At 64.7% G+C, this 49,722-nt stretch carries 35 protein-coding genes and 1 tRNA gene; 21 read left to right on the forward strand and 15 right to left on the reverse strand.

Going from position 1 to position 49,722, the window contains the following annotated elements; translation table 11 throughout:
* On the reverse strand, positions 1 to 486 hold a 486-nt coding region (locus AC30QB_RS09495; RefSeq protein WP_489545968.1), incomplete at its 3' end, for an alanine--tRNA ligase-related protein.
* A gap of 146 nt (positions 487 to 632) precedes the next feature.
* Here AC30QB_RS09495 and AC30QB_RS09500 point away from each other — a divergent pair.
* On the forward strand, positions 633 to 2,105 hold the full coding sequence (locus AC30QB_RS09500; RefSeq protein WP_489545969.1) for an NAD-dependent succinate-semialdehyde dehydrogenase: 1,473 nt from the start codon (positions 633 to 635) through the stop codon (positions 2,103 to 2,105).
* 110 nt (positions 2,106 to 2,215) lie between these two features.
* Here AC30QB_RS09500 and AC30QB_RS09505 read toward each other — a convergent pair whose 3' ends face one another.
* The 3 genes from AC30QB_RS09505 to AC30QB_RS09515 form a co-directional block, all read right to left on the reverse strand.
* Positions 2,216 to 3,097: a GGDEF domain-containing protein gene (locus AC30QB_RS09505; protein ID WP_489545970.1), complete on the reverse strand. Its 882-nt coding sequence runs from the start codon at positions 3,095 to 3,097 to the stop codon at positions 2,216 to 2,218.
* Between the two features lie 61 nt (positions 3,098 to 3,158).
* Positions 3,159 to 3,232 (reverse strand) — tRNA-Gly (locus AC30QB_RS09510).
* Positions 3,233 to 3,275: 43 nt separating this feature from the next.
* Positions 3,276 to 4,127, reverse strand: a complete 852-nt coding sequence (locus tag AC30QB_RS09515; RefSeq protein ID WP_489545971.1) for an SDR family oxidoreductase — start codon at positions 4,125 to 4,127, stop codon at positions 3,276 to 3,278.
* 204 nt (positions 4,128 to 4,331) lie between these two features.
* Between AC30QB_RS09515 and trmB the strand changes: the two genes are divergently transcribed.
* The gene (gene trmB / locus AC30QB_RS09520; protein ID WP_489545972.1) at positions 4,332 to 5,039 is read left to right on the forward strand and encodes a tRNA (guanosine(46)-N7)-methyltransferase TrmB; all 708 of its coding nucleotides are present in this window, start codon (positions 4,332 to 4,334) and stop codon (positions 5,037 to 5,039) included.
* Here the strand turns inward: trmB and AC30QB_RS09525 are convergent, their stop codons facing one another.
* The gene (locus AC30QB_RS09525; RefSeq protein WP_489545973.1) at positions 5,040 to 5,861 is read right to left on the reverse strand and encodes an undecaprenyl-diphosphate phosphatase; all 822 of its coding nucleotides are present in this window, start codon (positions 5,859 to 5,861) and stop codon (positions 5,040 to 5,042) included.
* A gap of 183 nt (positions 5,862 to 6,044) precedes the next feature.
* On the opposite strand from AC30QB_RS09525, the gene AC30QB_RS09530 reads away from it, so the two are divergent.
* The 10 genes from AC30QB_RS09530 to arsC all read left to right on the forward strand — a co-directional run bounded on the left by AC30QB_RS09530 (position 6,045) and on the right by arsC (position 15,518).
* A complete protein-coding gene (locus tag AC30QB_RS09530) occupies positions 6,045 to 6,686 on the forward strand; it encodes a TetR/AcrR family transcriptional regulator (protein ID WP_489545974.1) in 642 nt (213 codons plus the stop codon).
* 25 nt (positions 6,687 to 6,711) lie between these two features.
* The gene (locus AC30QB_RS09535; protein WP_489545975.1) at positions 6,712 to 7,875 is read left to right on the forward strand and encodes an efflux RND transporter periplasmic adaptor subunit; all 1,164 of its coding nucleotides are present in this window, start codon (positions 6,712 to 6,714) and stop codon (positions 7,873 to 7,875) included.
* Between the two features lie 9 nt (positions 7,876 to 7,884).
* Entirely contained in the window at positions 7,885 to 11,061 is a 3,177-nt protein-coding gene (locus tag AC30QB_RS09540) for an efflux RND transporter permease subunit (protein WP_489545976.1), read from the forward strand.
* A gap of 54 nt (positions 11,062 to 11,115) precedes the next feature.
* Complete coding sequence (locus AC30QB_RS09545; RefSeq protein WP_489545977.1) at positions 11,116 to 11,781, forward strand: protein-L-isoaspartate O-methyltransferase family protein; 666 nt, start codon at positions 11,116 to 11,118, stop codon at positions 11,779 to 11,781.
* Positions 11,781 to 12,119 (forward strand): rhodanese-like domain-containing protein, encoded by a 339-nt coding sequence (locus AC30QB_RS09550; protein ID WP_489545978.1) that lies wholly within the window; start codon positions 11,781 to 11,783, stop codon positions 12,117 to 12,119. Before AC30QB_RS09545 ends, AC30QB_RS09550 begins: the two co-directional genes overlap by 1 nt.
* A gap of 22 nt (positions 12,120 to 12,141) precedes the next feature.
* Positions 12,142 to 13,479, forward strand: coding sequence for a TolC family outer membrane protein (locus AC30QB_RS09555; RefSeq protein ID WP_489545979.1), 1,338 nt, complete (start codon positions 12,142 to 12,144; stop codon positions 13,477 to 13,479).
* 88 nt (positions 13,480 to 13,567) lie between these two features.
* A complete protein-coding gene (locus tag AC30QB_RS09560; RefSeq protein WP_489545980.1) occupies positions 13,568 to 13,894 on the forward strand; it encodes an ArsR/SmtB family transcription factor in 327 nt (108 codons plus the stop codon).
* Positions 13,895 to 13,920: 26 nt separating this feature from the next.
* Positions 13,921 to 14,406 (forward strand): ArsI/CadI family heavy metal resistance metalloenzyme, encoded by a 486-nt coding sequence (locus tag AC30QB_RS09565; protein WP_489545981.1) that lies wholly within the window; start codon positions 13,921 to 13,923, stop codon positions 14,404 to 14,406.
* A 9-nt stretch (positions 14,407 to 14,415) separates the two neighbouring features.
* Positions 14,416 to 15,159: an aquaporin gene (locus AC30QB_RS09570; RefSeq protein ID WP_489545982.1), complete on the forward strand. Its 744-nt coding sequence runs from the start codon at positions 14,416 to 14,418 to the stop codon at positions 15,157 to 15,159.
* Entirely contained in the window at positions 15,096 to 15,518 is a 423-nt protein-coding gene (arsC, locus tag AC30QB_RS09575; protein ID WP_489545983.1) for an arsenate reductase (glutaredoxin), read from the forward strand. The genes AC30QB_RS09570 and arsC overlap by 64 nt, the downstream gene beginning before the upstream one ends.
* On the opposite strand, the gene AC30QB_RS09580 is transcribed toward arsC, so the two are convergent.
* The 3 genes from AC30QB_RS09580 to AC30QB_RS09590 form a co-directional block, all read right to left on the reverse strand.
* Positions 15,515 to 16,738, reverse strand: coding sequence for a 3-deoxy-D-manno-octulosonic acid transferase (locus AC30QB_RS09580; protein WP_489546001.1), 1,224 nt, complete (start codon positions 16,736 to 16,738; stop codon positions 15,515 to 15,517). The genes arsC and AC30QB_RS09580 overlap by 4 nt on opposite strands.
* Positions 16,739 to 16,806: 68 nt before the next feature.
* Positions 16,807 to 17,778, reverse strand: coding sequence for a lipopolysaccharide heptosyltransferase I (gene waaC / locus AC30QB_RS09585; protein WP_489545984.1), 972 nt, complete (start codon positions 17,776 to 17,778; stop codon positions 16,807 to 16,809).
* 4 nt (positions 17,779 to 17,782) lie between these two features.
* Positions 17,783 to 19,174, reverse strand: a complete 1,392-nt coding sequence (locus tag AC30QB_RS09590; protein WP_489546002.1) for a phosphomannomutase/phosphoglucomutase — start codon at positions 19,172 to 19,174, stop codon at positions 17,783 to 17,785.
* Positions 19,175 to 19,292: 118 nt separating this feature from the next.
* Between AC30QB_RS09590 and AC30QB_RS09595 the strand changes: the two genes are divergently transcribed.
* From AC30QB_RS09595 to AC30QB_RS09610, 4 genes are all read left to right on the forward strand, one after another.
* On the forward strand, positions 19,293 to 20,768 hold the full coding sequence (locus AC30QB_RS09595) for a DNA-3-methyladenine glycosylase 2 family protein (protein WP_489545985.1): 1,476 nt from the start codon (positions 19,293 to 19,295) through the stop codon (positions 20,766 to 20,768).
* 15 nt (positions 20,769 to 20,783) lie between these two features.
* A complete protein-coding gene (locus tag AC30QB_RS09600; RefSeq protein WP_489545986.1) occupies positions 20,784 to 21,290 on the forward strand; it encodes a methylated-DNA--[protein]-cysteine S-methyltransferase in 507 nt (168 codons plus the stop codon).
* Positions 21,287 to 22,192: a DMT family transporter gene (locus AC30QB_RS09605; protein ID WP_489545987.1), complete on the forward strand. Its 906-nt coding sequence runs from the start codon at positions 21,287 to 21,289 to the stop codon at positions 22,190 to 22,192. Before AC30QB_RS09600 ends, AC30QB_RS09605 begins: the two co-directional genes overlap by 4 nt.
* A gap of 116 nt (positions 22,193 to 22,308) precedes the next feature.
* A complete protein-coding gene (locus tag AC30QB_RS09610; protein WP_489545988.1) occupies positions 22,309 to 23,850 on the forward strand; it encodes a methyl-accepting chemotaxis protein in 1,542 nt (513 codons plus the stop codon).
* On the opposite strand, the gene AC30QB_RS09615 is transcribed toward AC30QB_RS09610, so the two are convergent.
* Positions 23,837 to 26,575, reverse strand: a complete 2,739-nt coding sequence (locus AC30QB_RS09615) for an ATP-binding protein (RefSeq protein ID WP_489545989.1) — start codon at positions 26,573 to 26,575, stop codon at positions 23,837 to 23,839. The genes AC30QB_RS09610 and AC30QB_RS09615 overlap by 14 nt on opposite strands.
* 15 nt (positions 26,576 to 26,590) lie before the next feature.
* Positions 26,591 to 27,817, reverse strand: a complete 1,227-nt coding sequence (locus AC30QB_RS09620) for an MFS transporter (RefSeq protein ID WP_489545990.1) — start codon at positions 27,815 to 27,817, stop codon at positions 26,591 to 26,593.
* A gap of 149 nt (positions 27,818 to 27,966) precedes the next feature.
* Here AC30QB_RS09620 and AC30QB_RS09625 point away from each other — a divergent pair, with 149 nt between their 5' ends.
* Positions 27,967 to 28,854, forward strand: coding sequence for a nucleotide-binding protein (locus AC30QB_RS09625; RefSeq protein ID WP_489545991.1), 888 nt, complete (start codon positions 27,967 to 27,969; stop codon positions 28,852 to 28,854).
* Positions 28,855 to 28,986: 132 nt separating this feature from the next.
* Here AC30QB_RS09625 and AC30QB_RS09630 read toward each other — a convergent pair whose 3' ends face one another.
* Positions 28,987 to 29,811: a LuxR family transcriptional regulator gene (locus AC30QB_RS09630; RefSeq protein ID WP_489545992.1), complete on the reverse strand. Its 825-nt coding sequence runs from the start codon at positions 29,809 to 29,811 to the stop codon at positions 28,987 to 28,989.
* A 513-nt stretch (positions 29,812 to 30,324) separates the two neighbouring features.
* Between AC30QB_RS09630 and AC30QB_RS09635 the strand changes: the two genes are divergently transcribed.
* Together AC30QB_RS09635 and AC30QB_RS09640 are read left to right on the forward strand one after the other, a co-directional pair.
* On the forward strand, positions 30,325 to 30,966 hold the full coding sequence (locus AC30QB_RS09635) for an ECF-type sigma factor (protein ID WP_489545993.1): 642 nt from the start codon (positions 30,325 to 30,327) through the stop codon (positions 30,964 to 30,966).
* A complete protein-coding gene (locus tag AC30QB_RS09640) occupies positions 30,963 to 33,524 on the forward strand; it encodes a protein kinase domain-containing protein (RefSeq protein ID WP_489545994.1) in 2,562 nt (853 codons plus the stop codon). Before AC30QB_RS09635 ends, AC30QB_RS09640 begins: the two co-directional genes overlap by 4 nt.
* Before the next feature lie 56 nt (positions 33,525 to 33,580).
* Here AC30QB_RS09640 and AC30QB_RS09645 read toward each other — a convergent pair whose 3' ends face one another.
* Positions 33,581 to 35,947, reverse strand: a complete 2,367-nt coding sequence (locus AC30QB_RS09645) for a hypothetical protein (RefSeq protein WP_489545995.1) — start codon at positions 35,945 to 35,947, stop codon at positions 33,581 to 33,583.
* A 157-nt stretch (positions 35,948 to 36,104) separates the two neighbouring features.
* Here AC30QB_RS09645 and AC30QB_RS09650 point away from each other — a divergent pair, with 157 nt between their 5' ends.
* Positions 36,105 to 36,743, forward strand: a complete 639-nt coding sequence (locus AC30QB_RS09650; protein ID WP_489545996.1) for a hypothetical protein — start codon at positions 36,105 to 36,107, stop codon at positions 36,741 to 36,743.
* 58 nt (positions 36,744 to 36,801) lie between these two features.
* On the opposite strand, the gene AC30QB_RS09655 is transcribed toward AC30QB_RS09650, so the two are convergent.
* The 3 genes from AC30QB_RS09655 to AC30QB_RS09665 form a co-directional block, all read right to left on the reverse strand.
* Positions 36,802 to 39,183, reverse strand: coding sequence for a protein kinase domain-containing protein (locus AC30QB_RS09655; protein ID WP_489545997.1), 2,382 nt, complete (start codon positions 39,181 to 39,183; stop codon positions 36,802 to 36,804).
* 53 nt (positions 39,184 to 39,236) lie between these two features.
* Positions 39,237 to 39,491 carry a hypothetical protein gene (locus AC30QB_RS09660; protein ID WP_489545998.1) on the reverse strand — a complete coding sequence of 85 codons (255 nt, stop codon included), beginning with the start codon at positions 39,489 to 39,491 and terminating at the stop codon, positions 39,237 to 39,239.
* 319 nt (positions 39,492 to 39,810) lie between these two features.
* Positions 39,811 to 48,987: a DUF8616 domain-containing protein gene (locus AC30QB_RS09665; protein WP_489545999.1), complete on the reverse strand. Its 9,177-nt coding sequence runs from the start codon at positions 48,985 to 48,987 to the stop codon at positions 39,811 to 39,813.
* A gap of 489 nt (positions 48,988 to 49,476) precedes the next feature.
* Between AC30QB_RS09665 and AC30QB_RS09670 the strand changes: the two genes are divergently transcribed.
* Positions 49,477 to 49,722: hypothetical protein (locus AC30QB_RS09670; RefSeq protein WP_489546000.1), on the forward strand; the 246-nt coding region annotated here is incomplete at its 3' end.

Here is a 49,722-nt window from a genome sequence, read left to right on the forward strand (position 1 = left end):
GGCGTAGCGCGCGCCCTTGTTGTCGCCGATGCGCACGATGCGCTCGGCCGGCACGCCCACCGTCTTGTTCCAGATGTCGTAGGCCTCGTCGTCTTCGGCATACACCGTGACCCAGAGCTTGTCTTTGGGCAGCTTGTAGACCTCGGTCAGCAACTCCCATGCGTACTGGATGGCGTCTTGCTTGAAGTAGTCACCGAAGCTGAAGTTGCCCAGCATCTCGAAGAAGGTGTGGTGGCGCGCGGTGTAGCCCACGTTCTCCAGGTCGTTGTGCTTACCACCAGCGCGTATGCACTTTTGGGCGGAGGTGGCACGCGAGTAAGGGCGCTTGTCAAAGCCCAGGAACACGTCTTTGAACTGGTTCATGCCCGCGTTGGTAAACAAGAGCGTCGGGTCGTCACCCGGCACCACGGGGCTGGAGGCCACGATGGTGTGGCCCTTGGCTTCGAAGAACTTCAAGAACTGCGAGCGGATTTCAGAAGCTTTCATGCCGTGGTCTCTTGCGTTGCTCTTGCGCGCAACTGCTTGATTTTGCGAGGGTTTTGATTATAGGCGGCGAGGCCTTGCGAAGCCCCACCCAAGCTCATGCCCAGGGACCAAGACTTATCATCGCCGCAACCTCCGGAGACCCCGCCATGGACATCAAAGCTTCGCCTCTCGCCCTGCTCGCAGACCCCAGCCTGCTCAGAACCAATGCGTTGGTCAATGGTGAATGGGTAGGTGGCACAAGCCGCTTCGATGTGACCGACCCGGCCACCAGCCAGAAGCTGGTCGATGTGGCCAACCTGGGCGTGATCGAGACGCGCGCGGCGCTCGAAGCCGCGAACAAGGCCTGGCCGTTATGGCGCAGCAAGACGGCCAAGGAGCGCAGCGCGATCCTGATGAAGTGGTTTCACCTGATGCACCAGCACGCCGACGACCTGGCCCGCATCATGACCGCCGAGCAAGGCAAGCCGCTGGCCGAAGCCAAAGGCGAAGTGGTCTACGGCGCGAGTTTTATCGAGTGGTTTGCCGAAGAAGGCAAGCGCGTCTACGGCGAGACCATTCCGACCACCGACAACAACAAGCGCTACCTCGTCATCAAGCAGCCCATGGGCGTGTGTGCGGCCATCACGCCATGGAACTTCCCCATCGCGATGATCACGCGCAAGGTGGGCCCGGCGCTCGCCGCCGGTTGCCCGGTGATCGTGAAGCCCGCGGGCCAGACGCCGCTGTCGGCGCTGGCCATTGGCGAGCTGGCCCAGCGCGCGGGCCTGCCGCCTGGCGTACTCAACATCATCACCTCGGAGAAGTCGGCCGAAATCGGCAAGCTGCTGTGCGAGAGCGAGATCATTCGCCACCTGTCGTTTACCGGCTCCACTGAGGTAGGACGCATCCTGGCAGCGCAATGCGCGCCGACCATCAAGAAGCTGTCGCTTGAACTGGGCGGCAACGCACCCTTCATCGTGTTCGACGATGCCGACATCGACAGCGCCGTGGAAGGCGCACTGGCCAGCAAATACCGCAACGCTGGCCAGACCTGCGTGTGCGCCAACCGGTTGTATGTGCAAGACAGCGTCTACGACCAGTTCGTCAAGAAGCTGGCCGTCAAGGCCCAGGCGATCAAGGTCGGCAACGGCTTCGAGCCCGGCGTGACGCAAGGCCCGATGATCGACGACAACGCCATCGCCAAGATCGAGCGCCATGTGGCCGACGCGGTGGCCAAGGGCGCCAAGGTGCTGACCGGCGGCAAGAAAATCGGCGACCGCTTCTACGAGCCTACGGTGCTAACAGACACCACCAGCGACATGCTGTGCGCAAAGGAAGAAACCTTCGGCCCAGTGGCGCCGGTGTTTCGCTTCAAAACAGAAGAAGAGGCGCTCACGCTGGCCAACGCCACCGAGTTCGGCCTGGCCGCCTACTTCTACAGCCGCGACGTGGGCCGCATCTTCCGCGTGGGTGAAGGGCTGGAGTCGGGCATGGTCGGTGTGAATACTGGCCTGATCTCGACCGCCGAGGTTCCCTTCGGTGGCGTCAAGCAATCGGGCCTGGGCCGCGAAGGTTCGCGCCATGGCATCGAAGACTACGTCGAGATCAAGTACCTCTGCCTCGGCGACATTCAGAAATAGGCTCCTCGAGCGAGAGCAGCGACGCGCCCATCAAACAACGCCCGCGGATCCGGCTTTGCCGGTCCGCCAGGCGGCGCCCCTTGGGGGCAGGAGCGCAGCGACTGGGGGGCCTATTCATTTGCCGAGGTTTGCATGCCGTAGGCGCCGAGGAGCGCCGCGGCCGAGGCGTGGCGCAGCAGCTGGTCCGGCTGCTTGCCATCCTGCGGAAACTGCGCCAGCCCCACGTGCGTGGAGATGGGCACCGAGCTGCCGGCAATCTTGAACGGCTCGCGCAGCGCCCGCATGATCTTGTCGACCACGTGCTGCGCGTCGGTAGGTGACTCCGTAGACGGCAGCAGCACCGCAAACACGTCTGCCCCCAGCGAGGCCACCACGTCGCTCGATCGCACGCCGGCGCGCAGCCGCACAGCGACCTTGCGCCGTACCACGTTGGCCGACTCGTGGCCATGCCCGGCTTCCACACCTTGCAGGCCTTCGATGCGGAACACGAGCACGCTCACCGGCTTGGGCTCGCGCTCGCGCAGCGCGAGGATCTGGCTCATGTGCTCGATGAGCTGCTGGCGATTGGGCAGGCCGGTGCTGAGGTCGGTGGCGTAGGCCTTGCGTGCCTCTTCGTTGACCAGCCTGCGCTGCACGGCCAGCCGCACGCGCTGGGCCAATGATGCAGCATCGACTTGCAGCACGACGTCTTGCGCCCCGGTGTTCAGCAGGCGTTGCTGCGTGGCAGCATCCATGGTGTCAGTCAGCACCAGCACGACCGCCTCGGCGCACACCGTCGACAGCGCAGCCCAGGCGATGGGCGCCGCCTTCGCACCACCGGGAAGGCAGATCAAGACCACATCGGCACGCGCGGCGGCGTCGGCCGCCAGCGCGTCCAGCCCGCTCACTTGCTCGGCGGAGTAAGGGCCCCAGGGTCCGGCATCAGGCAATTGGAACGCTGACGCGGGCTCGGGTCTGTCGACCCAGACGACGCGCAGTTGCTTGTCATTCATCCCGTGTCCCTTCGAAGCGCCGCAAAAACGACAAGGGCCGCATGTGCGGCCCGTCGAAAACTGGAGCGGGTGAGGGGAATCGAACCCCTGTATGAAGCTTGGGAAGCTGCCGTTCTACCATTGAACTACACCCGCGTTGCGCGCAGATTCTACCCGGCACACCGGGCGCCGCACGCCGCTATGGCAAGCGGGCCCCCGTCATCGCCAGCACCGAATCGCCCGTCGGGTCTACGTACTTGCGCCCAATCATGGCCTTCATCGCGTCAGACGTGGCATAGCGCAGATGCGGTTTGTCGGCCGTGGCGGCTTCGAGGATGACCCGGGCCACGTCGCCCGCTGTCTGCCCCAGGGTCGCAAATGCGGCCTTAGAGCCTTCCAAGTAGGCGTCAAGCATGGGCTTGTAGGCACTGGCGGACGCGGCCACTGCCGGCGCCACCGCCGCAGCGCGCGCACTGACCGATTTGACGAACTCGGTGTTCACCGGCCCAGGCTCGATGAGGCTTACGCTGATACCCAGTCGCGCAGCCACCGGTGCAAGGCTTTCCATGAAACCTTCGACCGCAAACTTGGCAGCGCAGTAGGCGTCGTTGAAGGGGTGACCCACCAAGCCGCCGATGCTGCTGATGCTGATCACCCGCCCGGCCCGCGCTTCACGCATCGCAGGCAGTACCGCCTGCGTCACGCGCCACACGCCGAAGAAATTGACGTCCATCACGTCGTGCAGTGCGGCCATCGAGGTCTGCTCCATGGAGCCGAGGTAGCCGCTGCCCGCGTTGTTGACCAAGAGGTCGATCTGCCCGTACTCGCCCAGCACAGACTGCACGCAGCTCGCGACCGACGCGTCGTCTTGCACGTCCATCTGTCGTATGTCGAGCTTCACCTTGGCCGCTTGCGCCTCGCTGCGCAAGGCATCGGCGCGGGCCGGGTCGCGCAGCGTGGCGACCACGGTGTAGCCCGATTGCGCGAGCAAAACCGCGGTGGCCAACCCGATACCCGATGACGTGCCTGTCACCAATGCAACCTTGCTCATGCGTTTCTCCTTTATGAATCGGTGGACGTATCCGCGCGCTGTGAGTTCTGAGAACACATCGCCGGGCCTGCTAATGATGCTACGTACGCCCGCGCCTGACACCTGTTCCCGACGTGACAGCCCACCGGCAAGCCGACATCGACAGGGCACACGCCTGGGTCACAATGCGGGCCCCTTATCCCGCAAGAGCGGCCGGGCCTGCCCATGACCGACCCAAAACAGCCGCCCCCTGACGACACCGCGCGCCCCAGGCGCAGCATCCGCAGCTTCGTGGTGCGCGCAGGGCGCATGGGCCCGGGGCAGATACGCGCGCTGGAAACACTGGGGCCGAAGTTCGTGCTGCCCTATGCGCCGCAGGTGTTGACAGCGCTGCAGGTGTTCGGCCGCAGCGCGCCGCTGGTGCTGGAAATCGGCTTCGGCATGGGCGGCGCCACGGCGCAGATCGCACAAGCCCTGCCCGGCAACGACTTCCTCGGCGTGGAAGTGCACACCCCCGGGGTTGGCGCGCTGCTAAAGCTGATCGACGAGATGCGGCTGAGCAACCTGCGCATCGTGCAGCACGACGCCGTGGAGGTGCTGGAGCACATGATCGAACCCGGCTCGCTGGCCGGCGTGCACATCTTCTTTCCCGACCCCTGGCACAAGAAGAAGCACAACAAGCGCCGCCTGATCCAGTCGCCTTTTGTCGCCAAGCTGGTCACACACCTTGCGCCCGGTGGCTACCTGCATTGCGCGACCGACTGGCAACCCTATGCACAGCAAATGCTGGAAGTGCTGTCAGCCGAGCCGGGCTTGCGCAACACCGTCGAGGGTTATGCGCCGCGACCCGAGTACCGACCGCTCACCAAGTTTGAGAACCGTGGCCTGAAGCTGGGCCATGGGGTGTGGGACTTGGTGTTTGTGAAAGCCTGATCAAGCTGCCCAGGTGACCAGGCCGCTCCACGCCGTCGCCAGCACCACGATGCCGAAGGCGATGCGGTACCAGGCAAACGGCACGAAGTTATGGGTGGCGATGTAGCGCAACAACCAGCGCACGCACAGCCAGGCCGAGATGAACGAGAACACCAGGCCGATGGCAAACAGCGGAATGTCGGCCGCGCTCAGCAGCGCACGCTCCTTGATCAGGCTGTAAACCCCTGCGCCAATGAGCGTCGGGATCGCCAGGAAGAAGCTGAAATCGGTGGCCGCCTTGCGGCTCAAGCCCAGCAGCATGCCGCCAATGATGGTGGCGCCCGAGCGGCTGGTGCCGGGCACCAGGGCCAGGCACTGCACCAGGCCCACCTTGAGCGCGTCCCAGGGTGTCATCTCGTCGACCGTCGCCACGCGCACCTTGGTCGTCAGCCGCTCAGCCCACAAGATGATGAAGCCGCCAATGATGAAAGTGCTGGCCACGACCACCGGCGTGAAAAGGTGGGCCTTGATCATCTTGCCCAGCGAGAGCCCGAACACCACGGCCGGCAGGAAGCCGATGGCCACGTTGAGCGTGAAGCGCTGTGCCTTCTGGCTGCTGGCCAGCCCCAGTGCGGTTTCGCGCAGGCGCTGCCAGTAGACGAGCATCACGGCAAAGATGGCCCCGGTCTGGATGGCAATCTCGAACACCTTGACCTTGTCGCCCGTGAAGCCGAGCAATGAGCCGGTGAGGATGAGGTGCCCCGTGCTCGAGATGGGCAGGAACTCGGTCAACCCCTCGACGATGCCCATGATGGCGGCCTTGACCCACAACGCTATGTCCACACCTTGCCCCCGTTCTCGAAAACGACGGGCGATGATAGCGGGGCGCTTGTCGCAGACCTCGCGCGACCTTCACGCATCTTTACCGCGCGAATGTCCTCACGCCAGGCTGCTTCGACAGGCCTTGCCTTGACCCTGCCCTTCCGCACGGCTACATTACTGACTCGTTAGTCAGTATCTTCCCCCATGCCCAAACCTGATCCGGTTACACCCCTGCGGCAACGACGCAAAGAAGCGCGCCCGCAAGAACTGCTGGATGCCGCTCTGGCCTTGTTTGTCGAAAAGGGCTTTGCCGCCACGCGCTCAGACGAAGTCGCCGTGCGCGCCGGCGTCTCCAAGGGCACCTTGTATCTCTACTACCCAAGCAAGGAAGAGCTGCTCAAGGCGGTGATCCGGCAAAACCTGTCGCAACTGATCGCCGAGGGCGCCGGCATAGCCGACGAGTTCGAAGGCTCGTCAGCCGAGTTGCTCACCATGCTGATGCACACCTGGTGGGACAGGGTGGGCAACACGCCGGCCGGCGGCATTCACAAGATCATGATGTCCGAGGTGCGCAACTTCCCCGAGATTGCGCAGTTCTACCGCGACGAAGTGATCCAGCCCGCCAACGAACTGCTCATGCGTACACTTCGGCGCGGCGTCGAGCGCGGTGAGTTCCGCGACCTGCCGGTCGAAGAGGTGACGCATGCGTTGTACGCCCCGCTGATCTTCATGGCCCTGCACAAGCACTCGTTCGGGGCCTGCCCGGCTGAGGGCATGGACATCGACCCCGACCGCGTGATCGCTACCCACATTGACCTGGTCTTGCACGGTCTGCTCAAAAAATAGCTGCATCTCAAGGGAAGAAGAGTTCATGACGACGAAACGCTGGCTCAAATGGCTGATTGCCGCGCTTGTGCTGCTCGCGGCGTGCGCCGTGGTGGCCAAGAAATGGCAAACCGGCAAACTGGAGCGTGCGGCTTCCAGCAAGCCGGTCGCCGCCCAAGGTTTCGATCTGGCCCCCACCGACGTGGTCGTCGCTAGCCCGCAAGAGCTGGTGCGCACGCTGCCGATCTCGGGCGGCTTGAAGGCCGTCAACAGTGCCTTCATCAAGGCGAAGGTTTCTGCCGAAGTGAAGACACTCACCGTGCGCGAGGGCGACACCGTGAAGGCCGGCCAGGTGATCGGCCAGCTCGACACCTCGGAGCTTGAGCTGCGCTTGCGCCAGGCCGAGCAAACCGCTGCCTCGTCGCGCGCACAGCTCGACATTGCCAAACGCGCACTTGAAAACAACCGTGCGCTGGTGGCGCAGGGCTTTATCTCCGCGACAGGGCTCGAAACTTCAATCTCGAACGCAGCCTCCTCGCAAGCCAGCTATGGCGCCGCGGTCGCAGCCGTCGACCTCACGCGCAAATCACTGGCCGACGCCAAGCTGGTGGCGCCGATCTCGGGCTTGGTGTCGCAGCGCCTGGTGCAGGTGGGCGAACGCGTGTCGATCGACGCCAAGATCGTGGAAGTGGTCGACCTTTCGCGCATCGAGCTCGAAGCCGCGATGGCGCCTGAAGACGTGGCCGACGTGCGGGTGGGCCAGGCCGCACGCCTGCAGATCGACGGCTTCAGCGAGCCCATGGCCGCCCATGTGGCGCGCATCAACCCCAGCACCCAGGCCGGCACGCGCGCCGTACTGGTCTACCTCACGCTCGCGCCGCACCCTGGCCTGCGCCAGGGCCTGTTTGCCAAGGGCAGCATCGAGCTGCAGCGCCGCTCGGCGCTGGTCGCGCCGGTGAGTACCGTGCGCGTGGACCAGGCCAAGCCCTACGTGCTCGCGGTGGTCGATGGCAAGGTGGTGCCCAAGACGGTGGCGCTCGGCGCCCGTGGCGAGGCCACGCTCAATGCCGGCCGCGAAAGCGTGGTCGAGATCATCGAAGGCGTGGCGCCCGGCAGCACCTTGCTGCGCGGCGTGGTGGGCCAGCTGCGCGAGGGCACGCCGGTGAACCTGCTGACCGCCACCGCGGCCACCGCTTCTGCCGCACGCTGAGCCGCCGCCATGTGGTTCACCCGCGTTTCCATCGGCAACCCTGTCATGGCCACCATGGTCATGTTGGCCTTCGTGGTGCTGGGCTTGTTCAGCTATCAGCGCCTGTCGGTCGACCAGTTCCCCAACATCGACTTCCCCACTGTGGTGGTGGTGATGGACTACCCGGGCGCTTCGCCCGAGATCGTCGAGAGCGAAGTCACCAAGAAGGTTGAAGAGGCCGTCAACACCGTGGCCGGCATCAGCACGCTGTACTCGCGCTCGTATGAAGGCACCTCGGTCGTCATCGTCGAGTTCAACCTCGATGTCGATGGCCGCAAGGCCGCCGACGACGTGCGCGAAAAGGTGTCGCTCGTGCGCCCGCTGCTGCGCGACGAAGTGAAAGAGCCGCGCATCTCGCGTTTCGACCCGCAAAGCGTGCCCATCTACAACGTGGCGGTGCTCGCCACCGACGGTAAGAAAACGTCGCAAGAGCTGACCACCTGGGCCACGCAGGTGCTGCAAAAGCGCCTGGAGAATGTGCGCGGTGTCGGCTCGGTGTCACCGGTGGGCGGCGTGGCACGCCAGATCAATCTCTTCGTGAAGCCGGCCGCGCTCGAGGCGCTGGGCATCAGCGTCGACCAGGTCGTGGCGGCCGTGAAGAGCGAGAACCAGGAGCTGCCCATGGGGGCCATCCGCTCGCTGGAGCAAGAGCGCGTGGTGCAGATCAACGCGCGACTCAAACGGCCCGAAGACTTCCGCGAGATCGTGGTGGCGCGAAAAAATGGAAATGCCATCAAGCTGTGGCAGGTGGCCGACGTGCTCGACGGCCCGCAAGAAGTCAACAGCCTTGCGCTCTACAACGGCCAGCGCACGGTGCTGCTGTCGGTGCAGAAGTCGCAGGGCGAAAACACCATAGGCGTGGTCGATGGCTTGAACAAAGCTTTGGCCGATGCCGCCGCCTTGACCCCGGTTGGCATCAAGGTCGAGGTGATCCGCGACAACTCGCGCGCCATCCGCGTGTCGGTGGCCAATGTCAAGCGCACGCTCTTCGAAGGCGCGGCGCTCACGGTGCTGATCGTCTTCCTGTTCCTGAACTCGTGGCGCTCCACCGTTATCACCGGCCTCACGCTGCCCATCGCGTTGATCGGCACCTTCTTGTTCATGTACGTCTTCGGCTTCACCATCAACACCATCACGCTGATGGCGCTGAGCCTGTGCGTGGGCCTGCTGATCGACGATGCCATCGTGGTGCGCGAAAACATCGTGCGCCACGTGCAGATGGGCGCAAGCGCGCACGAGGCGGCGCTCAAGGGCACCAACGAGATCGGCCTGGCCGTGCTGGCCACCACCTTCTCTATCGTTGCGGTGTTTCTGCCCATCGGCTTCATGGGCGGCATCGTGGGCAAGTTCTTCCACGAGTTCGGCTTGACCATCGTGGCAGCGGTACTGATCTCGATGTTTGTGAGCTTCACGCTAGACCCCATGCTGAGCAGCATCTGGCACGACCCGCAGGCCCACGGCCATGTGCACCAGGGTGCGCCGGTCACGCTGTACGACAAGACCATAGGCCGCGTCACCAAGCTCTTCGATCAGCTCACCGAATGGTTGTCGCGCTCGTATCAAGGCATTCTTCGCTGGTCACTGAAGCACAAGCTGGCCACGCTCGGGATTGCAGCCGCCACGTTTGTGGGCAGCATCTTGCTGGTACCGGTGCTGGGCACAGAGTTCGTGCCCAAGGCCGACTTCTCCGAGACGCAGATCAACTTCTACACCCCGGTAGGTTCGTCGCTCGAAGTGACCGAGTCGCGCGCCCGCCAGATCGACACCCTGCTACGCCAGATGCCGGAGGTGAAGTACACCGTCACCACCATCAACAGCGGCCAAGCCGCCGGCAAGATCTACGGCGCCACCTACATCCGCTTGGTTGACCGCAAAGACCGCACGCGCAGCATCGACCAGATGACGGTACCGCTGCGCGCGCAACTCTCCCGCATCCCCGGCATCACCGTGACCAACATCGGCCAGACCGACCTGGGCGGTGGCAAGAGCCTGCAGTTTTCGGTGCAAGGCAGCGACCTGGCCGAGCTGGAGCGCCTGTCCAAGGAAATCATCACCCGCATGCGTGCCATACCGGGGCTGGTCGACGTCGACAGCACGCTCAAGCCCAACAAGCCCACCGTGGCCATCGACGTGAAGCGCGACGCCGCAGCCGACGTGGGCCTGAACGTCAACGCGCTGTCCAACAGCCTGCGCACCTTGGTGGCAGGCACCACGGTCGGCAACTGGCGCGCACCCGATGGTGAAAACTACGACGTGAACGTGCGGCTCACGCCCGAATCACGCGTGTCGATTGCCGACCTGCAGCGCCTGCCCATCAACGTGGCCGCCGCGGCCGACGGCTCGCCGCGATCGGTACGCCTGTCTCAGGTGGCCGACGTGACGCCCTCCACCGGCCCCAACCAGATCAACCGTCGCGACCTCAACCGCGAGATCAACATCGACGCCAATTCATTCGGGCGCAGCTCGGGTGCCGTTTCGGCCGATATCCGCAAGGCGCTCGACAGCATGGCCTGGCCGCCGGGCTATCGCTACAGCTTCGGCGGCTCCACCAAGAACATGAACGAATCGTTTGCCTATGCCATCGGCGCGCTGGCCCTGGCGATCGTGTTCATCTACATGATTCTGGCCAGCCAGTTCAAGAGCTTCTTGCAGCCGCTGGCACTGATGAGCTCGCTGCCGCTCACGCTGAGCGGCGTGGTGCTCACCTTGCTGGCCTTCGGCTCCACGCTCAACATGTTCAGCATCATCGGCGTGGTGATGCTGATGGGCCTGGTGACCAAGAACGCCATCCTGCTGGTCGACTTCGCCATCCGCAGCCGCGAGGGAGAGAACGGCGCGCCGCCGATGGAGCGCGAGCAAGCCCTGCTGCACGCCGCTCAGGTGCGGCTGCGCCCCATCCTGATGACCACGCTGGCCATGATTTTTGGCATGGTGCCGCTGGCCTTTGCCCTGAGCGAAGGCTCGGAGCAGCGCGCGCCCATGGGCCAGGCCGTGATCGGCGGTGTGATCACCTCGTCACTGCTGACACTGGTTGTCGTGCCCGTCATTTATTGTTACCTCGACGACCTGTCGCAATGGCTCAAGCGCAAGCTGACCGGCCGAGCTCACCCCCCGGCGGCGGTGGCCGAGCCGGCGGGCGGCAAATAAGATGCGCCGCTTTTAATGCAAACACCACTCACCTGCCCTCGCGAGGACATCGCCATGAACACCGAGCAAGCCCGCTTCAACATGATCGAGCAGCAGATCCGCCCCTGGGACGTGCTGGATGCCGGCGTGCTGTCGCTGCTGGCCATCGTCAAGCGCGAAGACTTCGTGACTACCGCCTACCGCAGCATGGCCTTCTTCGACACCGAGGTGCCGCTCTCGTCCAACACCCGAGACGGCCAGCACATGCTCGCCCCCAAGGTCGAAGCCCGCCTGCTGCAAGAACTGGCGGTGCGCCGACACGAGCGCGTGCTCGAGATCGGTGCCGGCTCGGGCTACATGGCCGCCCTGCTGTCGCACAAGGCACGCCAGGTCGTCACGCTCGAGATCGACCCGGTGCTCGCCCAGATGGCGTCTGACAACCTCAAGCGTGCCGCCATCTCCAACGTGAGCGTGGTCGAGGGCGACGGCTCCAAGCGCCTGCCCACGGCGGGCCCATTCGATGCGATCTTGCTGTCGGGCTCGGTGGCCACGGTGCCGCCCGCGCTGCTCGATGAGCTGAAGGTGGGGGGCCGACTGGCCGCCATCGTGGGCCAGGAGCCCGTCATGTGCGCCGTGCTGGTCACCCGCGTGAGCGACAAAGAATTCAAGAGCGTCAACCTGTTCGACACCGTCGCGCCTCGCCTGTCGGGCTTCGACGAGCCTTCGCGCTTTCACTTCTGATGCAGCAAGTACAGGTTCGCGACGTGCAAGCCCTGCTGGCCAGCCTGCCGGGTGACGCGCAGCCCGTGCTGCTCGACGTGCGCGAGCCGTGGGAGGTGCAGCACGCCTCGCTGTCGCTGCCAGGCACGCGCACCGTCTGCATCCCCATGCAGGAGATCCCATCGCGCCTGAACGAGCTAGAGCCTTCGCAGCCCATCCTCGGTTTGTGTCACCACGGGGTGCGAAGTCTGCAGGTCGTCGCATTCCTGGCACGCCAGGGCTACGAGCACGTGTACAACATCGCCGGCGGTATCGATGCCTGGGCCCACGAGGTCGACGCATCCGTACCCACTTATTGAGTCTTCAACGAAGGAACGCTTCATGTCCGCTGTTTCCATGTTTCGCCTGCCCCGGCTGAACCGCCTGGCCCTGGCGGCCGCCCTCACCCTGGGTGCCGCGCCATACGCGCAAGCGCAAAGCCTGCAGGAGCTGTACGACACGGCACGCGGGTATGACGCCACCTATCTGGCAGCGCGTGCGCTGGCCGATTCGGCGCAGTACAGGGCAGAGCAGGTGCATGCACTGCGTCGACCTTTCGCCGATGCCACCTTGGGCGCCAGCCGCAACACGAACGACAACAGTGCTGGCGAGTTCACCACCAAGTCGACCGCGGCCAGTCTGAACGCGAGGCAATCTCTGTTCAACCGCGCCAACGACGCCGACATTTCGAAGGCAGATCTGAGCGTCGAGGCGTCAAAAGCCGACCTTGAACTGGCTGAACAAGAGTTGATCGTGCGGGTGGCCCAGTCGTACTTCGACGTGCTCGCAGCTCAAGATGCCTTGACCACGGCGCAAACCAGCAAGAAAGCCATCTCGGAACAACTGGCCTCGGCCAAGCGCAACTTCGAAGTAGGCACGGCCACCATCACCGATACACGTGAAGCCCAGGCGCGCTACGACCTGACCACGGCACAGGAGATTGCGGCTGACAACGACCTGCTGACCAAGCGCATCGCCCTCGACCAATTGGTGGGGCGCACCGGTGTGCAGCCCAAACCGCTCACCGTGCCGGTCGTCCTGCCGCCCGTGATCCCCGGGGATGTCAATGCCTGGGTCGACCAGACCGAGACGGCACCCAATGTGCGCAAGGCCAAGATTGGCTATGACATCGCCCAGCTCGAAACAAGCAAAGCGCGCGCTGGCCATTTGCCCACGGTGGGCCTGTCGGGCAGCCTCGGGCGCTCGCATGTCACCGGCAACAACCCCCAACCCGGCGCTACCGGCAACATCAACACCACCAGCGTCGGCGTGCAGCTCACGCTGCCGCTGTTCGCCGGCTTCTCGGTGCAAAACCGCATCAAAGAAACGCTGTCACTCGAAGAGCAGTCGCGCAATTCGCTGGATGCCGCCCGCCGCTCGGTGGCGCAGGCCACGCGCCAGACGTATTTTTTGGCCCAGTCGCAACAGGCCCAGGTGAAGGCGTTGGAAGCTGCCGAGGCGTCGAGCCAGGTCGCGCTCGAAGCCACGCAGCTCGGCTACAAGGTGGGTGTGCGCGTGAACCTCGATGTGCTGAATGCGCAGACGCAACTCTTCACCACCAAGCGAGACCTGGCCAAGGCGCGCTACGACGTGCTGGTCAACAGCTTGAAGCTGCGCGCGGCTTCGGGCCAGCTCAAGCCGGGTGACGTGGCCGCCGTCGACGCCATGCTGGCCAGGTAGTACTGCTGCGCCTCTTTCCCAAAGCCCCGCATTGCGGGGCTTTTTTGTGCCATTTTTTCAATTCGACTTTTCTGGTATATTGGTTTTCATGACTGAAGATCAGGTAGTCAAGGCCCTGGCTGCACTCGCACACCCGCTGCGACTGAAGGTGTTTAGGGCGCTGGTCGTGACTGGCCCTTCCGGGCTCACACCAGGCGTGATGCAAGAGGCACTTGACGTGCCCGCCACCACCCTGTCGTTTCACCTCAAGGAGCTGGCGAACTCGGGGCTTGTGAGCTTCGAGCGCTCCAGCCGAACGCTCGTCTACCGCGCCGCCTACGAAGAAATGAACGGCCTGCTCGGCTACCTCACCGACAACTGTTGCCAGGGTGCAGCGTGCGCCCCCACCGCCTCGTCAGCCACTTGCGTGTGCTGACGTCTTTCATCACCAGGAGCCCACCCATGAAGCGTTTCCACGTACACGCCCACGTCGAAGACCTGCAGGCCAGCGTCGCCTTCTACTCGAAGATGTTTGCGGCCGAACCCACGCGGGTCGAAAGCGACTATGCCAAGTGGATGCTGGAAGACCCGCGCCTCAATTTCGCCATTTCCACGCGCGGCGCAAAACCCGGGGTCGACCACCTGGGCATACAGACCGACACCGAAGAGGAACTCGTCGAGCTCAAGGCCCGCGCCGAAGCCGCCGACATGACGCTGCTCGACGTAGGCGAGACCAGCTGCTGCTATGCCCGCAGCGACAAGTACTGGGTCACCGACCCGCAAGGCATCGCATGGGAGCAGTTCCACACGCTGGGCAACATCCCAGTGTTCAGCGAAAAGGCGGCTGTTGACCAGAGCGCTTCGACGGCTTGCTGCGCCAGCGACGCGCCACGCGGCAAGCCGGTGGGCATCGCCGTGACCGGAGCGCCAAAGTCTTCCTGCTGCTGACGCCTCACCATGAAGAACCCTTCGACCCTCGCGCAAAAGGCATTCGCCGAGGGCCTGGGCACGGCGATGCTGCTTGCCGTCGTCATAGGCTCGGGCGTGATGGCCGAGCGCCTGGCGGGCGGCAACATGGCCATCGCCCTGATGGCCAACACCCTGGCCACGGTGGCCGGCCTTTACTTCATCATCGAGGTGGTCGCCCCCTTGAGCGGTGCGCACATCAACCCGGCAGTGTCTCTTGTGATGGCAGTGCGCGGCGAGCTGCCTCGCGCCCACGTGCTGCCCTACATCGCAGCCCAACTCATCGGTGCCCTGCTGGGCGCCTGGCTGGTGCACGTCATGTTTGACATGAGCGTGCTGCAACTCTCCACGCGAGTGAGAAGCGGCGCTGGCCAGTGGGTGGCTGAAGCCGTGGCCACCTTGGGCTTGCTGATGGTGATCTTGCTCGCGCCGCCGGGTCGCGTGGCCGGCCTGGTCGCGGCCTACATAGGCGCAGCCTACTGGTTCACCGCATCGACCTCGTTCGCCAACCCGGCCGCCGTGTTCGGGCGCATGTTCAGCGACAGTTTTGCGGGCATCGCACCCTCCAGCGCCCCCGCCTTCGTGCTGGCGGAGCTGGCAGGTGCAGCATTGGCCCTCGTGGCACACCGAGCGCTCGCCAGCCCCTCTTCTGTTCCGGAAAAAATCACCTCATGCCCGACATCACCATCTATCACAACCCCGCCTGTGGCACCTCGCGCAACACCTTGGGGCTGATACGCCACGCCGGCATCGAGCCTCAGGTCATCGAGTACCTGAAGACCCCGCCCTCCAGGGAAACGCTGAGCTTGCTGCTGGCGGCCATGGCCATGCCGGTGCGCGCGCTGCTGCGGGAAAAGGGCACACCCTACGACGAGCTGGGCCTGGGCGACCCCAAGTGGACAGATGAGCAATTGCTCGACTTCATCTGCCAGCACCCGATCCTCATGAACCGGCCGCTGGTCGTCACGCCGCTGGGCACCCTGCTCTGCCGACCATCCGAGGCGGTGCTGGCCTTGCTGCCGGTAGCGAAGCTGCCCGTTTTCACCAAGGAAGACGGTGAGGTGGTCGCAGACACGGGGCAGCGTAGAGCCTAGGCCTCAGTCGTGAGCAAGGGCGCGATGTACCGCGCCATGCGCTCGGCCGCACCCCGGTGTTGCGCGGCAAATGCCTTGGCGCGGTGCGCATACGCTTCACGCTCTTCATGCCCCGCCAAGCCCAAGGCGCGTGACACGCCCTCGGCCATGTCGGCCACACGCAGCGAAGCACCCGCCGCCAGCGACAGCTCGGCCGCCTCGGCAAAGTTGAAGGTGTGCGGCCCCATCACCACGGGGCAGCCACAAGCCGCAGCCTCGATAAGGTTCTGCCCGCCCAGCGGCGCGAAGCTGCCACCGAGCAAGGCCACGTCGGCGGCTGCGTAGTAGAGGGGCATCTCGCCCATGCTGTCGCCCATCCACACCTCGGCGGCAAGCGCCGCGTCGTCGGGCATCTCACCCCATAGGCTGCGGCGCGCCAGCGTCAAGCCGGCGGATTGCACCAGGCCGGCCACCTCGTCGAAGCGCTGAGGGTGGCGTGGCACGATCAACAGCAGCGGCCGCTGCGCAGTGGGCACTTTGGCCCACGCGGCCAGCAGCAGAGCTTCTTCGCCTTCACGCGTCACCGCCGCCAGCACCACCGGGCGCGCCAGTCGCGCACGCCAGTCGCGGCCACGCGCCAGCAGCACCTCGTCGGGCGCCATGTCGAACTTCAGGTTCCCGCACACGACCACCTCGCGCGCACCCGAGTCGCGCAAGCGCGTGGCATCGTCTTGCGTCTGCGCCAGCACCAGGCGCAGCGTGGCCACGGCTGGGTACATCACCGCGGCCAGTCGCTGCCCCTGGCGATGGCTCTTCACGCTCAAGCGTGCGTTGGCCAGCACCATCGGCACGCCTGCCGCGTACGCGGCGTGCAGCAGGTTGGGCCAGATCTCGGTTTCCATCAGCACACCGACCACGGGCTTGAACTGTGCAAAGAAGCGCTGCACGACACCTGGCGTGTCGTAAGGCAACCAGGCCTGCGCATCACCCTCTCGCAGCAGCGCCTGACCAGCCTCACGGCCGGTGGCCGTGCTGTGCGTCAACAGCAGACGCAGCGTGGGTTGCTGCCGGCGCATCGCATGGATGAGCGCCGCCGCCGCGCGCGTCTCACCCAGCGACACGGCATGCACCCACAAGGCCCCCTGACCCAAGCTCCCGCGGTAGTCGCCCAGCCGCTCGCCTATGGCATGGCGGTACAGCGGCTCGGCACGGCCGCGCCACCACAAGCGCAGCACATACATCGGCTTGAACAGGCGCAACAGGTTGGAATAGACCCGGCGCGCCAGCCAACCGCCGAAGGCGCTGTTGCTCACGCGCGGCCCACCCGCCGCACCACCTGCCAGGTGGCCCACACGAGGTCGACCTCGGGCGTGGGGTCGCGCTCGACCGACACCTGGTGCCGGTGCCCATGCGCCAGCTGCGGCCCGGTGCGCCATGCGGTCGGGAAGTTGTAAAGCTGCACATGCGGCAGGTCTAGCGCCACGGCGATGTGGCTCAAGCCACTGTCGACACCGATCACGCCCTGCGTGGCACCCATGCGGTCAACCAACGCGTCTAGCGACATCTCGGGCCACACGATGGCGCGGTTGCCCAGGGCCAGTGCCAGCCGCTGCGCACGCGCGAGCTCTTCGGCACCGGCGTGCGGCAGCGCCACATCGAAGCCCGACGACAACATGCGCTTGCCCAGGTCGACCCAGCTCTCTTCAGGCCACAGCTTGTCAGCGCGCGAGCTGCCATGCACGAAGACGACCGTCGGCCGTGCCGGGCGCTCGCCGTGCGATTGCAGACCGAAGCGCGGCGGGCCGCCGACGCGATAGTTCAGCGCACGAGCGGCGAGCTGGCGCGAGCGGTCGAGTGCATGGGTGCGCGGCTCGATCTCTATCGTCTTGTCGACCAACCAGCGCGCGGGCAGCTCATAGCCCGAGCCCTCGGTGCGGTTGGCCAGGCCATAGCTCGGGCCTTGCGCCATGCGTGCCACTAGAGCTGATTTGGTAAGGCCTTGCAGGTCGAGCACCGCGTCATAGCGATGGGCCTTGATTTGTGCGCGAAAGCTGCGCCACTCGGCCCGCACCGAAGACGTCCACCATGCCTTGCGCCAGCGGCGCTGGGCGCATTCGATCACGCCATCGACCCCATTCACCCGCCGCACCAGCGGTGCAAAGGCGGGCTCCACCACCCAGTCGATGTGTGCGTTGCTGTAGACGCTCTGAATGTCGTTCACCACCGGCATGGCGTGAACCACGTCACCCAGCGAGGAGAGCTTGACGATCAGAACGCGCACGTGATCAATGTGCTGCGGCAGCGACTTGTGCGTCGGGTTTGGCGGCCTTCAGCGCCGCCATCATGTCTTTCTCGATGCGGTGCAAGGCCTCAGGCGTATGCCCCTCGAAGCGCAGCACCAGCACCGGCGTGGTGTTCGACGCGCGAATGAGGCCAAAGCCGTCGCTGTATTCCACGCGCAGCCCGTCGATGGTGATGATCTCTTGCGCGCCAGGGAATTTGGCGTTGGCCAGCAGCTTCTTTACCACCTGCTGGGGCTCACCCTCGGCGCAAGGCACGTTGAGCTCGGGCGTGTTGAAGCTGGTGGGCAGGTTGTTCAGCACCTGGCTCGGGTTCTTGCTGCGCGACAGAATTTCGAGCAGGCGCGCTGCCGTGTAGGTGGCATCGTCGAAGCCATACCAGCGCTCCGAGAAGAAGATGTGCCCACTCATCTCGCCGGCCAACGGTGACTTCGTTTCCTTCAGCTTGGCCTTGACGAGTGAGTGCCCGGTTTTCCACATCAGCGGCTTGCCACCGTGCTCGCGGATCACCGGCGCCAGGCGCTGCGTGCATTTCACGTCGTAAATGATGGTCGCACCGGGGTTGCGGCTGAGCACGTCGGTGGCAAACAGCATCAGCTGGCGGTCAGGGTAGATGATCTGGCCGTCTTTGGTGACCACGCCCAGGCGGTCGCCGTCGCCGTCGAAAGCCAGGCCGATCTCGGCATCGGTGCTCTGCACGGTGCGGATCAAGTCGGCCAGGTTCTCGGGCTTGCTCGGGTCGGGGTGGTGGTTGGGAAAATCACCGTCGACCTCAGAGTAGAGCTCGGTCACCTCACAACCCAGCGCGCGAAGAATGCCCGGTGCAGACGCACCTGGAATCCCATTGCCCGAATCGACCACGATCTTCATCTTGCGCACGAGCTTGCAGTCGTTGACGATGCGGTGGCGGTACTCGGCCAGGATGTTCATCTTGGCCGACCGGCCCTTGCCGCTCACGTAATCTTCTTTCTCGATGCGCACGCGCAGCGCCTGAATCTCGTCGCCGTAGATCGCGCGGCCGGCCAGCACCATCTTGAAGCCGTTGTAGTCCTTGGGGTTGTGGCTGCCGGTCACCTGGATGCCGCTGCTGCAGCCATGCTTGCCACGTGTGGCGGCCACGTAATAGAGCATGGGTGTGGTCACGGCACCGAGGTCGACCACATCGAGACCCGTGGACACCAGCCCGCGGATCAACGCCGCCACGAGCGAGGGGCCTGACACGCGACCGTCTCGCCCCACCGCCACCGCCTTCTCGCCGGCTTTGCGCGCCGCGCTGCCGAAGGCCCGGCCCAGATGTTCGGCAAACGCTTCGTCGATTGTCTTGCCGACGATGCCGCGAATGTCATAGGCCTTGAAGTTGGACGCCGTAACTTGCATGCTCATGCTCTCCTGAAGGTGGGCGGATTGTAGAGACGGCAAACGACGATCCTGGCGGGCTGTGGGACATGTCCGAAAACGGCGAGTCAGGGCGCACCAGCCGCCCATAATTGGCTGCATGACACTCGATGCAGACGCCGCCTACCAGGTCTTCAAGGCCCGTGATGCCCGCTTTGACGGCCGGCTTTTCGTGGGCGTGACCTCCACCAAGATCTACTGCCGCCCGGTGTGCCGCGTGCGCACGCCGCGGCGCGAAAACTGCCGTTTCTTCACCACCCCCGCACAGGCCGAGGCAGCAGCCTTTCGCCCCTGCATGAAGTGCCGTCCCGAGGTCGCGCCGGGGCCGGGTCTCGCCTGGACGGTGATGGATGCCTCGCGCACCTTGGCCCGCCAAGCCGCCGGCTGGCTCGACAACCACCTGGGCGAAGAAGACACCCTCTCAATGGCCGGCCTGGCCGACCACCTGGGCGTGAGTGACCGGCACCTGCGCCGCATCTTCGCCACCGAGCACGGCGTCACCCCTTTTCAGTATTTGCAGACGCGCCGCCTGCTGCTCGCCAAGCAGCTGCTGACCGACACGAAACTGCCCGTGGCGCAGGTGGCGCTGGCCAGTGGCTTTCGCAGCCTGCGGCGCTTCAACGCCGCCTTTGCGGAGAGCTACCGCATGAGCCCCAGCCGCCTGCGCGACGAGGTCGACGAAGACGCCGCACCCGCAGACGACGCCATCAACGTGCGCCTGGGCTACCGCGCCCCCTACGACACGGCCGCGATGCTGCGTTTCCTTGCGCAGCGGGCGATACCGGGTGTCGAGCAAGTTGAGGGACTGTGCATACGCCGCAGCGTGCGCGCCGGGGTGCTGGGCGCGCACGCGGGCTGGATCGAAGCCGAGTTCGTGCCCGAGACCACCTCCCGAGCACCGCATGTGCGGCTGCGCTTTGCGCCAGCGCTGGCGCCGCACAGCGCGCGCGTGGTGGCGGCGGTGCGCCGCTGGCTAGACCTCGACGCCTCGCCCGAGGCCATAGACAGCACGCTGACCGACCTGCCCGGCGCACCCGGCCTGCGCCTGCCGGGCTGCGTCGACAGCTTTGAGATGGTGGTGCGCGCCGTGCTGGGCCAGCAGGTCACGGTGGCGGGTGCGCGCACCGTGGCACGGCGCTTCGTAGAGCGCTTCGGCGAGGCCATGGTCTCGCCCTGGCCCGAGATCGTGCGGGCGTTTCCCTCGCCGGCTGTCATGGCACAGACGCCCATCGAGCAAATCGCCGAGCTCGGCATCATCCGCACCCGTGCCGGCGCCATCCTGGCACTGGCCCAGGCCTGGCCCGAGATAGCGGCCAAGCTGCAGGTGCAGCAAGAGCCCGAAGCCCTGATCGCGGTGCTGCGCACCCTGCCCGGCATCGGCCCCTGGACAGCGCACTACATCGCCATGCGTGCACTCGGCTGGCCCGATGCCTTCCCGCCGAAAGACGTGGCCGTGCTCAACGCGATGAAGCCGCTCTTTCACATCACCACCCAGCGCGAAGCCGATGCGCTGATCGACCGCTGGCGGCCTTGGCGCGCGTATGCCGTGCTGCGGCTTTGGAACACCCTGGCTTGAAAGGACACACACACCATGACACCCACCCAATCGATCGCCACGCGCTGCACGGCCCAGGCGCACTTCCCTTCGCCGCTCGGCCCCATGCTGCTCGCGCGCACCGAAACGGGCCTGGCCGGCGCCTGGTTCGAGTCACAAAAGTGGCACCCCCAAGCGTTGACCGCACCCGAGCGGCCCGACGACCCGCTGCTGCAACAGGCCGCCACGCAGATCGCCGAATACTTCGCCGGCCAGCGCACGCACTTCGACCTGCCCCTCGACCTGCACGGCACGGCCTTTCAGCGATCGGTGTGGCAAGCCCTGCGCACCATAGAAGCCGGGGCCACGCAAAGCTACGCAGCCGTGGCGCGCAGCGTGGGCTCGCCGCAGGCGGTGCGCGCGGTGGGTGCAGCGGTCGGCCGCAACCCGGTGAGCGTGATCGTGCCCTGCCACCGCGTGGTGGGCACAGACGGCAGCCTCACGGGCTATGCCGGCGGCCTGGAGCGTAAGCGCGCCTTGCTGGCGCTGGAAGGCGCCTTGTGAAGCGAGCCGATCTGCTGGAGCTGATCTCGCTGGCCGCCCTCTGGGGTGCGTCGTTTCTTTTCATGCGCATGGGCGCGGCCGAGTTCGGGCCGGTGGCCTTGTCGTTCGTTCGCGTGCTGGGTGCCACCGCCCTGCTGCTGCCCCTGCTGGCCTACAAAGGCCAGCTGGCCGCGCTGCGCACGCACTGGCGGCCCATCCTGATGGTGGGGCTCACCAACTCGGCCCTGCCTTTTCTGTGTTTCAGCTTCGCGGCACTGTCGATCACGGCCGGCTTGTCGGCTGTGTTCAATGCCGGCTCGCCGCTCTTCGGCGCTGTCATCGCCTGGTGGTGGCTGAAAGACAGGCTCACACCTGCGCGCATTGCCGGCCTGGTGCTCGGCTTCAGCGGCGTGCTGTGGCTGGTCTGGGACAAGGCCGCCTTTCACCCTGGCGCCGGTGGCAGCGGCTGGGCTGTGCTGGCTTGCCTGGGGGCCACCGTGCTCTACGGCTTTTCGGCCAGCTACACGAAGCGCTACCTCACCGGCGTGCCACCCATGGCCGTGGCGGCGGGCAGCCAGCTGGGCGCGAGTGCATTTCTCGTCGTGCCGGCCTGGCTGTGGTGGCCTCAGCAGATGCCGACGGGCCAGGCCTGGTTCTTTGCGCTCGTGCTGGCGGTGGCCTGCACGGGGCTGGCCTACCTGCTGTACTTCCGCCTGATCGCCCACGTGGGGCCGGCCAACGCGATCTCGGTCACCTTCCTGATCCCCGTGTTTGCCGTGGTCTGGGGCGGCGTGTTTCTGCATGAACAGGTGAGCCTCGTGATGGCCTTGGGCTGCCTGGTCATTCTGTTGGGCACCGGCCTGGCCACTGGCTTGCTGAAGCCGCCCAAACTTGGTGCGAAGGCGTTGTCGAAACAGAAGTAGCGGGTTCATTTCGTTCATATCCGCCTTTAAAGCATCAGCAAGTTGCCGATAGTTCAGGGTGACGGGGGTGGGTCCACGTCACCCCAAAACTTGGCTAACGTCTGCTGGAGTCAGCAATGAAGAATCTCAGTATCAAAACCCGTTTGCTCGGGCTCGTGGCTGCACTTCTCGTGCTGCTGATGCTCTCGGCCGGCTCCACGGTGTACCGCATGCGCGAGAGCAACAAGGTGCTCGCCTCGGTCTACAACGACCGGGTGGTGCCACTCCAGCAGCTGAAAGATGTGTCCGACGGTTACGCCATCGGTGTGGTCGACACGGCGCACAAGACACGCGACGGCAGCATGAAGCCTGAAGACGGTCTCAAGGCGCTGGCCGCAGCACTCGTCTCGGCCGACAAGAACTGGAAGGCCTACCTGGCCACCGAACTCGTCGATGAAGAAAAGAAATTGATCGCACGCATAGAGCCGGCGATGAAAGTGGCCGACGCGGCCGCGCAGCGCATCGCCGCGTTCCTGAGCAAAAACGACATCGAAGGCCTGCGCGCCTTCACAGCCCGCGAGATGTACCTCGCGGTCGACCCTTTGGCCGACGACCTCAACAAGCTCATGGCCGTGCAGTTGGTCACCGCCGAGAACGACTTCAAGCAGGCGCAAGCCGACTACACCAGGGTGCTGTGGACCAACCTGATCACGGCGGCCACGGTGCTGCTGGCTGCGGGCTTGTTCGCGTGGCGACTCGTGATGTCGATCGTCGGTGGCATCGACCGCGCGGTGAAGGTGGCCGAAACCGTGGCCTCGGGCGACCTGGCCTCTGATATCGAAGTGACCAGCAAAGACGAGACCGGTCAGCTGATGGCCGCGCTCAAGCGCATGAATGAAAGCCTCGTGAGCGTGGTGGGCCAGGTGCGCAACAGCGCTGACTCCATCGCCACGGGCTCGGCGGAGATCGCAACCGGCAATGCCGACCTGAGCCAGCGCACGGAAGAGCAGGCCAGCAACCTGCAGCAAACGGCAGCGTCGATGGAAGAGATCACCTCCACCGTCAAGCAAAGCGCCGACACCGCGCGCCAAGCCACCCAACTCGCCAGCAGCGCCTCGACGGCTGCCACGCAAGGCGGCGTGGTGGTGGGCCAGGTGATCAGCACCATGGGCGACATCAGCGCGAGCTCGAAGAAGATCGCCGACATCATCAGCGTGATCGATGGCATCGCCTTCCAGACCAACATCCTCGCGCTGAACGCAGCGGTGGAAGCGGCCCGTGCCGGCGAGCAAGGCCGCGGCTTTGCCGTGGTGGCGGGCGAGGTGCGCTCGCTGGCCCAGCGCAGCGCTCAGGCGGCCAAAGAAATCAAAAACTTGATCGGCGAAAGCGTCGAGAAGGTGGAAAACGGCTCACGCCTGGTGGGAGACGCCGGCAAGACCATGGACGACATCGTCTCGCACGTGAAGCGCGTGACCGACCTCATCGGCGAGATCAGCAGCGCCGCCGTGGAGCAAAGCGCAGGCATAGGCCAGATTGGCGATGCGGTGCAGCAGCTCGATCAGGTGACGCAGCAAAACGCCGCACTGGTGGAAGAGTCGGCCGCGGCCGCCGAAAGCCTCAAGCACCAGGCCGCCGCCCTCGCACAGACCGTGGCGGTGTTCAAGCTCACGCGGGCATAGCCAGCAAGCGCTTCAGGTCGGCCATGAAGCGCTCGAAATCGAGCGGCTTGGTCCAGTAGTCGAACGCGCCGCTCTCGCGCGCCAGCGCCACTTCATCGGGCATGGCGCTCGCCGACAAGGCCACCACCCGCAGGTCGTGCGTAGCAGGGTCGGCGCGCAGGGCACGCAGCACCTGCGGCCCGTCCATGTCGGGCAAGCGCATGTCGAGCAAGATCAGGTCGGGGTGCAGCGCACGCGCCAGCTCGAGGCCACGCTCACCGTCTTCCGCCTGCACCAGCCGCACCCCTGGCCAGCCAAGCAAGAGCTGCTCGACCAGCAACAGGTTGATGGGGTTGTCTTCGATGTAGAGCACCACGCCTTGCGGCAGGCTGGCCGTGTCGGCCGGCTCTGCGTTGACCTTGGCGTCGAGCTCGCCGTGCTGCGACGGCGCCTCGCCCATGGGCAGGGCCACGCGCACCGTGGTGCCGCGCCCAGCCTCGCTTTCAACGCTCAGGCTGCCCTGCATCAGTGTCATCAGCTGGCGCGTGAGCACCAGGCCGATGCCGGTGCCTTCAATGCTGCTGTGCTCGCGGCCCAGGCGATTGAAGGGCTCGAAGAGTTTGTCGAGCTGCGCCTGCGTCATGCCCAGGCCAGTGTCGGCAATCTCGACCACCGCACGATCATCGACCACGTCAACGCTGACACGCACCGAGCCGCCCGGGCGGTTGTACTTCACGGCATTGCTCAGCAGGTTGAGCATCACCTGGCGCAGCCGCAGCGGGTCACCCTGCACCACCGCCGGCGGTGCTTGCCGATAGGCCGTGTCGAGCTGCACGCCAGCGCTGTCAGCTTGCGCACGCACCAGGTCGAGCACCTCATCAAGCAGCGTTGCAAGGCCTACCCCGCGCGACTCCACCTGCAGGTGGCCCGACTCAATGCGCGACACGTCGAGCACGTCGTTGATGAGGGCCAGCAAATGCCAGCCCGCCTGGCGGATCGACTCAACCCGCGTGCGCTGGCGCTCGGTGAGCGGCTCTTGCGCGTCTGACTGCATCAGCTGCGAAAAACCGAGCACGGCGTTGAGCGGCGTGCGCAGCTCATGGCTCATGCGTGACAGGAAATCGGTCTTGGCGCGGCTAGACGTCTCGGCGTCTTGGCGCTCGTGCTCGGCTTGCTCACGGCGCTTGCGTTCGGTGATGTCGAGGCTGACCGTGAGCATGCAGGGCTCGCCCTGGTAGTCGATCATCTCGGCGCTGGTCAGCATGTCGAGCGTATCGCCGCGCTCAGTGCACACGCGCACCTCGAGCTCGTGCACCGCGTCGTGCTTGTCGAGCTCGGCATAGAAGCGCTCGCGATACGGCGCCGCCAAGCCAATGCCCAGCTCGGCCATGGTGTGGCCGAGCATGGCCTCGACCGGCATGCCATAGCGCCCGGCCGCGGTGGCATTGGCCTCCATCACGCGGCCCGTTTTGCGAGAGATCAGCAAAATCGCCACTGGCATCAGGTTGAAAACGCGGCCCATGCGCTCGTAGCCGGCCTCCACCTGCAGCTCGGCCTGCGCTCGCGCGGCATCGCGATCGATGTTGTCGAGCGCAAACGAGAGGTCGCTCGCCATCTCGTCGAGCAAGCTCACGCGCGCGTCGTCGAAGAAGCCTTGCTGGTCGACATAAAGGTTCAGGCTGCCGAAGATGGCACCCCCACGGCGAATCGGGAATGCACCCATCGCCTTCACGCCATGCGCCAGGCCACGATCGCGCAAGATGGCGGCACGCTCGTCGTGCAAGTAGTCGTTGCTGATGACGTTGCGGCCTTCACGCAATGCTTCTGCCACGGGCAGCCGCGACATCGGGCCTTCAGCATGTAGCTTGAGCTCAATCCCCGACAGAAACTCTAGGGCCGGCCCGGCCGAGCCCACCAGCTCACCGCGGTCCCCTTCCAGTTGCACCACATAGGCGATGCGCGCCAGGCCTGTGTCTACGCAGATGCGGCAGATCTCTTCGAACAGGGTGCTGGCTTCACGCACCCGCACGATCATCTGGTTGGTGCGCGACAAGGCGGCGTAGCAATGGGCCTGTTGCAGGGCTGCGGCCTCACCGGCTCGGCGCTCGCGTGCGTAGCGCAGCACCACTGCCCAAGCCAGGCCCACGCCGAGGGCGAGCGCCAGGCCCACCATGGCCAACAGACCCCAGACGGCGGCCCCGTAAGCGCCGTGGCTGGCCCCGGTCTCGGCGGCGGCCTCTTCCGCCTGCACGGCCACGAGCCGGTCGATCACGTCATTCAAAGGCCGCACCACGGGGTAGAGGTCGTTGGCGACGAAAGCGCTCAGCCCTTCGCGGTCGCCTTGGTTCAGCAGGCGGGACAACCGGTCGTGCGCCGCTTCCGCCTGCGCAAGCAAGGGCTCGGCTTCGGCGATCAGCACTTTCTCTTGCGGCACCAGGTAGGTGGCCTTGTAGCGTGCCCATTGCAAACGGGCTTCGCGCCGGGTGCGGTCAAGCTCGGCCAGGCCGGCGGTGGTGTCGAGACGGCCATCGCGAGCCTGCTGAACCACGTCGGGCATGGTGGTCACGTAGGCTTGGGCCACCGCGCGCAACTGCAAGAGCGGCATCACGCGGTCTGCGTAAACCGTTTGCACCGAGAGCGTCACACCCCGCAGCTGAACCAGCGCAAACACGGTGGCCGCCGCCATCAAAGCCAGCAGCAACGCGATCAAAACTGCAAGCCGCGTGCGGATGCTGAGGTCAATCATTGGAAATGGCTTGAATCAGTTCCTGGCGCCGAGCGCCACGTAGCGCTGCGAACGGCGCCACAGCAGAAAGGCGATGCTCAGGTTCAGGGCGTTCCACGCCACGCCGTTGATGAAAGCGGCATGGTACGAGCCGGTGAGGTCAAACACCATGCCCGACATCCACCCGCCCAGGGCCATGCCCAGCAGCGTGAACATCAACACCGTGCCCACACGCGCGCCGGCTTCTGCCGCAGGGAAGTGCTCTCGCACGATGATGGCGTAAGACGGCACGATGCCACCTTGGAACAAGCCGAACATGGCCGAGATCACGTACAGCGACACCAAGCCGTCGAAGGGCAGGAAGAGCAACAAGGCCGCGCCCTGCAGCACCGAGCCGAGCAGCAAAGTGCGCAAGCCGCCGATTCGGTCGCAGATCACCCCCGAGACCAGGCGGCTCACGATGCCGCACGCCAGCATCAGCGACAACATTTCGGCACCGCGCGCTGCGCCGTAGCCCATGTCGCCGCAGTAGGCCACGATGTGCACCTGCGGCATCGACATGGCCACGCAGCAGGCCACTCCCGCCACGCACAAAAGCGCCTGCGCATGGCCGATGGAGAAGCCGAAGGGCCGCGCCAGTGCGGCACCCTCGCTCGCCGCTGAGACCAAAACGTCTGGCTTCGGCGGCCGCGGGCGCATCAGCAAGGCCAGCAAGGGCATGGTGACGGCACAGAACACGCCTAGCCCGAAGTAGGTGTGGCGCCAGCCGACGCTCTCTATGAAGTGCTGCACGATGGGCGGCCAGATGGCGCCGGCCAGGTAGTTGCCGCTGGCGCAAATCGCCACCGCAATGCCGCGGCGGCGCACGAACCACAGCGAGGTGTCGGCCACCAGCGGCGCAAACGTGGCCGACGAGCCCAGCAGGCCGAGCAGCACGCCATGCGCGGCCGAAAAGACCCAGATGTTGGGCGCCGAGCCTGCCACCAGGAAGCCCGCCCCCAAGCCGGTGGCCCCGATCAGCACCGGCACCATCACGCCGAAGCGATCGGCCAGCCGACCCATCGCGATGCCACCCACGCCGAAGCCGATCATCATTGCGGTGTAAGGCAGCGACGCATCGGCACGCGCCACCCCGAACTCGGCCTGCACAGAGGGCAGCACCACCGCCACCACATACATGGCGCCACTGCCGATGGTCATCAACAAGAGGGTGACGACGAGGCGTGCCCAGGCGTAGCGGGAGTCGGTGGCGTGCGAAGACATGCTCGGAGACAAGTGGTAACCCCCAGGAGCTTGAACGCGGCACAAGTTGGCGGCTACACGGGCAGCCTCCTATGGGACAAGCCCCGGTTTGGTGATGTAATGAACGGCCCTGGCCTCTGCTACGGCACCTCTCTCGGACGCACCTTTTCATGCCCGTTGTTGCAGTTGTCAATCGCAAAGGTGGAAGCGGCAAAAGCACCCTGGCCACGCACCTGGCCGCTTATTGCGCGCACAACGGCATGCCGGTCATGCTGGGCGATGTCGACAAGCAGCAGTCCACGCAAGCCTGGCTGCGGCTGCGCTCCACGCAAGTCACGCCCAACCTCTCTCCCCTGGTCGGCTGGACGGTAGACCCGAAAACCGTGCTGCGCGCACCTGCCGGCGTTGGCCACGTGGTGCTAGACACCCCCGGCGGCCTGCGCGGCTTCGATCTCGCGCGGGTGGCCATGTTTGCCGACGCCATCCTCATGCCGGTGTGCAACTCGGTCTTCGACCGCGAGTCTGCCGCCGACTGCTATGCCGAACTGCTGACGTTGCCGCGCGTGTCTACCGGCAAATGCCTGGTGGCCGCCATCGGCATGCGGCTCGACGCACGCACAAAGGCCGACGAAGTGCTCAAGGAATGGGCCGCGAAGCAGAAGCTGCCCTTCATCGGCGTGCTGCGCGAAACGCAAGGTTATGTGCGCTGCCTGGAGCGTGGCTTGTCGCTGTTCGACATGCCGGCGTCCAAGGTGCAGTCCGACCTTGACCAGTGGCAGCCCATCCTGGATTGGCTCGCCCCCGTTCTGCGGCCCGCTGCACAGCGTTCGCCCGCGCCGCAGCCAACAGTGGCGGCCAGCGTGCCGGCTGCCAACGCTTCGCGCTTCGACAGCCTGAAGCCCGCTCAAAGCTCGCTGCCGCTGAACCGCGACATGGTTGCCGCGCAGCAGCTCGACAAGGTGGCCGCGGCGGCAGCAACGGCGCAGCCCACGAGCATGATGGAGCGCGTAGGCAGCTTGCTGGGCTCGCTCAGCGTTCCACGCTTCTTGCAGCGCTGAGCCAGTCTTCGAGCCGCGCCAGCGTTGGCGCGGAACACCCACAAAGCTGCCATGACAATGGCGACGCCATCGAGGCACTTTGAAGCGTGCAACGAAAAACGGGTTGCAGCATTTCTGCTGCAACCCGTTTCGTTATTGGCGGAGTGGACGAGCGTATTCGGCGCCGTACCACTCGAACGTTTGGGTGGTCAAGTGTTGGCTGTGCAATACGGGGGGCCGGGCAGAATGCCGCAGGGGTGCGCCTTCGAGAACCCTCATAGCCTCCTGCACGAGCTTGACACGGTTGCTGGCGCCAAAACGGCGGCGCAGCTGGCGCAGGTGGTAGTCAACGTTGTGCAAATTCAACTTCAGCTCGCACGCGATTGCCTTGTCGCTCAAGCCCCGCATCAAACAGCGCATCACGTCAACTTGCGTGGGCGTCAGCTCCGTGCCCACGTCGTCGAGACGCTCTGACGCTACGGCGTAGCGGCTGTGGAACTGATGCACGCATGCTGCAAGCGTCAATACCCGGCCGAGCAGGCCGTCATCAATCCATTCGCAACCGCGCCTGCGCGAGGAGAGGCTCGCGAAGGCATCTTCACAAGCGTAGCGGCCGGGCAGTCGCATGCACACGCCGGAGCACGCGCCAGCATCTCGCATGTCGTTGGTGAATCGCACGGTCTTTGATTCCGACATGTGATGGAGCGGCCGCGCCAGCGCGCTAAGGTCCCAGATGTACGGCAAGCCTGAGCTGGAGGTGTCCGCCAGCCGTCTATCAACTTCGACGTACTCCTCACGGCAGTAGCGCTGCACCCATCGCGGGGGCGTGAAGCTAGCGCAGAGCCCCGTCAATGCTGCGGGCCCGGTGGACGAGATTCTTCCGTAGGCCAGCCAGTCGAATCCGAGTTGGTCCAATCTGCGTCGAATCACGGCCCGCCGTGATTCCCCACAAGCGGCATCGATCAGCTTCGTCAGCAAGGCTGGAAGCGGGCGGCGAGTCCTATCCTGTTCAGACAGCGGGAGCAAGGGGTCGCACCCCAACAGCGAACCGGCCGGTCGGGATGCATGCGCAGCAATCGCTGCGTGGTCTTGAGCATGAAGCATAGAGGGTCTCCAAATAAACACGGGGCTCTCCTTCTTCAAAGCGAAAAAGAAGCGCGTAAAGGACCATGCTGTTTCAGTTGGATACCTCAATCCCCGTGCGCCAGGGGGCAGGCAAGGCGCAGCGCATCTGCCCGGGAACAGCCACCGCCAACTCGCTTGCGTTGAAGTGCAAATAACAGAGGTAGAAACAAGTAGCTTCAAACCCGGGGGCTCCGAGCTGTCGGCACCCGGGACAATCGCCTCTGGCATGCCAATGGGTTTTTTGCCGGACTACGGGTTCGCGTAGTCCCTCACATCTGAACGCAATTTCGGCCGCTTCGGCAAGCACGTTTTTGCATACTCATGCTCTAAGCTGCGCTGCCACTCAGCCCGTGAACCGAGAGTGCCATGACAACCAACTCTTTCGATCCGTCGTTGACGCTCTTGCTGCAGCGCTGGAGCAACGGCGACACGGGCTCGCTCGAAAAGGCCTGGCCACTTCTGTATGACGAGTTGCGCCGCCTGGCGGGCCGCCACCTTCGCCACGAACGCCCGGGGCACACCCTGCAAGACACCGGCCTCGTGCACGAGGCGTTCTTGCGGTTACCCAAGCAGGGCAAGTTCGAATGGGAGTCGAGAGCGCAGTTCTTTGGACTGGCCTCAACCCTCATGCGCCGCATCCTCGTTGATCACGCGCGTGCGCGGCGTGCGGCCAAAAGGGGGGGCGGCGAGTTGTTCACCTCGCTTGGCGAACCCGACGACGCAGATCTCGGTCTGCCCGCCATGGATCACCATCAAAGTGATGCTGCGCTCGACATCGCGGCGCTGGACCAGTCGCTACAACGGCTTGAGCAGCTCGACACCATGCAAAGCCGAGTGGTCGAGCTCAGGTTTTTCGGCGGCTTGAGCACCGAAGAAATCGCCGCGACATTGAACATTTCGCCCTCCACGGTCAAGCGCGAGTGGGCAAGCGCGCGCGCGTGGCTGCTGCGCGATCTGGGTGGCACTGCTGCACTCGCCACATCACGGCCCGCACGCAGCAAAGCATGACGAACTGCGACGCGCTGCCGCCGTGGAGTCAACTGAAGCAACTCGTTGCTGACGCGCTCGCACTCGCCCCTCACGAGCGCGCCGCACACGTACAACAGGTGTGTGGCAACAACACGCTGCTGAAAGCGGAGCTTGATTCCTTGCTCGCAGCCGCCGAACAGACTAGCCAACTCGACGCCGGCCTCTCAGGGGTCGACCTGGGCCCGCTTGAGCCCACCCCACCGGCCGATCTGGCTGGCCGCATGTTGGGTGACTATCGGCTGCTGGCCTTGATTGCACGCGGCGGCATGGGCGAGGTCTACCGGGCCGAACGGGCCGATGGGCAGTATGAAAAGCAGGTGGCGGTGAAAGTGGTTCGTGAGGGCGCAGACAGCGGCTTCTTGTTGCAACGTTTCAACGCCGAACGCCGCATCCTTGCCGCACTCGACCACCCCAACCTGGCCAAGCTTCTTGACGCGGGCATCGCGGCAGACGGCGCGCCGTTCTTCGTCATGGAACTGGTCGACGGCACCCCGATCGACACCTACTGCGAGCACAACCGGCTGGCCTTGCCCGAGCGCGTGGCGCTGCTGCGCACCGTGTGTCTGGTAGTCGACTATGCGCACCGGCAGGGCGTGATTCACCGCGACCTGAAGCCCAGCAACGTGCTGGTGACCCACGATGGCGTCGTCAAGCTGGTCGACTTTGGCATTGCCAAGCGTCTGCTGCCCCTCGCCGAGGAAGACGCCACGCGCACTGCCACTGCGCTGCGCGCACTGACGCCCGAATACGCCAGCCCCGAACAAGTGCGTGGGGAGACCGTCACCCCGGCCAGCGACATCTATTCGCTGGGCGTTCTGCTCTATCGTCTGCTGACGGGAGCCAGCCCTTACGCTGGCGTGGCCCTCGACCGCTACTCGCTCACGCGGGCCATTTGCGAAACCGAACCTGAGCCGCCCAGTCGAGCCTTGCAGACGGCGCCTCGCCTGCTCAAACGCCAGTTGCAGGGAGACCTCGACGCCGTCGCATTGATGGCACTGCGCAAGGAACCTCAGCGCCGCTACTCGTCGGCCGAGGCGCTGGCCGACGATCTGTTTCGCCACCTCGAAGGGCTGCCGGTGCAAGCGCGGCGCGGTGCTTGGAGCTACCGCGCAGGTCGCTTCATGCTGCGCCATCGCACAGCGGCGGTTGCGGCGCTGCTGGCCAACATCGCACTCGTGGTAGGCATTTCAGTTGCCACCTACCAGGCGGTTGAAGCGCACCGCCAACGCGACCGAGCCGAGCGGTACTTTGCGAGCGTTCGCAAGCTGGCCAACGCGATGATGGGCGACATGCACGACGCCATCCGCGTGTTGCCCGGCTCCACACCGGCGCGCAAGCTGCTGGTGGACAACGCGCTGAAATACCTTGAAGGGCTGAGCACCGAAGCGCGTGACGACAAAGCATTGCAGATCGAGTTGGCGAGTGGCTACCGCGCGATTGGTGACATTCAGGGGCGGCCAGGTGGCAGCAACCTCGGCGATCCACAAGGCGCCCAACAAAGCTACAGCCGTGCCGCCGCATTGCTGAAACCCGTGGTCGCGCAGGCCGGCCAGCGCGACGCCAACCTTCTGCATGATGCGCAGCAGGAGCTGGTGACCGTGTACCAGCGCCAGGGTGCACTGATGGGTTTTACCGGCAAGGTGGAAGAAGCGCTGACGGTGCTGCAGACCGGCGTTGCATTGGCAGACGAACTTGCAGCAGCCGACTCCAACCACAGAAAACGCCAGTTGATGAGGGCCGGAATTTACGGCCAACTCGGGCAGGTTCAGATGTTCGCGGGCAAGATCGATGAGTTCCTGAAAACCTCAGCGACGGCTTCGCGGTTGCTTGAAGTTGTGGTCGCGACGGATCCCAACGACACCATCGCAAGCATGACGCTTGCAGCCAACGAGTCGACACGGGGTGAATATTTCATTCAGCACGACCTGGACAAGGAAAGCGCGCGCCTGTCGCTTGAGTCTCACCGCAAAGCCACCGCGCTGCGGGAGCGCCTGTATGCAACCCAGCCCGACAACGCCGTGGTAGCACGCCCCCTGGCCATCGGGTTCGACGATCAGGCCTTGGCCTTACTGCGCCTGGGCCAACCCAGGCAAGCCGCTGAGCACTCGCGCCGCGCCCTGGAGATTCTTTCCGTCTTGGCCGCAAAGAACCCAAGCGACCCGCTGTTCCGCGCTGACGCGGCACGGGTGCAAGGCTCGTTGAGCGAAGCCTTGCTGGCGGTGGGCGACGTGGCCGCGAGCGTGGCAGCCGCCAGCGCAGCCGTGGCAGCCTACGAGGCCTTGCCCGACGGCGCGCGCGCCGAAACCTACATCCTCTATCGGCAAGCCTTGAGCTACCACCAGCTGGGTCGCGCTCTGGATCAGCAGTCGCAGCTGCCGGCCCGCACCATTGCTGCAGCATCAGCCGATCACCGGGCCGCCTGCGCACGAGAACGCCAGGCGCTCAAGCTGTTCGCGAGCCCGAACGAGGGTGACGATGGCCCACCCAGTCGTTCTTTCGTTCCTGCTGCCCGCGAAGCCCTGCGCCGCTGCGCGTGAACGACGCTAGATCACAGCAACCTCGCAGCTGGAGGTCCAGCAAACGCCTGCCGCCCTTAAGCCGCGCCAGGTAGCTTGCAGGTCTGCAGGGTGCTCGGGGCCAGCTCGTGGTAGTCGCCGACTGGCATCTTCACCTGAACCGGGTTGCGCCACACATAGGCCACGGGCCGGGCGGCACGTACAAATCCTGCAGCAACCCAACTGGCGTCGACCGAGTAGGCGCGGCGGCCATCGGCATGCTCAAACTCGTGCAGCGGCACCGCGCTCGTCGGCCGCGCGGCGCTGCCGACTGGCATCGCGTAGAACAATCGCTCGGCCACGGCCGCACCCGTCACGAGCTTGCGGTTGGCGGCGCCAGCGGCAGCGTCCCAGCCCACGGCCACGGTGCCCGGGGCGGCATGATCGGGTGCCAGAAAGCTGGCCGCGATCAACGCGCTACCGGTGATGGCGCCGCGGCGCACGAACTGACCAGGCAACGTGGCGCTGAGGTCGTACACCGGCACCGGCATGGCCAGCTTGGGATCGTCGGTGTCCACGCGGTACATCACCTGGTTGTAGTTGTAGCGCGGGGTCGGTTTGCTGCCAGAGTAGGTTGATGTGTAGGTGGCTTCGAAGTACACCGTGCGCCCTTCGTCCATAGACAGGTAGGGATGCGTGTAGGGGTTGTAGAAGGTGTAGTCGTCGTGCGTAATGATCTTGCGTGCGTCGACCCACGGGCCCATGGGCGTATCGGCCTCGGCGTACCAAAGCTCGCCACCCAACGAGGTGCCAAACTTCTGCTGAATGATTTGAACGAAGCGCCTGCGATGCGCATTCCAGTGCACCGTGCCAACCGCTGCGGCGATGCTGTTGCCCGTCTGAACGTCGCGCAGGTGGCCTTCAAGGCTCTGGCCCGCCGCAAGGCCCTCGGCCCTCACCGCAGCTTGCGAAACTTCTTCGCCGGATGAGCCGTTGCGCCAGCGGTACTGCACCGCGCCGTTCACCACGTCGAGCCGCGTGGCTGCGCTGTCGCTCCACCCGGTAAACACTTGGTAGGCACCCCTGTCGACGAGCGCCTCGGCCTTGGCCGCGATGCGCAGGTTGTTGCTGTACTGCGCCCAGTCTTGGCCACCGCTGCGCAGCCGCAACACTTGCCCGCCGCTGGGCACGCCCCGTGCCGTCAGTGGGTACACCAGCACCGACTTGAAGCTCTTGCTGATTTCGTCGTACTGTGCCAAGCCTCGCTCGGCTGATTCGCTGTCGCTGATCGCCTTGCTGTAAGTACCGAACAGCTGCTCTGCGCCGTCCTTGTCGGGCACGGTGACCAGCGCGCCCATCCAGACCGGTGACAAGAGCTGCGGCAAGATGTCCGGGATCACTCCCTTCACGAAATCACCACCCGAGTTGCTGAGGTAGGTGATGTCCACACCCTTGTCGGGCGTCAACCCGCCCTGCGCGGGCAGCTCAGACGTGCCCGCGGTCGTGTAGAAGTTGCCCAGCGCATAGCCGGCCGAATTGGTGTCGCCCCAGATCCAGAACACCTTGTTCTTGAAGACCGTGGAGATCACCGAGTCTTGCCCGGTGACGCCCGCGTTCAACCCGCCGTTGCGCACGGGGATCTTGAAGCCTAGCAACAGGCTGTCGCGGTAAGTGCCCTGCCCGGTGATGCGGTACAGGCGCTCGGCCACGTTGTTGCGCGTCAGTTCCAGCGTTGCCGACTCGCCCGCGGCCAGCGTCACCGTCTTTTCAAGCGCTTGGTAGCCGTGGCTGGTCAGCTGCAACGCCATCGGGCCGAAGTGGTCGGGGTCGCAGTACGCCACGATGCCCTGGCTGTCGCTCAGGTGGCTGCCATTCGCCGTAGCCACGTTGACCAGCGGCACACCGCGTTGCGTGAGGCTGTCTACGATCTGCAAGGCCATGCATTCGGCGCGGCCCGGTACATCGCGGGCCAGCAGCCGGGTTTGCATGTCGCCTGCGGCAATCGCCGGGGGTGTACCAGTCTGGTTCATCTTGATGCTGCCGCTGCCGCCTTCCGAGATGCGCAGCCGCGTGCCGGAGATGCCCAGGCCGTCGGGCAAGATGGTGTAGCCCTCGCGCGTGGTCGAGAACCAGATGTTTCGCCCCATCAGGCCCGGCTCGTAGAACGCCACGTTGCCGTTGTCGTCGCTGGTGTAGGTGTCGCCGCTGGTTGTCTTGACGGTGGCGCCTGCAATCGGCTGGCTCGTAGCGTCGTCGACCACGGTGATCTTGTAGAACTTGTGCGACACCCCCGCCAGCGCCGGGTCGGCGGCCGGCAGTTGTGCGGCACGTGGGGAAGGGCAATCCGGCGCAACAGAACCATTCGCGTCACCCGCGAGGTTTGAAGCTTCTTCACCACTGCTACAGGCAGACAGGCTGAAGGTGATGGCAAGGGTCGCAGCGGCGTTGGCAGCGCGCATCAACATGGGAAGCAATCCGAAATGCAAGTGCTTGAATCATGGTGCACGGCGTGTGCCTAGCTTGCGCTTCGATTGAAACAAGCCGTAGAGGTTCCTGCAAATGGCGCAGGCATGGGGTGGCTACGAAAGACCGTAGGGCACCTGAGCGGCACCTCGCCGTACGATGCAACGCCATTCCGACGCGAACACGCCAAGCGTCAGCGGCAACTTCAAAGGAAGCACATTGATCTGGGTAAAGACCGAAACTGGGCGGGCAGAGATCGTCGCCAAGGCGTTGGTCCAGCAACGCCTGCGCCGGAATCTGCTGCTGCTGATTGACGGGAAGATCTCCGAAGACACGCTGCGGGGCAGGGTGCAAAACGTCGGGCCTGCAGACTTCCACGCGCTCAACAGCCTGGGCCTGATCGAGCCCTTGTCTACGCAAGAGAAGCCCGCCCACGGCCGCTCTGCCACCCTAGGCTCAGCGGCAGAGCGCGCCCAAGAAGCAAAGCCTCTTGACTACAGCAGCTTTACGGCAACACTCACTCAACTCATCTCGGCTGAGCTCGGCCTGCGTGGCTTCACTTTGACGCTCGCGGTTGAAAAGGCAAGCACCGCCGAGGCGCTGATGGAGGTGGGCCATCGTGCAGTGGATCAAATCCGCACGCGTCGAGGGGAGGCTGCAGCCGCCAACGCGCACCGGTTGCTCTTTGGCGAGGAACTGGCGGCGGATTCTGGCAACGACCAGTGGCCACTTCTCGGCGCACAGCACGCCGCTGGCAAGCACCCATCATTTCAGAGCGCGAAGCCGAAACAAGCTTGAATGGGCCTTGACGCCTCTCACTTTCAAGCTGGCAGCGCCCCATGTCAGTCACGATTCATCAGTTGCATTTGCGCAATGCCTCGCGGGCGGCGTTGGCAAACGAACTACCAGGGGGGTCGTTGAAACCTGCCTTGACGAGGCCTTCAAGCATGGTCAGCGCCTCTCGCTCTCGCTTGCAAGCGGTCTGGTGATCCATTGCCGCTGCAGCGGCGGAAACCCCCGGCAACTGTGATCGCCGCTCTAGCGCGCTGCCGAGCTGATGAACGCCGAAACTATGTACATAAAGGACGTTGGTTTCCGCACGTACGCCCGCCGGCAAAGCTTCAAAGGAAGCCACAGCTGCACTGGCGACAGCCACGCTTTCGGCCACTTCACCGAGCGACAGCAGGGCTTCGCTCAACGTGGCTTTCACTCGTGCCACATCGGCGCGGTACGAGGGGTCGCTGGGATTTTTCGCAGCCAACACGGAGTGAATCTCTAGCGCGCGCCGCGCTTGCTCGGAAGCCTGCCTAGGTTCACCCAGGCGCACCAAGGGCGAAACCTGGTTGACGAGCGTTGTTGCCAGCGCGCGTGCCACCGCGGTGTCGTCAGGCTGCTTCGCTGAGAGCCGATCTAGCAGCGCAGTGGCCTTGCGATTAGCGTCGAGTGATAGGCGCGCACTTTCCTTGTCAGCGCCGCGTTCACTAAGGTATTCACCTCGCGTTCCATAGCTTGCTGCGAGTGACATGCACGCCTTGGCGTCGTTCGGGTCTTCGGCTACGAGGATTTCCAGCCACTGCGCTGCGATGGCGGAAGTTTTCAGGAACTCGTCGCTCTTGCCCGCAAACATCTGCACTTGACTCAGCTGCCCGTACATGATGGCACGCAGAGATTGGCGCTCCCGGTGCTTAGGGTCGGCCGCGGCGAGTTCGTTGGCCAATGGGATGCCCGCATGCAGCACCGCTTGGGCTTCTTCCAGCTTGCCGGTGAAACCGAGCACCATGCCTTGTCGTATGTACACGCTCGCCAATTCCTGCTGCGCATCCCGAAAGTTGGCATCACGCCGATGCGCCGCAGCCGTGAGGGGTTGCAACAGTGCCACCGCCCGGCCATAACTCTTGAGCGCCCCTTGCGGGTCGCCCAGGCTGTTGCCTGGCCTTCCCTGGATGTCACCAATGGTGCGATAACCGGTGGCCAGCTCGGTCTGCAGCGCGGCGTCGTCGCGTGCTTCACTGCTCAACTGCTCCAGATACTGCAGCCCGTTGTCCACCAGCAGCTTGCGCGCCGGCGTCGAGCCGGGCAGCACGCGGATGGCATCGTGCATGTCACGCACCATCACGTTGGCCAGCTTGCGCACGCTCACAAAGTGCCGCTCCGCGCGCTCGCGCTGGCGATTCGCTTCAAAGGTCTGATAGCTGGCCAGCGCAATGCCCGTGACCAGCGCCACGTTGGCCAGCAACACGGCCCCCACTACGGCGCGGTGGCGCAACAGGAAACGCCCGGTGCGATAACTCATGGCGCCGCGACGCGCTTTCACCGGCAGCCCTTCCAGGTGACGGAAGAGGTCGTCGGCCAGTGCCTCGGCCGACAGGTAGCGCCGCTGCGGCTCTTTGCGCAACGCCATCAGGATCACGGCATCGAGGTCGCCCTGCACTTGGCGACGCAGCGGTCGTGGCGCGGTTTGCATGGCCCGGCTCGGTGGCTGCGGTTCGGTCTCGCAGATGGCGCGGGTGAGAGCGTAGCTGTCTTGGGTCGCACCGGCGTAGGGGCTGGCACCGGTCAGCAACCGGTACAACAGTACGCCCAGCGAATAGATGTCACTGGCGGGAGTGACAGCTTCGCCGCGCACCTGCTCGGGGCTGGCGTACTCGGGAGTGAGCGCGCGTTGTGCGGTGTCCGTTTGCCTGGCGCCGGTTTCACCTTCTACGGGTACCAGCCGCTTGGCGATGCCGAAGTCGACCAGCTTGACGCGGCCATCGCGGGTGACCAGCACATTGCTGGGCTTCAGGTCACGGTGAACGACACCCTGGCGGTGCGCATAGTCGACCACCAAACACACGGTTCGAAACAGGCGCAGGCACGCGCTGAGCGTGAGTTTGTTGTGTTCGCAGTAAACGTCAATGGGCGAACCGTCGACCAACTCCATCACAAAGAAGGGCGTGTGCTCGGGGGTCACACCGGCATCGAGCAGCTTGGCCAAGTTGGGGTGGTCAAGTGCCGCGAGGATGCGCCGCTCGGCGGCGAAGCGCTGCAGCAAGTAACTGCTGTCTCCATCGTCTCGCACGACCTTGACGGCCACTTGTTGTTCGTACTGACCATCGGCGCGTTCGGCGCGGTACACCTCGCCCATGCCGCCGCGGGCAATGAGTTCGAGCAGGCGATAGTCGCCCAAGACGCGCCCGGCGAAAGTGAGTGCGCTGGAGGGCAGCCCCGCTTCGAGGGCTTCTGGCGCATCAGCCATGAGCTGCTCGATATCGCTCGAAGGTGGCACGGTCTTAGATGGCGCGGGCACAGTCATGCGTTCAGGTCGCCGTTTTGTCCGTGGCAGAAGAGCCTCTCAGCTGACGCAGCAGCCGAGACAGCGGTCTCGTCAACGCTCGAGTCGCCGCACACCCATCGCGTGACCGCTTGGTGAAAGTTCAAAGGTCCGGGCACGGTCTTGTGCGGGTCCACGCCCAGCATCTCCAGGTGTTCGGCGCTGGCGCTGAGAAAATAGTCGATCACGATATCGACCTCCTCCAACTTCATCTCTCGCACTTCAAGGGTCATGGTGCCGCTCAAAAAATGACGCTTTCATTTTCAGGCAAGAGCTTAGTGCACCGGATCTGATGTCAAGTGGATATTCACAGCCGGGTGCACGGGGCAAGCACTACGCCGCCACGACTCAGGCGCGCCTCCGCATCGCTCGGCTTCGAACGAGCGCTTCATGCTGCCCTTGGTGCTGCAGCTGTCACCAGACGGCCGCAGCTTCCAAGACGGATGTAGCTTCCATGGATTCAGATTGCGCTCGAGGTACCCCCGGCAAGCGTGGCGGCCATCCCCCATGAGGTGAGACACCGGCCTTCAGGGTACGTACGAGCGCAAACCGTCAACCAGCGGCGGCCGCAGTGTCATTCACTTGGAAACGCCAACCATTGAGCACCACGTCGGGATCGCCCGGCTGATTGCTCAGCCTGCCATCCATCAGCGACAGGTTCAGGCCGTACTGCGGGTTGATCTGCACCAGTTGCTGCAAGGCTTGGGCAACCACAGAAACTTCACCACCGCGCGAGCGGGCCTCGCTCGCTGCCTGCGCCGAAAGAAGGTGGTCAGCATTGGCTTCGGCGATGCCCCAGAGGGTTGCGGTGCTGCGGTCAGCATCGCTAACGATGGCGAACAGGGGTTCCGGCTTCGGTGGCTCGGTCGCCACAAATGGGGCTTCCGGCGGCGCCTGAGGCGAGATGTCGCTCGCGCCGTCCGTCGGCGGCGCAGTCGCGATGGTGGTTGAAGTGGTGGTCGGGCCGGTGCCGTTAGCGGTTCCGACTGGGGTGGTTGAAGTCGTCTTGGCAGGAGTGTCACTCTGCTTTGAATCCTTATGGGCAAGGATCGAATTCACCAATTCGATGCCGAGTCGCGCCACCACTGCGCCGCCCAAAATGACGAGCGGTGCGACGCGGCTGGGGAGCGCAGGCTTGCCGCGCACGGCCCGGACATCGTTGATGCCCTGCCGTGCTGCGCCATACCCGAAGCCCAGATCGAGCACCGCTTTCGTGGCCCGCAGCCCAATGGGTGCGCTGGGGTCGTCAGGAAAGGAATCCTTGATGGCCCATGGAACGGAGCCCGTCGCATACCCTCCCATCACCCCGGTACGGGTGAGTCTGATTGCGGTGAGGTTTGCGTAGTCGTGCAGCTTGGCGAGCGGGGCAATCCGTTCGGCAATGTTCACGCTGTTCAACGCGATGTTGGCGGTCCCGAGAATGGCGTTGCTGTAAGTCGCCGGATTGCCGGGCTCAAACCCGTGCGTGATGAACCAACTGACTGTGTTGCCGGTGTTGACACCGAGCGTGCCGATCTGAAGCGAGGCGTTGACCCGGCCCGCAATCGTTTGAGTGGACAGTATCTTGCGCGGCGCAGTGCGCAACGCGTCCAGTGCCACGGTGTTGCCAGCGTCTTGCCGCAAGTCGTTGATTGCGTTCAGGAACACCGCTCGGTCTGGTTTGGGAATGCCGATCAAGCCGCCGCGCTTGACCAACTTCTTTTCGAGTGCATCGAGGTGCCCGCCCGCGCCCTGACCCGTGGCGACTTCATCAATATGCGTGTTGATCGACTGAGCCAGTTGGGTCCGGCCGGCGGCCATCAGCCCCCGGTAAATGAAGGCCACCGGCCCCGACAACGTGGGGTCGGTGAACGTACCGGGCATGTGGCCCATCAGCGTCGCCCACCCGCCCGTCGCCAATACAGAGCCTCCGGCACCTGCGAAGGAAACTCCACGCGCGCGGCGACCGCTTGCGCCACCAGCAGCCGGAGGGAGCGCGTCAGCGCCATCGGGTGGTGCTCCAGCTGGTGGCGCACCGCCTGCCCTGCCCGCGTCGTCGGTAGTCGCGATAGCAGCGGTAGCTGGCGCGGGCTCGGTCCGCAGCGCCAAACCCGATAGATCTGAGGGCGCCCACGGGACGCCCTCGAACCCACCGTCTGCCAGCACCTCTCGCGGCGGCTTGCGAGACACCACGAAGTAGTCTTGCGACCCGCGCGGGCCTTCGCCCAGCCCGCCCTGCTTGCGCGGCGCGCTGGCGCGCGTGCCGTGACTCTTGTCAGGGTGGCTTTGCCCCAACCAGCGTGGCTTGTTCGAGCCTTCCGGGGTGTGCACCCAACCCTTGAGTTGATTCGACGCCTGCCAGTCTTGCGCTGCGGCGGTGTCCACGGCAGTGCCGCGCTGGAACAGGTAGACGTTGAGTTCACCGTCGAGCGTCAGCCGGCCGGAGCGTATCTCTTGCAGCAGCTCGGGCCACTGCGTTCCCGGCACGCTGAAATCGTGGGGCGCATTCGCCATGCGCAGGGTGCTGTGGCCACCGCCGGCACCGCCTGCGGTGGGCGGCCAGGCAGAGGGCAACAGTTGTGGATCGACGCCGGCCTGCTCGGGGCGAGGCAGGCGCCACGGCTGGGCGAGCGCCTCGGCGGAGGCTTCATGCACCAGGGCGCCGTTCTCGTAGACCTCTGCGATGGGAAGGCCGGGCCGGAAGCGGCGGAACTGGCCGTCGGGCGCGTTCGCCGCAGGGTCGCTTTCGAATGAGATTCGATGGGTGTAGGCCACCGACCCGTCTGACACGACCTGGCTGTCAACGCGCATGGGCGCATTGCCCGCATAGACGTCGACGCGCAACGCGGTCGCCACTTCCTGCGCCAAGGCAACCACGCCGGCTCCGCCATCGCAGGCATAGATGAAGACGGGTTGGCCGGGCTGGTAGTTCGCGTGCGACTGGATCCTGCGCGCAACGGCCGGGCCGTCAAGCACCTGCCCATCGGCATCGCGCAAGCCGCCTGCTCGCCCGTCGGCTGACACGGCGAAATAGCCTTCGGGCACCGGCACGGCCTCTGCCACCAGGCGCTTGTCTACGCGCAGGCCATCCCCTTCGCCAAAGATCTGTAGGTCGGGCAACCGCCTCTGGAACAGGTTGATGCGCCCGCCGTTGAGCACGTCGACCGGCTGCCCGTTCTCCACCCTGATCAAGGGCGCGTCACTGCGATATCCCTCCGGCAAGGCAATCTTGAGTGGCCCCCGGTAGCCGGCGTTGAACTCCAAGCGATCGAAGGCCGCTCGCCCTTGCGCCACGTCGAGCCTCACCTTGGCCAGGAGGCCTTCCTGCGGCACGGCCTGGCCGGTTTGCACAGAGGCGTCTGAGACGACCAGCACCTCGCTTGCAGCGGGCACGGCGCCGCTGTCCACCGCTTCCATCGCCTCGGCAAGGCTGCCGAAGGTGTCGACCGACGCCAGCCCCGTGTCGCCATGCGGTTGCGCCGGCGTGGCGACGTAGCGGGCCCCTTCGAGCCGCCCGCCTGCGCGGTGCACTTCATGCAAGACGTTTTGTGTTGCCTGATCGCCCACCTGCTGGCGTGGCAGCTCCCAGCTCTTGGTGGCTGCCGACACTTCTGTGGGGGTGCTGAGAGCCTCGGCTCGGGTGGGCGAAGGCTTCTCGGGCGGCCCGCCAGGCACCCACAGCTTGGAAGCTGACTGTTGTGGCGGCGCATCCATATCCCAGACGCCTGTGAGCGGGTGGTTTTCCAGCATCCGCGCATTCGTGCGCATGTAGGCATGGAAGGCGCGGGCGCCGCCTTCCATGAGGGCCGCAGCGGTGTAGCGAAGGAACTGTTCCGGCGCTACAAGGTTGGGAATGATCCCGCCGTCGAAATAGGCCAGCAGCGGCGCCGAATAGCTTTTCAGGTCTTGCCCGATGGAATCCGAACCGTAGACGAAGCGGTTCTGGAACTCGTTCATGATGCCCTTGCCCTTGCCCCCCACCCAGTCATGGGTGCGGTGGTTGTCGCGAACCACCTTCTCTGCCACGGTGCTCCACGACATGTCGATCTTCACATTGCGTGTTTGGGTCAGCACATCCCTGAGCATTTCGGTGTGGCCACCGGTGCCGTATGACCCGGGGTAGCCTGAGCGGCTGAGGCCGCCTGCATGAGCCCAGACGAACTGGACGTTCGGGTACTTGTTGGCCATGTCGATCATCTTCTGGTGGTTCTGGTATTCGACCTCGCCGTGAACCAGCAGGTGTCGCCCCTCGACATTCATCTCGATCGGGCGACCGATGTCCATGTGAACCACCACCATGCTGCCGCGCAACTGCTCGTTCAGCATATGCAGGAAGCTGGCTGCGTTCTCCATTGTGTGCGGGCCATGCTGCCCCGACAAACTGACCAGGGACTCCACGGCTTCCTTGTTGAAGAAGTTGATCTCGCCCAGCCCCGCAACCTGGAAATTCACGTCGGGGTGGGCCTGCCTCATGTAGGCCATGACGTTGATCAATTCAGCCGCGCCTCCGGCCAGGCGCGGCGACACGCTGGTGATGCCCAGGTACACCTGCTGAGCCAGTTCCGGCGGCGTCTGCCTGAAGATTGCAGCGAAGTGGTCTATGTAGTCGCGCATGCGCGCCGAGCCCTCCAGCGGGGTCGTGGCATCGGCGACGTAGTTGACCAGCACCTCTCTCGATCCTGTGGTGGGGAAGTCAGCCCCGCGGACTCCTTCCAACCCCAGGTCGTGCGCGCGGTAGACGCCCTGGGGAATGCGCGCTCCGCCTTCAAAGACATGGGTCTCGCGTGCGCGCACCAGACCGCCGGGCAGCAACTCCACCGGAACCGGGCTCAGGCTTCCGGACGGGCTGCGCAGCAGGTAGTAAGGCTGGGTGGGGCAACAGCCCTTGTTCAGGGCCTGCGGAATTTGCTGGACGAGCAATTTCGTTTCAGGCCCCAACGCCCTCAAGAACTCGACGAAGGCCTGGTTGCTGGGGTTCGACAAGGTGTTGTAGCCCTGGTACCTGTCGGTGGTCGCGTGGTGGTGGCTGTCGCTGAAGCCGACCTTCAAGGCCTCTTGGAATGTGAGCCCGCGGCCCAAGTGCAACGGATCGACGACTTCATTGCCGATCCAGGCGCCGCGGCCGCGAGCGGTTTCGCCGAACGGTTCGTTGACGCGCGGGCCGTGGCCGTCTTTGGTCAACCAGTAGCGCCGCTGCGGCGCGTGCGCTGCATCGGCCATTGGCAAGTTGGGCCGAGCGACAACCGGTTTCTGCACGTCAATGGTTCGCCCCAGGGTGATGTCGCCGCGAGCCGCATGAACCCGCACGCCCAACTCGTTGCTCAAAGATGTTGCGAACGAGTCGCGCAACGGCGAGCCGGGGCTGGTGAGCTCCCCGCCGCGGCACACGTACAGCACCACCTCTTGCCCCGCGATGTGCCCTTGGGCTTGCATGTCACGCACGAGCTTGGGCAGGTCGGGCAGGTTGGTTTCATCGGCAACCACCACGAAGGCGTGTTCGTCTGCTGGCAGCCTGAGGTTTTGCACATCAACTGTTCGGCCATTCACCGTGACCTGGCCGTCTTGCAAATAGTTGAGGTCGGCCGCGCGTGCAGTGCTTCGGAGATCAGCGTTGCTTTGCTGACGGGCCCGGGTGTTCAGCCCTTGCGATTCTTTTCTGCTTGCAATGGCCTTGTCTGTCTTGACGACATCCTCTTTCTGCGTGGACTCGCTTCTGTTGCGAGCCGCCTGCACTTCGGCCCGATTCTTCTTCGCTGGCGATGCTGTGAGTGGGTCAGCATCGACTACCGCCGACGTGGGGCCCGCTGTGTCGGACAAGGCGGGAAAAGAGCGGGTTTGCAGCAGCGGGTCGATCAGGGGCGCTGCCACCGGTTGCACCCTTTCAGGCACACGCACCGGTAGCGCGTCTGTGGGTGGCCCTTTCGCGCCCGATGCGGGCTTCGGCACGGCGCTTGAACCCGAATTGTTCGTGGGTGCAACCGTCGGTTGACCGTGGCCGGGAGGGACATCGGGATGCGAACCGGTACCCGAACCGCGCGGCGCGCCCGGCTCTTTGGAGCCCGGGTTGACGGTAATGGGCGGCAACCCATCGTTCCCGACGACGGGTGGTTTGACAGAACCATCAAGTGCCGGCTTCCCTGCGCCGCTGCCCAACGCAAGGGGCTCCGGTGTCTCCCGAAAAGCGTCCAGCGGATGCGAGGTCGATCGCGGTTGTGCGCCTCGGCCCGGCTCCGCGCCTGGAGGTGAAGTCGTTGCACCGCTGCGGCGGAACACCCCGTCTTCACCCTGCACCATGTCAATGACAGGCAGGCCCTCGCCTGGGGCCTTGCCTGGCGAGACCACCGGCTCGACGGGAGGTTCGCGCAGGCGTTTCACGAATCCCGCATGTGGCGTCAAAATGCCGGCGCCACCCATGAGCAACCCCCCGAGCGCGTAGCCTCTCTCGGTTCCCGACATGTTCTCCCAATTGGTGCCGAGGGAGTGCGCCTGTGCGCCGACCTGCACGTATCCCAATACACGGGCGCCCTCGCCCATCACTTGAGCGGTCTTTTCCAAGGTGGTCGCGGTGCGGGCCCATCGTGCCGCGAGAGCGAACTGGCCTGTCGAGCGGGCCCCCGACGCCCCAACGGGCATCGCTGACGCGGCCAGCGTCAAGTAGTCCATGCGAACGTCCGCGTTTTCAATCGGGTTCAGCGACTGGCCGTGCGTCGCCTGGGTATAGAGGTTGTGGCCCGAGGTCAGCGCGAAGTAGGTGCCGGTGGCGCCCAGCATGGCCCACCCTGCCCCAACCACCGGGGCAGCCAGCCCGCCCGTGCCGATGGTCACGACAACACCCGCCACCAACCCTAAGCCACCGATGACCGGGTCGATCCAAGGGTGCTCGCGCCGCCATTCCTCGTCCCATCGTTCGTCGCGTGCTGGGCCAGTAAAGAGAATCACGTTGTTCTTGTCGTCGCGCTGGATCTTGCCGTCCTTGGGGATCGCCAGCTTCGTTTCGCCCGGCGGCAGCTTGTTGTTGTTGCGATAGTCCTGGATGGACTCATAGCTCCAGCCACGGTCGTCGATGAAGCGCTCCTTGCCACCCTCGTTGGTGATCTTCACGAGGATGGTAGAGACGAGACCGGTCTCCTTGCTGGAGTAATACACGGGCAGCAGCGTGATGAGCGGGTTGTCGTTGCCACTTTCCTCGACGACCTTCTTCACCATCTTGTCCAGCAACTCGCCCTGCCCCTTTGGCAAGTAGCGGAAAAGGTCTTCCTTGAATTCGGTCGCTGGCCCTTCGTTCGGGCCACCGTACCCGAGCGCCACACCCAAGGTGTTTTTGAGGTGCGTGGTGCCGTTGATGCGCAGGGGCTGCGCATATTTCGCGACGAAATCATTGATGGGCTGTTGCCCCTTCGCTGCTGGGTCAGCGCTGAACTCTTTGTGGTCGCTTTCCCTTTTCGCAGCGTCAGGTTGCGCGGGGCCAAGCTTTTGCTCGAACTCCATCCGTTTGTGCAGTGGCTCCGTGGAACCGGCCGCGTACACGCGCGCAGTCATGCCTGGAACGGAATAGGAGGAACTGCCCATGGCCCCCATGTTCACGGTCTGGGTCGTCGCCGGGAGCGGGCCCCCTGCAGTCTGTTCCTGCAGCGCCACCGCCTGCTCGCGTTCTGCGTCCAACTTCGCCGTCAGTGTCTTGCGGTCTTCTGCACGGAGCTCGGGGCTCGCAGTCGGCATGGCGTCGGTGGGCAACACACCACGAGGTGCGACACCGGCCACGGCAGGATCTTTTCTGATCCAGACCTCGCCGCTTCTCTTTTGCCGCTCCTGGTTCGCGGCGTTCACCGCTTTGTTGACCTCGCTCCTGTGCGCATCCACCCGATCTTGCTGTGTTTGCACCTCGTTCGGCGCAGCGCCACTGTCACGCAGCTGAGTAAGTTTTTGCACCTCGCCCACGTGCTCTTGCACTTTCGCGCGCGCCACCACGTCAAGCTTGAGCACCGCGGTGTCGCGGGTGAGCTCGAACCACTCGAACTCGAGTTTTTTCACCTCGTCGGGGGTTTTGCCGCTGCCGGGCTTGCGGGCCTCATTGAGTTCCGCTTCCTTGGCGGGCAACTGCTGGCTGGACGTGACCAGGCTCGCGTTTTCAGCATCCGACGGCTCTACAAACGTAGGCAGCTCGGGCTGCCCAGTTCCAGGCTGCCCCGGGGCGGCCGCAAGGGGGGCCGGGGGCGACGCGGGGACTATTGGGATGATTCGCGTGTCGGGTGATGTTTTTTTATATTCATCCAGCCGCTGCTGTGCGCCACTCTTTCCATCTTCGCCATTCAGCTTGATCCAGATCTCGCTCTTTTTGTCTGCAGCTTCCCACAGGGCAGAAGCTTCTGAAGACAACTCAATCCTGGGATTCGCCAGGAACGCAAAGCCCTCGGAGGAGTAGTAATACTTGCCGTTCTCCCGAACGATGTGGTCGTTCTGTTGGAGCTTGCCGTCTGCATCGAACTCCGGTTTGGTCAACGAATTGGGGTCGGAATTGGCGGGGGGGCGGCAGAGCGAGGCATCGTACTTTTCATAGGCTTTCTTGTAATCGATTGCGGACTCTTCAAAGCCGGTTTGGCGGTCTACGACGTCCTTGATCAATTGCATCTGGTGGCGGAACTCTTCAGCCCCCAAGAGATTGGTTTTTGCCCTTGATTTCCATAGCTGATCTCCGCTCTTTTCGGCATCCTTGACTTCTTGCGCCCAAATGCCCTGGTTGCGTTCAGCCAGCTTCAGATTGAGTTCGGCTCCGAGCCGGTCGTGCTTCCTGCTTGCTTCGTCAGCCTTCGCGCGCAGGGCGGTGGCGTTCTGCTTCAGTTCAAGGTTGGTTGTCGCGGGGCTGCTGCTGGCCAGCTTCTCCGCCGCCTCCGCCGCGCTGCGTGTGCTTGCGACTTCTTTGGCGCTGTCGTCTAAGGTTTTTTCGTCTTTCGTCGACTCGACATCTTGGGTCTGCTGCAAAACTCTGGACTCAGGGCTCTCTTTCTTCGCCGCGCCGGTCATCTCGCCCACGTGTTGATCAATGCCCTCCTGAGTGAGTTTTCCTGACCCCATGCGCTGCTTGATGAGCTGAGCCTGCGCGTCAATGGCCGCATTGGGATCTTGCCCCGTCATCTGTGCAATCACCGCTGCCGAACGCAACTCGGCTTGGTGTGCCAGCAGCATCGCGGCGTAAGCGTTTTGCATTTCCTGGCTGGGCGGCGCAGGAGGGGCGCCAGGCGCGGCATCAGGGGGCTGGGGAAGCTGGGCCTCCTTGATCGCCACTCCCTCGAAATTTTTCTCGGCAGTCGTCGACTCGACCTGCGTGTCGTGCCGCACTATTTCGCGATCCACGATCGGCGCTGTCTCCTTGTCCGCGATGCCACGCGCCTCGTTCACCATCTGGTCGGTGGTGGTTTTGTCCAGTTGAAGGCGTTCGGCCTCTTGGCGCATCTTGTCTTCGGCGGCCTTGAGCGCTGCCTCGTCCGCCAGGCGCTGCACCTCTTCACGATTCACCTGCTCCTGCCGCTCCAGCGCTAAACGCGCCGCCTTCTCAGCCTCCAGCCGAGCCGCTTCTTCGGCGCTCCTCCTCATCGCCTCCAGTTGCGCTTGCAGGTCTGGCGCGGGCGGCCCCATGACGGGGCGAGCGTCCGGCTGCAAAGCCGGCTGCGGCGGGGGCGGGGGCGGAGGCGCTGCGTAGATCTCGATCGATGAAAAACGGGAAAAAATCTCCGAGAAGCTGAACCAAGACATTGCGCATTCCTCCTGATTGACGTGGCTGGACTACGGCCGGAGCACGGTAGTCACCCGGATCGACTACCGATCACTGGTGGCAGGTTCAACTGGTCGGCTCGATGGCCGATCGCACGATTGCGAGGAACGTCGACACGCGCGAAGCAGTTGGACGTAGAAGCGCAGTCTGAGAACAAATCTACACGGGCGGTCTCGTGCCGCACAGCACGAAGATCCGTAGTGCCACCCTTGGTTCGTGCGCGCTCAAGCCACCAACTCTTGGTCGAGAATTTGCGCAGAAGGCCATGGGCATGTGCAGCCCGCTCTACTGCAAGCGCGCTCCCAGTCGGTGTCGCTTGATGGATGACGATTCTGTTTCGGGATGAAAACAAAGTAACCCGCGCGGCCTGACCGCCCGGGTGCAACGTTTCATTCCGAAGGCTCGTAGGGGCGGCGTTGAAGGAGGCGAGGTAGCCTCATCGGATCAAAAAGCCCTTGGAGGAGCCCGAAATGAAGCTGCCGTTTTGCGCATTAGTCGCCGTGCTGTTACTGCAGGGCTGCGGAGGCGCAAGCTCCCCCAGCGCCGAGCCCACCGAATCGCACGCCCAGGCTGCGGCGCTGAGTGGTGCCGCAGCGGCGCCGCTTGCCACTGCGCCCGCAACGTACACCCTGTTCGGCGCGCAAACGCCGGCGACCCCAGCCGACCCGGACGCTCAGCCGGTCGAGTTGGGCATGAAGTTCCAAGTCGCCACTGCA

Origin of the sequence: Rhizobacter sp., assembly GCF_046595475.1 — a bacterium.
Classification (GTDB): Bacteria; Pseudomonadota; Gammaproteobacteria; order Burkholderiales; family Burkholderiaceae_C; genus Rhizobacter.

What these genes read in the sequence shown, in the direction of transcription:
- AC30QB_RS09505 (WP_489545970.1), bottom strand. Translation starts at nt 3,097, where the DNA reads ATGAATGACAAGCAACTGCGCGTCGTCTGGGTCGACAGACCCGAGCCC.
- AC30QB_RS09595 (WP_489545985.1), top strand. Translation starts at nt 19,293, where the DNA reads ATGACACTCGATGCAGACGCCGCCTACCAGGTCTTCAAGGCCCGTGAT.
- AC30QB_RS09565 (WP_489545981.1), top strand. Translation starts at nt 13,921, where the DNA reads ATGAAGCGTTTCCACGTACACGCCCACGTCGAAGACCTGCAGGCCAGC.
- AC30QB_RS09515 (WP_489545971.1), bottom strand. Translation starts at nt 4,127, where the DNA reads ATGAGCAAGGTTGCATTGGTGACAGGCACGTCATCGGGTATCGGGTTG.
- AC30QB_RS09555 (WP_489545979.1), top strand. Translation starts at nt 12,142, where the DNA reads ATGTCCGCTGTTTCCATGTTTCGCCTGCCCCGGCTGAACCGCCTGGCC.
- AC30QB_RS09660 (WP_489545998.1), bottom strand. Translation starts at nt 39,491, where the DNA reads ATGACCCTTGAAGTGCGAGAGATGAAGTTGGAGGAGGTCGATATCGTG.
- AC30QB_RS09560 (WP_489545980.1), top strand. Translation starts at nt 13,568, where the DNA reads ATGACTGAAGATCAGGTAGTCAAGGCCCTGGCTGCACTCGCACACCCG.
- AC30QB_RS09645 (WP_489545995.1), bottom strand. Translation starts at nt 35,947, where the DNA reads ATGTTGATGCGCGCTGCCAACGCCGCTGCGACCCTTGCCATCACCTTC.
- trmB (WP_489545972.1), top strand. Translation starts at nt 4,332, where the DNA reads ATGACCGACCCAAAACAGCCGCCCCCTGACGACACCGCGCGCCCCAGG.
- AC30QB_RS09650 (WP_489545996.1), top strand. Translation starts at nt 36,105, where the DNA reads ATGCAACGCCATTCCGACGCGAACACGCCAAGCGTCAGCGGCAACTTC.
- AC30QB_RS09580 (WP_489546001.1), bottom strand. Translation starts at nt 16,738, where the DNA reads ATGTATGTGCTGCGCTTGTGGTGGCGCGGCCGTGCCGAGCCGCTGTAC.
- AC30QB_RS09610 (WP_489545988.1), top strand. Translation starts at nt 22,309, where the DNA reads ATGAAGAATCTCAGTATCAAAACCCGTTTGCTCGGGCTCGTGGCTGCA.
- AC30QB_RS09635 (WP_489545993.1), top strand. Translation starts at nt 30,325, where the DNA reads ATGACAACCAACTCTTTCGATCCGTCGTTGACGCTCTTGCTGCAGCGC.
- AC30QB_RS09655 (WP_489545997.1), bottom strand. Translation starts at nt 39,183, where the DNA reads ATGGCTGATGCGCCAGAAGCCCTCGAAGCGGGGCTGCCCTCCAGCGCA.
- AC30QB_RS09535 (WP_489545975.1), top strand. Translation starts at nt 6,712, where the DNA reads ATGACGACGAAACGCTGGCTCAAATGGCTGATTGCCGCGCTTGTGCTG.
- AC30QB_RS09550 (WP_489545978.1), top strand. Translation starts at nt 11,781, where the DNA reads ATGCAGCAAGTACAGGTTCGCGACGTGCAAGCCCTGCTGGCCAGCCTG.
- AC30QB_RS09620 (WP_489545990.1), bottom strand. Translation starts at nt 27,817, where the DNA reads ATGTCTTCGCACGCCACCGACTCCCGCTACGCCTGGGCACGCCTCGTC.
- AC30QB_RS09570 (WP_489545982.1), top strand. Translation starts at nt 14,416, where the DNA reads ATGAAGAACCCTTCGACCCTCGCGCAAAAGGCATTCGCCGAGGGCCTG.
- AC30QB_RS09590 (WP_489546002.1), bottom strand. Translation starts at nt 19,174, where the DNA reads ATGCAAGTTACGGCGTCCAACTTCAAGGCCTATGACATTCGCGGCATC.
- AC30QB_RS09615 (WP_489545989.1), bottom strand. Translation starts at nt 26,575, where the DNA reads ATGATTGACCTCAGCATCCGCACGCGGCTTGCAGTTTTGATCGCGTTG.
- AC30QB_RS09600 (WP_489545986.1), top strand. Translation starts at nt 20,784, where the DNA reads ATGACACCCACCCAATCGATCGCCACGCGCTGCACGGCCCAGGCGCAC.
- arsC (WP_489545983.1), top strand. Translation starts at nt 15,096, where the DNA reads ATGCCCGACATCACCATCTATCACAACCCCGCCTGTGGCACCTCGCGC.
- AC30QB_RS09640 (WP_489545994.1), top strand. Translation starts at nt 30,963, where the DNA reads ATGACGAACTGCGACGCGCTGCCGCCGTGGAGTCAACTGAAGCAACTC.
- AC30QB_RS09665 (WP_489545999.1), bottom strand. Translation starts at nt 48,987, where the DNA reads ATGTCTTGGTTCAGCTTCTCGGAGATTTTTTCCCGTTTTTCATCGATC.
- AC30QB_RS09530 (WP_489545974.1), top strand. Translation starts at nt 6,045, where the DNA reads ATGCCCAAACCTGATCCGGTTACACCCCTGCGGCAACGACGCAAAGAA.
- AC30QB_RS09545 (WP_489545977.1), top strand. Translation starts at nt 11,116, where the DNA reads ATGAACACCGAGCAAGCCCGCTTCAACATGATCGAGCAGCAGATCCGC.
- AC30QB_RS09500 (WP_489545969.1), top strand. Translation starts at nt 633, where the DNA reads ATGGACATCAAAGCTTCGCCTCTCGCCCTGCTCGCAGACCCCAGCCTG.
- AC30QB_RS09540 (WP_489545976.1), top strand. Translation starts at nt 7,885, where the DNA reads ATGTGGTTCACCCGCGTTTCCATCGGCAACCCTGTCATGGCCACCATG.
- AC30QB_RS09625 (WP_489545991.1), top strand. Translation starts at nt 27,967, where the DNA reads ATGCCCGTTGTTGCAGTTGTCAATCGCAAAGGTGGAAGCGGCAAAAGC.